This window comes from Campylobacter sp. FOBRC14 (assembly GCF_000287855.1).
GTDB classification, from domain to species: domain Bacteria; phylum Campylobacterota; class Campylobacteria; order Campylobacterales; family Campylobacteraceae; genus Campylobacter_A; species Campylobacter_A curvus.
In genome coordinates this window covers 170,441-228,111 of record NZ_ALJJ01000018.1, presented here as the reverse complement: position 1 = coordinate 228,111, position 57,671 = coordinate 170,441, and the positions used below count along the sequence as shown (strand labels likewise).

Here is a 57,671-nt window from a genome sequence, read left to right as displayed (position 1 = left end):
TAGAATACGGCTTTCGCCTGCCAAGCGCGCTTGATAACCGCCCGTTAAAATTTGATGAATTTATCAACAAAAAGGCGAAATTTCTTTTCGTCTCGGCGACGCCAAATGAGCTCGAGCTAAATTTAAGTAGCGGACACGTGTATGAGCAAATTTTGCGTCCGACGGGACTGCTTGATCCGCTCATCGAGATAAAAGACAGCGACAATCAGGTTGAAATTTTATTTGACGAGGCAAAAAAGGTCATCGAGCGAAACGAGCGTGTGCTGGTGACGGTGCTAACCAAAAAAATGGCGGAGGAGCTAAGCCGCTACTACACCGAGCTTGGCGTCAAGGTCAAATATATGCATTCAGACATCGACGCCATCGAGCGAAACGAGATCATTAGAGGGCTTCGCGGTGGCGACTTTGATATGCTCATCGGTATAAATTTGCTGCGTGAGGGGCTTGACCTGCCAGAAGTGAGTCTCATAGCCATCATGGACGCCGATAAGGAGGGCTTTTTACGCTCGACGACGAGTCTCATACAAACGATGGGGCGGGCGGCCAGAAATGTCAATGGTCGCGTGCTGATGTTTGCCAAAAAGATCACAAAATCTATGCAAGAGGCGATGGATACGACGAATGCGCGCCGAAAGCTGCAAGATGAATACAACAAAGCCAACGGCATAACGCCACGCTCAGCCAGTCGAAATATCGAAGAGAGTCTGCATATCGAGGATGAGGGCGAGACCTACCGCAAAGCAAAAAATTTAGAAAAGATGCCAGCCGCCGAGCGAGCCAAGATCGTAAAAGAGCTACGAAAACAGATGCTCGAAGCCGCCGCGCAGCTAGAATTTGAAAAGGCTGCGGCGCTAAGGGATGAGATAGCCAAGATTAGGAAATTGTAAATTTGGGCTTTGTTTTAAAAGGTGCTGTTTGATCACTTTTTAGCGTAGTAAATAAAACAAGCGGCGAGATAATGCTTTCGCGTTTTGCTGCCGCTTGATAACAATATTGCCTCATGTTTATAAAATTGAAGTGTAATAAACGGCGCTGTCCGGCTAACGGCTATATCGATCTTTACCTAAAGTGTCGTATCGCAATATGTATATTCGAGTGTTTCCATATCTTTTTTCTTTAAATACGGAAACTGTTATTCTAGCCGTTAGCCAACCCGTCAACAGTAAATCCCATTTCTTTAAGCGCGGCGGCTTTTTCTCTTTGAGCCTCGACAGTACCGCTTTTTAACCACGCTTCATCTAAAATATAACTTTCAGGATAGCCGTCGTAATAACATCCTAAAAAGTTCGGAATATGTTCGTGTCTATTAAAAATATGCTCTATCATACCGGCTTTTACCAAAGCGATAAAATGTTCTTTGCCGCATTCATATATATTCCCGTCTTGCCTAAATATTCTATGCTGCCGTAAAAACAATGCCGGATTAAAGTTTGCATAGTTTGCTCTTTTGGGAGCCTGCCATCGCTTGGTATCTTTGGGAGCAGGCGAAGGCAATACCTTTTCCCAAATACCGCGTTTTACAGGAAAGCTATTGCAAACGATATAGAGGCGGTAGGGTATTTTTTCTAAAACCTGCTCGCTCGGCTTTCCCTCAAAGGGAGCGTAAATACCGTAACAATCTTTTTCCGACAAGCCGTGCATAATAGGTTTTACTACCGCCTTCTATTTTATACACTGCGCCTAATTCATATCTTGCCATAAAAATTCTCCTTAAAACCGAACGAACCTTATTTATTGTTTATATTTTCATAAAATTTTGCAAGACTACCGATTTTCTCATCGGGTCTAAATAATTGCCCAATCGCCCTACGAGCACTGCCAAATTCGATGATAAATTTCTAAATTTAGACGACTGACTTCCTATCAAGGTCGAAAATATCCGTTTCACGCTCCTCAAGCAGCGTCTCCAGCGCGTCAAGTCCAAATTTAGCTTTATACTCAAGCTCATTTTGCGCGATCGGCACGGCGAGCACAAATCGAACCGCTTCGCCGCCCGCTGTAAAGCCACGCAGCTTATCCTCCCATAAATAAGGTTCGGTAAATAAAACGTGCTTCATCTCCTTGTTCGGGTGATACATCTGCACTAATGTATCAAAAGTATTTCCGCAAGCGCACTTTCAGCCGTTTTTTATCACAAAAAAGGCGCAGGTGCTTAGGATATTGGGCACGAAGTCAAATTCGCGCCGTCCGCTCATCAATATCTCATACCGCCTGCCATCTATTTCGCACCCCGATAACCCGATCGTGGAGTAAAACATCACTTCGGCGTCTGTGGGGTCGGGGCAGCTTAAAATGTCGATGCTGTTTTTGCCCTCGTCATCGACGTATCCCGTAACGCGCGTATCTATGCCAAGTATCGGTGCAAGCTTTTTAAAAAGCTCCTTTTGTCTGATTGTCGGCGCCATTTTCGCTCCTTTATTTTGTGGTGTCGCCCCAAGAGACGCAATAATTGAGAAAAACGCGCTCGCTGGCATAGCTTAAAGCGATCACATCGGTGTCATATTTGCCGCCGTTTATGATAGACATTTTCTCATCGGTAATTTTCATTTCTCACTCCGTATCCACCATGCCGTCAAATAAAAATTTTTCGGCGTTTGCTTTGATGTAGCTTAGCATTTTGGGATAAATTTCAAGCTTGTAAAATTCATCATTAAGCGCGTCTATTTTCTCCCAAGTTTCGTCGCTAAAATTTTCCATCTCCGCCCAGCGTGTCTTGCGATCAAGCGAGGGAAACACGCCGTAGCACTCTATGACGCGCTCTATCACGCCCACCGCTTCATCGCAATCCATTTGCTTCAAGCCCTCCAAAGCGTCCTTTAAAACGATGCCAGTCGAGTTGTCAAAAAACTGCTCGAAGCCGCCGTTACCAACCTCCGCTATCAGCCACTCCGCGGCAAAGACATATCGCTGCTCGCGCGAAAAAGGCTGCAATGTGCGCTCGTAAATCTCGTAACTATCATAAATATCGGCGCTAAACTAAACAGGCTCTATCACGTCAAAATAGTTATCCTCGTTTAAATTTTCTATCGTCTTTTTCGTGATGACGATGTGTTTTTGCACCATTTTCGCTCCTTTTGTCGCATCTGTTTTCAAAATAAATTTTTAAGTAGCCCTTTTACCGCGTCTTTCGTGCTGTTTGTGGAGTTGCTGTCACCGCCCAGCTTTTTGTCTAAAAATCTACCGATCTCCTTTTCCACCTTGCCTTTTAGATAGTTCGAGCTGACCGAGTATTTGGGGTCCCCAGCGGTGCCGGTGACATCGATCTTGGCGTCAGTTTTTTCATATCTGAAATCGATCGGGATATTTATAGCTGAATTTACCGTATTATAGGTGCCTTTTGTCACGTTTATATCGCTTCTTTGCGCACTCATTTTGGCTGCGAAATTTATCATATTTTTATCTATCGTGCCGTTTATCACGCCGTTTTTGTAAATTTCAGTCGTTATGTCACGCCCGCTTAGCATTTTTATGGTATTCGTGAAATTTGAAGCGACCAGCCTGCCTTCGTTGATGTCGATATTAAATTTTCCTTGCTGCGAGGCGATGTCGTAGTCTAGCTTCCCGTCGCCCACTCCGTCGTAGACATGGTCGATGCCCAGCATTTGGCTGAGTCCTTTAAATGTGAAATTTTGTAAAACAGCGTTTAGGTCGTTGTTTTTTAGCTTGGCGTCAAATTTGCCGTTCATCAAATTTTGCGAGGTTATCTCGGCGGTCAAATTTTCGCCTTGTTTGGCGGCCGTCACGTTTGCGTTTAAAGCGCCGTGTAGCTGTCTGCCGGTGACAAAGGCGAGTTTTTTAAGATCAGGCACGCTTGCGTCAAATTTTACGTTTGCTGCGCCGCTACTCATGTCAAAATTTCCTTTTATATTTTTTAGATCAGCCAGGCTAGAAGCTAGCTCTGCGGTGAAATTTGCCACGCTTTGTGCGATCTTTATATCGGAATTTAGCTCAAATTTCGTGCCTGTTGGGAAGTCTTTACCAAGGATCTGGCTCATCGCTTTTTCATAAATTTTGCCGCCGCTTAGCTTCACACTGGCATTGCCGTTTAAATTTTTCGTATCAAGTGAGCTTAAATTTGCGCTAATATCGATATTTGCGTTTACTAACGGCTTTTGACCCACCAGCAAAAACAAGTCCTTTAGCATACCGTTTTTAAAATTCGCATTTAGCTTTTCATCTTTTAGTTTTGCGCTAAGATTACCGCCAAGTGCCGTTCCGGCGATGTTTAGCTCGATTAGTTTGGTATTTGCGGCCTTAATGTCGCCATTTAAATTTACCGCTCCATTTAGCTTTTGTCCCACGATGCTTTCAAATTTAGCCAGATCGTCGATATTTACGTTAAAGTCGCTTTCAAGCGATTTTTTGCTTATATCGTAGATAGTTTTGTTTGCGCTGACAGTCGCGACGGACGAGACAAAAAGACTCTTTGCGGTCGCCACAAAGCCGTCGATATCGGCCGTCGTCGCACCTTTAAAGGTGAAATTTTTAGGCAAAGTGACATTGAGATCCTTTGCTATCAAGGCGTCGTTTGCGACTCCCTCGTAGATCAAAATTTCAGCCGTTCCCTTAGGCTTGCCATTTTGTTCTTTGACATTTGCGACTATATCGACCTTGCCGCTTGCATAGGCTGGCTTTGCAAGCAATGCCAATGCCTCATCGATATTTAAATTTTTAGCATTTAGCTCGATGGTCGTAGGATTTTGATCCTTTAAATTTGCTATGAAATTTATATTTGAGCCAAGCGCTTTGCCCGCGCCGTTTGCGTCAAAGTCACTGAATCTGCCCTTTATCTGACCGCTTAGATCGATAGGCTGACGTAAATTTAGGTTCGCCGATTTTAGATCGTTTGCGGTTATGTTATAGATAAGGTCTAAATTTTGTGTGAATATCGAGAGGCCGCCGGAGATATTTGCCGTGATCTCGCCATTTATCTTTGCGCTTATATCGACGCTTGTAAGACCGAGCTTAAATTTAGTGAATTCAAGTTTGACACCTTTTTCGAGAGCGATTTTTTGTGCGTAGGAGGCGATCATATCGTTACCAAAGCCGCTAAAAATGAACCCGGTGGCACAAATAGCCAGTATAAGCAGAACTCCGAGCGCATAAGCTAAAATTTTCATATTGGCTCCTTTAAATTTAGTTTTATTTGTCATATAACTTGAGTATGATATACTAAAGTTTTTAATAAATTTTATATAAATTATTGACTTTTATATAAAAAGATGCTAATATTTCATCACTCAAAAATAAAGAGTGCTAAAAAATGAAAATTAAACCAAAAGGATGAACAATGAATTTTCAACCATTAGGCAAGCGCGTTCTAGTCGAGCGTGTGGAAGAGACAAAAACCACAGCATCAGGCATCATTATACCTGACAATGCAAAAGAAAAACCTTTAAGCGGCGAAGTAAAAGCTGTCGGCCCTGAGGTAGAGGGTGTAAAAACCGGTGATAAAGTCGTTTTTGCAAAATACGGCGGGACTGAGATAAACCTCGATGATAAAACATATCTTGTTTTAAACATTGACGATGTTTTGGGTGTGATAAAATAATTTAAATTTAAAAGGAAAAGACGATGGCAAAAGAAATTTTTTATTCAGACGATGCTAGAAACCGCCTATACGAGGGCGTAAGGAAGCTAAACGATGCAGTCAAAGTAACTATGGGACCAAGAGGTAGAAACGTCCTGATCCAAAAAAGCTTTGGCGCTCCTAGTATAACAAAAGACGGCGTTAGCGTAGCAAAAGAGGTTGAGCTAAAGGACACTATAGAAAATATGGGTGCAAGCCTAGTCCGCGAAGTAGCAAGCAAGACTAACGATCAAGCGGGTGACGGAACTACGACTGCGACCGTTTTGGCTCATGCGATATTTAAAGAGGGGCTTAGAAACGTTACAGCAGGTGCAAATCCGATCGAAGTAAAACGTGGCATGGATAAAGAGGTCGCGGCGTTGATAGACGAGCTAAAAAATATCGCTAAAAAGGTCTCAGGCTCAAAAGAAATCGCGCAGATCGCTACTATCTCGGCAAATTCTGACGAGAGTATCGGCAAGCTGATAGCTGATGCGATGGAGAAAGTCGGTAAAGACGGCGTAATCACCGTAGAAGAGGCTAAATCTATCGAGGATGAACTAAACGTTGTCGAGGGCATGCAGTTTGACCGCGGATATTTGAGTCCATATTTCATCACAAATGCCGAGAAAATGCAGGTCGAGCTAAGCAATCCATTTATCTTGCTCTTTGATAAGAAGATCACAAATTTAAAAGATCTGCTCCCTGTGCTAGAGCAAATTCAAAAGACCGGCAAACCGCTTTTGATAGTCGCTGAGGACATCGAGGGCGAGGCTCTTGCTACTTTGGTGGTAAATAAACTTCGCGGCGTGCTAAACATCTCTGCCGTTAAAGCTCCTGGTTTTGGCGACCGCAGAAAAGCTATGCTGGAAGATATAGCTATATTAACAGGTGGTGAAGTCATCAGCGAAGAGCTAGGCAGAACGCTAGAGAGCGCTACTTTAGAAGATCTCGGTCAAGCATCAAGCGTAGTGATCGATAAGGACAACACGACTATCGTAAACGGTGCTGGTGAAAAATCGGCAATCGATGCAAGGATCAATCAAATAAAAGCGCAAATCGCCGAAACTACGAGTGATTATGACAAAGAAAAGCTTCAAGAGCGTTTAGCAAAACTAAGCGGCGGCGTAGCTGTCATAAAAGTAGGTGCTGCGACAGAGACAGAGATGAAAGAGAAAAAAGACCGCGTAGATGACGCTCTAAGTGCGACTCGTGCGGCGGTAGAAGAGGGTATAGTCGTTGGCGGCGGTTCGGCGCTGATCCTTGCCTCAAAACGCGTAAAACTAGATCTAAGCGGTGACGAAGCGATAGGTGCCGAGATCGTCAGAAGGGCGTTACGCGCTCCACTTCGCCAAATCGCTGAAAACGCGGGATTTGACGCTGGGGTGGTAACGAATGCCGTAGAGGTAAGCAGCGATGTGAATTACGGATTTAACGCAGTTAGCGGCGAATATGTAAATATGTTTGAAGCCGGCATCATCGATCCGGTAAAAGTCGAGCGTGTAGCACTTCAAAATGCCGTATCTGTGGCAAGCTTACTGTTAACGACAGAAGCCACCATCAGCGAGCTAAAAGAAGACAAGCCAATGCCTGCGATGCCTGATATGGGTGGAATGGGTGGTATGGGCGGAATGATGTAATACGCCTGATCTAGCCCATCGCCCGGTGGGCTAGATTAAAATTTGTTACGAAGTTACTCAAAGTTACTCAAAAATCAAAAAAAAAAAAACGATTTAACTTTTACTGCTTTTTAATATTCTTTTTTATATTATATGATTTAATTTTTGGGGGATAATTAAAATTTAGCTATGAAATATGATGAAATTTTTAGAGAATATGATATACGTGGAATTTATGAAAAAGATCTGAATGAAACAAGCGTGAAGGCGATCGGCTTAGCGCTTGGTGAAAAAATGAAAGAGCGCGGTGTAAAGACGCTAAGTATCGGTCATGATGCTAGACTAAGTGCCGGCGATCTTTTTAAATTTTTACTAAGCGGGCTAAATAAAGCTGGCGGGATAAAGATTTACGATATAGGTCTACTGCCGACGCCGGTCGGATATTTTAGCGTTTATGCCGATTATTTCGATGCAAACATAATGATAACCGGCTCTCATAACCCAAAAGAATACAATGGCTTTAAAATAACAATAAAAAAGGATAGTTTTTTTGGCCAAGATCTGCAGAAACTAAAATTTGATGTGAATGAAATAATCGCTAGCGAGGTCAAAATTTCAGATGATTTTAGTTGTGAAAAATTTGATACTTTAACACCTTACGTACAATTTTTTGTTAAAGAATTTAGCGAACTAAGAAATTTCAAGCAGCCTTTTATCATCGACTGCGCAAATGGCGCTATGGGCGTTAGTGTCGTGCCTATCATAAAGTCGCTTGGACTAAACGCTAAAATTTTATACTCCGAGCCTGACGGGAATTTCCCAAATCACCACCCAGACCCTAGCGAAAAAGAAAATTTAAAAGATATTTTTGAATGCATAGAAAAAAAAGAGTGCAGTCTTGGTTTTGGCTTTGACGGAGACGGCGATAGGATCGCTGTGATCACCCCTAAGCGAAACATAAAAGGTGACGAGCTTGCATACTTGTATGCGCTAAATATGAAAAATCCGCGAGTACTGGGTGAGGTCAAATGCTCACAAAATATGTATGACGAGATCGCTAAGATCGGCGAGGTTTTCATGGGTAAAACTGGGCATAGCAATATAAAAAAGATGATGAAAGAGCTAAATGTCGATCTCGCCGCTGAAGTGAGCGGACATATATTTTTTAAGGAGCGATATTTTGGCTTTGATGATGCGCTTTATGCTATGATGCGTGTACTGGAGCTCGTGCATAAAGGCTTTAATCTAGACGGTGAGCTTGATAAAATGCCTCCGGTTTTTAGTACCGATGAGATAAAAATAAAAGTTAGTGAAGAAAATAAATTTAAGATAATAGAAGAGCTAAAAAATCGCATAAAAAATGGCGAATGCGAGCTACCTAAAATTTTAAATATTATCGAGATAGACGGCATCAGGATACAGTTTGAAGATGGCTGGGCACTCGTGCGAGCCTCAAATACGACACCAGTGATCGTGACTAGGTTTGAGGCGAAGAGTGAGGAATTTTTAGTTCTAATTCAAAAAAATATTAATAATATTATAAAAAATTTAATCGGATAGTCTAAATGCCCAAAAAAGTTATGTTTATCTTCGGGACTCGTCCCGAAGCCATAAAAATGGCGCCGCTTATCAAAAAATTTGAGAAAAATTCGGACGCTTTTGATATAAAAATTTGTATCACCGCTCAGCACAGACAGATGCTAGATCAAATTTTAGAGCTTTTTGATATAAGCCCCGACTTCGATCTAAACGTGATGCAGCCGGGGCAAGATCTCTATGACATCACTTCTCGCGTGATACTGGGGCTTAGAGACGTTTTTAGTCGCTATCAGCCCGACATCGTGCTCGTGCATGGCGACACATCGACAAGCGCAGTCGCTGCGCTCGCGGCATTTTATGCGAAGATAAAAGTAGGACACGTCGAGGCGGGACTACGCACGCATGATATTTACTCTCCCTATCCGGAGGAGGCGAATAGGCAAATAGTCGGCGTGCTAGCGAATTTTCACTTCGCCCCGACGCAAAAGGCAAGGCAAAATTTACTCACAGAGGGTAAAAGCGAAAAAAATATCATCGTGACCGGCAACACCGTCATTGACGCGCTATTTTTGACACTTGAACGGATAAAGAACGACGAGCGAGTGAGAAATAAAATAGAAAAAAATATAAATTTGCAGTATAAATTTGATGGCAGTCGGGAATTTATATTGGTTACCGGGCACAGGAGGGAAAATTTCGGCGAAGGGCTTTTAAATATCTGCAAAGCGCTAAAAGCGATTGCCAAAAACTACCCGAACATCGACATCGTCTATCCCGTGCATCTAAATCCAAACGTCCAAAAGCCGGTAAATGAAATTTTATCAAACATCCCGAACATCCATCTCATAAAGCCGCTGGAATACGAAAGCTTTTTATATCTGATGAGCAGGGCTAAATTTATCATCACCGATAGCGGCGGCATCCAAGAAGAAGCCCCGAGCCTAGGCAAGCCGGTGCTGGTGATGAGAGAGACGACCGAGCGACCGGAAGCCTTCGAAGCTGGTGTGGTAAAGCTCGTGGGAACGAATTTTGAAAAGATAACAAGCGAGGCTAGGCAGTTACTGGACGACGAAAACGAATACCGCAAGATGTCCGTCTCGCAAAATCCCTACGGCGACGGCAAGGCGTCCGAGCGGATAGTAGAATTTTTAAAAGGAAATTTGTGATGAATAGAAAAATTTGCATTATCGGGCTTGGATATATCGGGCTTCCGACGGCTGCACTTTTGGCGAGTAAGGGTTATGATGTGCATGGCGTCGATGTTTCAAGCGAGGTCGTAGAGACGATAAACGGCGGCAGAATTCACATCGTCGAGCCCGAGCTTGATCTCTTTGTAAAGGCTGCCGTCACAAGCGGCAGGCTAAAAGCGGACACGAAGCCAAAATTTGCAGACATCTTCATCATCGCCGTGCCTACGCCTTTTAAAAATGACTATGAGCCGAATTTAGACTATGTTGAAGCGGCGGCAAAAAGCATAGCACCTTTTGTAAAGAGCGGAAATATCGTCATTTTAGAATCGACTTCGCCCGTGGGGACGACCGAGCTCGTCAAAAAAAGGGTAGAGGAGTGCGGCACGGATACGAGCGGGGTTTATTTCGCGCATTGTCCGGAGCGCGTGCTACCCGGTAAGATCATGAAAGAGCTCGTAAATAACGATAGGATCGTGGGCGGGCTTAGTGACGGAGCGACAAAAAAAACATCCGAGTTTTATAAAACTTTCGTAAATGGCGAGGTGCTGCAAACGGACGCCAGAACAGCCGAGATGTCAAAGCTGGTCGAAAATTCGTTTAGAGACGTAAATATCGCGTTTGCAAACGAGCTTAGCATGATATGCGATAAATTTAATATCGATGTTTGGGAGTTAATCAGGCTCGCCAATAGGCATCCGCGCGTAAATATTTTAAGCCCGGGATGTGGTGTGGGCGGGCACTGCATCGCAGTCGATCCGTGGTTTATCGTCCATGCGGCAAAGAACGAGGCGAGACTCATAAAAACTAGCCGCGAAGTAAATAATTACAAAACAAAATGGGCGATAGAAAAGATAAAAAATGCCGCACTAGAATTTGAAAATAAAAATCGCAAAAAGGCGAAAATCGCTTGTATGGGACTTGCATTTAAACCAAATATCGATGATTTACGTGAGTCACCCGCACTTTTTATTGCGAAGGAACTATCAAGTGCGGGCTTTGATGTGCTGGCGGTCGAGCCAAATATCAAAACGCACAAAGAACTGGAAATCGTAAATTTTAAAGACGCCGTAGTACAGGCTGATATAGTCGTGTTTTTAGTCGCGCATAAGGAATTTAAAGAAATTTATGCCTCAATAAAAGATCGATATGTAATTGACTTTGCTGGACTTATTAACGTATGAAAAATATAAAAATAAGACTAAGAAAAATTAAATTTTTGCTCCAATCGGTTTTTAAAAATTTTAGTAGTTTATTGCTATTTTTTAAATACATTAGAAATGAAGATATATATGAAAATAATAAACATATACTGTTGGCGGCAAATTGGCTATTAAAGGCTCAAGAGACTGGGGGCGATGATGGATATTCTCGGGGATTTTATCTTTATAAAAGTGGTTGGGATAAAAGCTATATAGAGACCACCGGCTATATTATTCCTACCATGCTTGAAGTATATGAAAAAACAAAAGATGAAAGATATTATGAATCTGCTTATAAGGCTGGTATATGGTTACTTGGCGTTCAAAAAGATAATGGCGCATTTACTGATATAGATAATGACATAGAGCTAGTTTTTGATACCGGTCAAGTTTTGTATGGGCTGATAGCGTTATATGAAAATGAAAAAATAGATAAGGATAGTAAGGAAAAATTTAAAATAGCTTCGTATAAGGCTTGCGAATGGTTATGCTCTGTGCAAGATATTGATGGGAGTTGGACTGCATATGGCTTTAATAAAATTCCGCATTCTTATTATTCGAGAGTGGCATCTATATTATACAAGGCAGGATGTGTATTTAAAAATGATGAATTTAAAAAATGTGCAGATAAAAATATATCATGGGTTTTATCTCGTCAAAAAGAAAATGGCTTTTTTGATAATTTAAAATTTCAAGCAGATGAAGAAAATGTATTACATACTATGATATACGTATTAGAGGGCTTGTTTGATTACTATACTTATACGCAAAGAGCCGATATATTAGACTCTTTACTGAAAAATACTAATGTATTAAAAGAAATAAATATAAACAAAGAACTTTTACTATCGTCTCAATATAATGATAAATTCGAATCTGTAAATAATGAGAGATGCATTACTGGGTTGGCGCAATGGGCAAATTTATCATTTAAACTATATGAACTAACCAAAGATGACGAGTATTTGTTATGTGCTAGGAAAACGCTTTATTATATTAAATCAAAACAGTTTAAAGAAGGCAATGATTTAATGGGATCTTTACCTGGTTCTGTGCCATTTTGGGGAGTTTATGCTCCATTTAGTGCAGTAAATTGGAGTGTTAAATTTTTTATAGATGCTCTTTTGCAGAGCAATAAATATAAATTTTCACTAATAGAAGACAGCAATCTATGGATAGGCGAATGTTTTAAATTTAATAATGATGTTGTAGATACAAAGCTTACCTATACTGCACAAAATTATATTAAAATTTTAAGCAAATACATAAAGGATAGTCACAATATACTAGACCTTGGCTGTGGTAAAGGAAAGTATATAAATATATTTAATAGTAAATTTGAAAATAAAAATATTGTCGGTATAGACCCGTACTACTATAATGATAAAAATATCTTTATTGGAGATACATATACTATCAATAGCAATATAAAATTTGATCTTATATACTGCATAGAAGTTTTACAACATGTCAAATATATAGATGTTGCAATAGATAATATCAAAAATAATCTAGTTGAAAAAAATGGAATGCTTATAATATGCGATCGAAATCCTATATCTGTGATTGGCTTTTTGAAGTCTATTTGGGAATTTAGAGGAAAGTGGATGTATTCGTTTGATAGTCCATTTATAGAGAAGTGGTATACGATCGATAGGTGGAAACAAATGCTTGCCAAGCACGACTTTACAGTGTATAAAACATATGCCTTCTGTTCTAGGGGTGGTATTAGGTCTATGATGAATAGATATAGCGTGATTATCGCAAGGAGAAAGTAATGAATAAAAAAGTTTATGTAGGAATGAGTGCAGATTTACTACATCCTGGTCATATAAATATATTAAAAATAGCATCAGGATACGGAGATGTGATAGTTGGACTGCTGACAGATCAGGCTATAGCTAGTTATAAAAGACTTCCTTATATGACTTTTGAGCAAAGAAAAGCAGTCGTAGAAAATATAAAAGGCGTTAAGGAGGTAATTGCGCAAGAGACGCTTGATTACAGGGCAAATTTAGAAAAGATTAAGCCAGATTTTGTAGTCCATGGAAATGACTGGAAAAATGGAGTGCAGTCTAAAACCAGGGAACAAGTTATCGAAACTATCTCGAAATGGGGAGGTGTGCTTATAGAGCCAGAATATACCGATGGCATATCATCTACACTTTTGAATAAAGCTTTAAAAGAGATTGGCACAACCCCAGATATTAGGCGAAAAGCATTAAGAAGGCTTATAGATGCTAGGCCGGTGGTTAGGATAATGGAAGCACATAGTGCTTTAAGTGGGTTGATAGTAGAAAATATAGTTGGTGATAATGGTGTATATTATGATGGGATGTGGAGTAGCTCTTTAACAGACTCTACATCAAAAGGTAAGCCAGATATAGAAGCTGTTGATATAACAAGCAGAACAAATACATTAAATGAAATTTTTGAGGTTACCACAAAGCCTATGATCTATGATGCAGATACTGGGGGTATAGCAGAGCATTTTGTTTATACGGTCAGGACATTAGAAAGACTGGGTGTTAGTGCTGTGATAATTGAAGACAAGATAGGATTAAAGAAAAATTCTCTTTTTGGAAATGATGTGGTTCAGTCGCAAGACAGCATTGAAAATTTCTCAGATAAAATACAAATGGGCAAAAGAGCAAAGATAACTGATGAGTTTATGATTATAGCAAGGATAGAAAGCTTAATCTTGGATAAGGGTATGGATGATGCGGTCAATAGGGCAAAGGCTTATATAAAGGCTGGTGCAGACGGCATTATGATACATTCAAGAAAAAAAGAACCTGATGAGATATTGCAGTTTTGTAAAATTTTAAGGGAGCATAATAACTCTATCCCGATAGTTGTAGTGCCAACATCCTTTAACCAAATAACCGCTACGCAGCTGAGCAAGGCCGGTGTAAATATAGTTATTTATGCAAATCATATGCTACGTGCTGCATATCCAGGCATGAAAAATGTTGCAAAATCTATCCTTGATAATGATAGAAGTTTAGAGACTGAAAAAGATCTGTTGTCTATAAAAGAGATATTAGATCTTATACCAGGTACTAGATGATGGCATTAGATACTAAGAATTTTATAAAATCTTTAATATTAAAAGATTATACGCACGTCTGTGTTGTGCCGTGTAGCTTTGCAAAATATCCAATAAACGAAGCTATAAATAATCCAAAAATAGAGTACGTCCCATGCGCTAGTGAAGCAGTGGCTTGCTCTGTAGCTGCTGGGCTTAAAATATCTGGTAAAAAGCCTATTGTTATAATCCAATCAAGTGGTTTAACAAACATGGGGAGCTGCATAACTAGCCTTTTAAAGCCATATAATATTACTTTTCCTATATTGACTAGTTGGAGGACATATAAAGAGGGTGACAGTGAGATACAGCATCAACATTTAGCCAAAAAACTTCCAGATCTAATAAATGCGTATGGATATGATTATGTAGTGTTAGATCAAGATGATATTGATAGTGCTATTTCGCAAATAGAATTTTGCAATAACACACAAACTATATGTATAATAAAAAAGGATACATTTACTAAAATTTTATTAGATGAAGAATATAGATTAAGCCTAAACTATGCCCCTAGAAGTCAATTTTTGATAGTACTAAATGAAATGTTTGGGCATTCGGATATGATTTTTATAGGAACTACTGGGAATACTGCCAGAGAGATGTATAATATAATGAAAGATACTAAAAATTTTTATATGGTAGGAAATATGGGTGGTGCATTAAGTATCGGGCTTGGTGTTGCAAAAGCAGGTAAAAAGGCTATTGTATGTGGAGGAGATGCTGAATTTGTTATGCATATGGGTGGGCTAAGTACTACTGGAAGATATGCAAAAGAGATTGATTTAACTTATATTTTATTTGATAACGAACAAAATAAATCAACAGGTGGGCAAAATACATATCAAAAACATATTGATTATACTTTGATAGCAAAAGCATGCGGTTTTAATGTGCATCAAGAGGTTGTTTCGTCGGTTAAAAATTTTAGTCAAGCTATGCTTGAATTATCACAAAAATATGGACTAAATTTTTTACATGTAAAGTGCGGTGTTGATGATGAGATGCCAAGACCACCATATGAAGCTGTAAGGGTGAATAAAATTTATGAATAATTCTTTTTCATATTATATGCCGACAAAAATAGTATTTGGAATAAATAAATTTGATGATCTGCCAAGTTATATTAATAATGAAAGAGTAATAGTTGTAACATCAAATGGGTTTATCAAAAGAGGACTTAAAGATCGTCTTGAATCTTTAATAGGAGATAACGTAGTAAAAATTTTTACTGACGTAAAATCTCATCCAGAATTTAAAGATTTGGAAAAGATATATAATGAAATACATAAAAATGAATTTGATATGATTTTAGCTATTGGTGGCGGGAGTATTATTGATGCATCTAAATTTTTTAGTATTTACAACTATACAAAAGAGGCTAAATTTGTAACAAATTTAATTAAAAATAATAATAAAGCAGATGAATACTCGCATATCCCGCTAATTTGTATCCCGACTACGGCTGGTACTGGAAGTGAGATAACGCCATGGGCAACTATTTGGGATATGAATGAAAAGAAAAAGTATTCACTTCATTTGCCAGAGCTTTTTAGTAAAGTAGCTATATATGATCCGCTTTTAACTATAAGCGTTCCCAGAGATATCACAATACAAACCGGACTTGACGCCTTATCTCATTCTTTTGAGTCTATATGGAATAAAAACTCAAACGAGATAACTATCAACTACGCCATAAAAGCATCAAAACTAATCATGAAATATTTACCAAAACTAATAGATGATTTAGAAAATATAGAGTATAGAACTGAAATTTTAAAAGCTTGTATGTATGCTGGGCTTGCTTTTTCTAATACACAAACAGCCTTAGCTCATGCTATGAGTTACTATATAACCACTCATAAAGGCATTCCTCACGGTATAGCTTGCAGTTTCACTCTTCCTTATTTAGTTGATAAAGTGATAGGTAAATATAAATTTATAGATAATGCGTTAAAAGAGATTTTTGAAGAGTTGTCATCTGAGACACTAAGAAAGATGTTTCAAAAGCTTGGTATATCTGTAAAATTTGAGGATTACGGCATAGATGAAGTAGAAATGCAAGGCCTTTTGGATAATATAAAAAATAACCCGCGGGCATCCAACTCACTTATTTAGGATATAAAAATGCAAAAGCCAAAAAGAAGAAAATTTAGACAAGAAACAGTAATACATAGCTACATAGTAAGACCTCTTGCACAAGAATTTGTTATGGCGATATGGAATACAAATATAACGCCAAATCAAGTAACACTTTTTAGATCTATAATAGCAGTCTTTTATCTTTTGCTTTTTATGTATGGGTCGGCTATTTCTTTTATCGTTGCGATAGTCTTATTTGAAATTGCTGAAATTTTAGATCATGCAGATGGAATGCTTGCTAGACTTAAAAATCAATGTTCCAAGTTAGGACAATATTATGAATATATCACTGATGAGCTTTTTGCAGCGGAATACGGACCTCTTGGATTTAGTGTTGCATATGGTGCATTTGTTTTTTCTTCCGATGTTATTTTTATTTATTTAAGCATGGCTTGCATCATGCTCTACTATTTCGTAGAGTATTTTAGGAAAATAGCAAATAGTGTAGATAAAAAAATGGGGGGGGGTACAAAAGTGGTAACCACTGTGGAGCATGATCATGAGGATATGTTACGCATTATTGGTGTGCCTTTAAAGCAAGGGATAGTAAATTTAATAAAGACTATTTATATATGGAGAAATCAATTATTGTTTCTTGGGCTTTTTTACTTGATATTTTTTGGTAAATTTTTACTTATTCTTGTATTTTGTATATATATAATCTCTTATTTGCGTGAAATATTTAAGGCATTAAGGAGTGGTTATTTGATTTGGTCTAAAATTTAGGAGAGTATTGGTAGTGTGTGGGATTGTTGGAATTATAAATAAAAATAAAAAACCTGTTAAAAAATATATATTATTTAAAACCATAGAATGCATACGTTATAGGGGGCCAGATGATAGCTCATTGGTTGCTTTTTTGGATAATAAATTTACTTATTTAGATAGTGTATCGCAAGATGCGGAGGTAAAATTTGACTTTTTTATGGGGCATGCGAGGCTCAGCATACTTGATTTGTCTTCAAAGGGAAGACAGCCATTTACAGCTAATGATCTAAATGATAGATACTGGATAGTTTTTAATGGAGAAATTTATAACTATATAGAGTTAAGACAACAGCTTATTGATCTAGGTTTTGAATTTTACACAGATACAGATACAGAAGTTGTGCTAAAAGCCTATATAAAATGGGGAGAGGCTGTTTGGTCTATGCTTAATGGCATGTGGTCTATTGTTATATACGATATAAAGACAAAAAATATAGTTATTAGTAGAGATAGGATCGGGGAAAAACCACTTTATTATTTTGAGGATAATAATTTTATTATTTTTTCTTCTGAAATAAAGCAAATGTTGCCAGTAGTTGATTTAACAGAAAATACATTAGAAACTCATGCGATATTGCTTAATGATTCTAGCGGATATACAAAATATACTTCATTTAACAACGTCTTTAAATTTCCATCGTCTCATTTTATTGAGACAAATATTTATGATTTCAAATTTGATTTTAAGCGATACTGGGAATTAGGATATGACCATGAGCACGTTTATGATAGGGTTGATAATAAAAAACTGATGGAATATAGTCATGAATTTTATGATATTTTATATGATGCGGTGAAAATAAGGCTTAGAAGCGATGTTGATGTATCTATTACCTTGTCTGGTGGGCTAGATAGCAATACAATTTATCACATAATGAAAGAGCTACTTGGTGGCACAAAGCCTATTAATGTATTTAGTTCAGTTTTTGATGATAAAAATTTAAGCGACATAGATGAAAGTAAAGATATACAAGAAGCTCTAAAAAATACTAATTTTAATTACAATCCAATTATTACTGATTATAATGATTTAGATCTTTTTTTATCAGTTTATAGAGAAAAGACTTGGGCATATGATGCACCAGTTCCTAGTATCGGTTTTAGTGGATATAGCGTTTATAAAAGGATAAAAGAATCAAATATTAAAGTAGTGCTTGAAGGGCAGGGTGCTGATGAGCTTTTATCAGGATATACAGATAACTGGTTTAACTTTTTTAGAGTTTTTAAATTTTATAAGATTTTAGAAGCCCAAAGATACGTAAGTGGCGATATAAAGAAGTTAAAAACTATACTGAAAGGAGTGCTTTCAAATTCTATTTTGTCTAATTTTACATTTGAAACTCTATATAAAAAGATACTAAAAAAACATACAGATATGTTTAATATTGAACTATCAAATGAGCTTTTTGAATATATGTTGTATAGAAATAACTTTGAACGCAGATATAGAGCTAATCAAGAATATAATTTGAATGATGCTATTATTTATTCTTTACAAGATGGCTTACCATATTTGCTTTATACGGGTGATAGAGACTCTATGATGTTTTCTGTTGAGTCAAGATTGCCATACCTTGATTTTAGATTACTCGAATTTGTTGTTAATTTACCAGAAAATTATAAAATGCATAATGGTTTTACAAAATTTATATCCAGATATTCGTTTATTGGAAAGATACCTGATAAAATTTTATGGAATAAGAAAAAGTTACCATATCCGGATGCATCGTATTATTATGCTAGTACAAATAAAGAGCTTAACAAATTTATAATTAGCATACTACAAAACTATGACAGCAAGATGAATTATGGTCAAATAATCAAAAATGACTATAAAAGTGTTGAAAAGATATTGTCATATATATTTTTTAAAGAGCAATTTTTTAATGAAAGGGTCGATTTGTAAATTATGAGCGATAATCTTAAAAATTTATATACGATATATTTTAAGGATGCAAATTTAATATACGAAGAGTATGATACATTTGGAAAATATATCATAAATGTCGATAATGCTGTTTGTTTGGATAGTAGCAAAAAGATACCATTTGATGATAAAAAATATGCATTTGAGATTATAGTTGATCTATTTAATAGTACTGGCATAAATTTTTTTATAACACATGGGACTTGTTTGGGGGCTATTAGGGATAATAACTTTATAGAATATGATAATGATTTAGATTTTGGTATGTTTGAGTATGAGAGGTATAAACTTTTTTTATTCCTTGGGAAACTTGATAGAATAAATGGCTTTAAAATATATAAAATTTCAACAGATGAAAGTAGTGTTTCCATTAGATATAATAATTTAATAATAGATATAACTATATATAAAAATAATGAAAAATACTTTTTTGCCTCACGTTCATCATCAAACATGATTCCAAATAAATTTTTAAAATCGTTAGATAAAATTTATTTTATGGAACGTACAGTCAATATTCCTTGTAATACCAAAAAATTTTTAGAATTTTTGTATGGCAAAAACTGGATAATACCGATTAAAGACTTTGAGCACCATAAATATACACGCTATATTGGAGTTGATCTCTCAGATAAAATAGTAAAGACTAAAAAACTGATTAAAAAGAGTATAAAATATTGTTTAAATACGACATATGCTTTTAAAAATTTTGTATTAGCTGTAAAATTGAAAGTGCTTAATGAGTTTGATATTAAGGCAATAAAGTCCATTAAATTTGAAGAGATTGGAAATAGTTATTTTTTTGATTCATTTAAAGTAATTGCCGATGGATATTTCTTGCTAAAGATTTTTAATAAAAATAAATATGATATTTTCATGCGAAAAATTATTAGTAAAAATGTTGAGCCTATTTTTATCTTTAACCAGCAAGATATAGTTTTAATGCAGGTTAATAAATTTAATAAAGCAAATGACACTAGCAAGGCAAGAAACATTAATAACATGATCATAATCCCTACTGCACAAAATATTAAACCAATAAGTTTTTTTATCAACGATAATATTTTTTTTAATATTTTAAAGTGTACTATTTTAAAACATATGAAAATGGGAGTTTCTAGTGGAAATTTTTGTATAGATAATATTATGATAGATATAGATAGCCTTAGAAATCCAAATATTATCATATATAATTATGAATTTGTATTTAGTGATTATTTATCTAACGAAGAGCAGATCTATTTTGATATATTCTATCTATTTGCAAAAATGCAAATCAATTATAGAGATTTTTTTGATATAAATTTTATATATATTAAGGAGTTTGTAAATGCTATATTTAGCAAGGATGATAAAGAAAATATACTTTTAGTTTATAAAAAGACAAAGAAATTCTTTTACTATATAAATAGGTCAGATTATAGACTCTTTGATGATGCTGGATGTAGCTCGTGCTAAAAATTTCATTATTATTAAATTCTTCCGTTACCCTTTTGGCAATACTTATCAATTTTATATTTAAGATATATTTAACTAGGAAATTCCCAAGTAATGAGCTTGTGGTATATTATACCATTATTGATATTGTAACATTGGCAATGAGGTTTTTTATAGGATTTAAAGATGCCCTAGTAACAACTTACAATAAGATTATTGATACTTACAATAAAATTAGATTTTTAAATATTTTTACTATATTATTTACTATTTTTATTGCTTTTGTTGGCTTTTGTATAATTCCATTTTCTAGATATTTCCTAATGTTTGGAGATATAAATGGTTCGCAGATAAATTGGTTATATCTGTCTTTTTTGTTTATTATATTGAGCTTTAATAGCTATATTGATAATTTGCTACTGCTTAGAAAATACAACATAATGCTTTCCATACTTAGTATAGCCAAAGTGATACTATTTGTTTTGGTTATTTTTTTGGAAACTATTATAGTGAAAGATTATGCAAGATATAATGTACTTATAATCACTTTTATATCTGTTGAATTTATCATCTTTTTAATTGGATGTTTTACCATTTTTATAAAGCTAGATAAAAAGTATATAAAGATGGTTATTACATATTATAAATTTGACTTTAAAGAGCGCAATATTATAGAAAATATAAAAATGAGTTTTGTATCAAGTTTTGGTTTTTTTATTTATGGGGTTTTATTGTTTGCACCAGTTTTTATGATGACAAGAGAAGAAAATATCGCAGAACTTGGTAATTTCCAAGTTGTTGCAAGAAGTATATATTTTGCTTTAATATCAATTTGTTCTTGGCCATTAGGTAGATTTTTGTTCCCTCATATATCAAGACTAATTGGGTACAAGAATTTTATTGAAGTAAAAATAATCCAAAGAAAAATAATTATTTTGCTTATTATTTTTGGCGTAGCGTCTATAACTAGCTGTTGGCTGCTATCTAAAATGATTATTGGTTATATATTTCCAGAGCAGTATATAAACTCTTATGAAATGATAAACATTTTAATAGTTGCACTTCCATTTGTTATGTATGTAAATTTTTCGGATTCTATAATAAAATCATATGGATTATATAACATTATAATTGTTATACGCGCAGTTGGGCTATTGTCTTTTATTTTTATGTATTATATATTATATTTTATAGAAGTAGAGTATGCGTCTATTTACTCATTTGTGCTTTCAATGCTAAGCATTTTTGTCGTATCAGCATATTGTGAAAAACGTACATTAAGGGATAATATAAAATTATGAAGATATGGTATTTTACGAGATCTTTTTATCCATTTATAAAAACAGGTGGTGCTTTAATTAGAACAAGTCAAGTTAAAAATTTTAAGAAATTTGGCTGGAATATTGAAACCGTTACTCCAAACTATAATAGCAAAAAACTCGTTATAGAGAATGGCGTATACCATGTTCCGTTTTCGGCAATATACAATCAAAAGATTGCAAATATTTTTGAAAGACTTGGAATTTATGAAGATTACTTGGATGGATGGGTAAAGCAAGCTTTTGAAATTTTAAAAGATAAAATTGATAGTAGTGATATACTGTTTGCTACTAGTGGTGGCGAGCTTGGAATGATAAAGCTTGGAAGCCTACTAAAACAAAGGTATAACTGTAAACTTATTGTAAATTTCCATGATCCAATAGCATATTCTAAGGTTTGTGGATTAAAAATAGATAATAGATTTCACATTAGTAGAGAAAAATCCGAAAAAAAATATCTTGAGCAAACCGATATGATAATAACATCGTCACTTACAAATAGGCGGTCGTTGCAAAAAAAATACCCAAATCTTAAAGAAGTAATACATAATAATTATTTTGGATATATTGCTAAAACTACTATTTCAAAACGAAAGATTGTCGGCGATACGATTTGTATAGCATATGTTGGTGCGATGTCAAAATACCAAAGCCCAGAAATACTTTATGAGGTATATAAAAATTTAAAATATAAAGCTCGTATACAAATTTATTTTATAGGAAATTACTCTGCGTATAGACCGCTAATGAATATCAATGATCCAAATATTATTTTTATAGATTACCTAGATCATGAACATTTTATGAATTTTATGCTCGAAAATATTGATATTGGTTTCGTATCTTTATCAAATGATTATTTTGGAGCCTGTGTCCCATCAAAAATATATGAATATATAAATTTAGAGATTCCTATTTTGGGTGCTTTGCCCGATGGAGATGCGAAAGACATTATAGTAAAAAATAAATTTGGATTGGCGTTTGACTATAAAAATATCAAAGATATGGCTTATGCTATTGATGAATACATAAATATTGAATATATAGAAGATATTAGGAAAAATATAAAAATAAAAAAAGATGAGTGGTTTATGGATAATCAATTTAAAATAATGAATTCATTATTGAGAAATTTAAATGATATGGATAAGTAGGCTATGATAAAAATAATTAATGATTTAGATACAGAAATTGAATTGCCAATATTTGCTAAAAAGGAATTCTTGTCATCCAGATCAACCAAATTTGGTTGGTTTGTTGATAAAAATTTTATATTGCCATTTTATATAAATAAAAAACTAATCTTTTCTTATGTCGTACTACCATATCAGACAATATATAAAGACGAAACATTAACGATTATAGAGGAAAAGAATTTTTTAAATGATGTAGTGGACATAGTAAAAAGTCAAATGAAATATGTTGATTTTATAGCACAACCTCCATCCAGTGTCGTTTTCGGGGTGTATCCAGATGGTTGTTTATACACGCGGTTTGGTTCATATCAAATACGATTAGACCAAAGTGAGCAAACTATTTTTTCAAATATACATACAAAACATCGTAATGCTATAAAAAAAGCCATAAAAGATGAGGTTTTTATAAAGGAGGGCTTAGATTTTAAAGAAATAGCCGTTTCTTTAATAAAAGACACAATGCTTAGACAAAATATGATGTCTCCTCAAAAAACAGTTTTATATAAGGAGCTTAATGCATTAAAGAATAATATTAAAATTTATGTAGCAGAAAAAAACGGGATATATCAAGGTTGTGCTATTGTTTATTATGATTGTTCTTGTGCTTATTATATATATGGTGGTAGCATATCTCATCCATATAGCGGCTCTTTAAATTTACTACATTGGCAAATTATAAAAGATATGAAATCTAAGGGCATTAAGATTTATGATTTCGTTGGTGCTAGAATAAATCCCATAAAAGGAGGCAAACTTGAAGGTATCCAGAGGTTTAAGTCAAGATTTGGTGGAAAAATGAAAGTTGGCTATCTTTGGAAATATCCTATAAAACCACTAAAATATAAGTTGTTTGAATATTTAAAATACTCTTATGCCTTTTTAAGTGGCAACAAATATATTGGCGACATTATAGATCAAGAGATAAAAACTAAGACAATTCTTCTGACATTTGATTACGAGCTATTCTTTGGAGATGATAGCGGAACGCTAGAAAACTCTATTTTAAAGCCAACTAGTATTTTGCTTGATTCATTAAATAAAAGTGGAATTAAAGCTACCTTTTACATTGATACAATTTATATTGAAAGAATTTTAGATCTAAATCTTAAATTAGAATATAACCTTATAAAGAAACAAATACAAGATATGGTTAGGACGGGACATAGAGTAGAGCTACATATACACCCACATTGGTATGATGCAATTTATCAGGAAGGCTCTAAAAAATGGGTATTTCCAACCTATGAACATTATAAAATTCAATCATATACTGAAATAAAGGTTCAAAATATAATAAATAAATCAGTAAGAATTCTTTACGATATTATAAAAGAGGTAGATGACGAGTATAGGCTGCATTCTTATAGAGCTGGTGGATGGTGTATTCAACCATTTGATAAATTAAAAAAAGCCTTGTTGCAACACAAAATTTTAGTTGATACATCTGTTATGCAGGGTATTAAATCTAATAACAATATACACTATTTTGATTTTACAAAGCTTAAAAACATTGAGGCATATAGATTTACTGATGATGTTTTGATTGAAGATAAAAATGGTAAATTTATAGAAATGCCAATTGGTACATTTTGTGCCAGTATGTTTTTTAAAATAATTAATAAAATACTTTTAAAGCTGACTAATTCTAAAATATATGGAGACGGAAAAGGTATAAATATGGATAAAAAGTCCGTATTTGCCAAGTTGGGAAGTCGCAGAAGGCCATTAAGCATAGATAATATGTCTAGTTTTTTAATAAATATTGCAATAAATAAAAGTAGAAGTAGAAATATTATTTTTATATCACACCCTAAATCTATTTCTTTGGAATCTATAAAATGCCTAGATAAAATAATTAAGCGATACAATTTTAAAACTTTATATGATATGGAACATTGAGTTTATGATAGATATTAAAAATAATAATTTTGATTTTTTACGTTTATTTGCTGCATGTCAGGTAATGTTTGGGCATACGGCATATTTTTTAAAAGTAGAAAATACGGAATTTTATGCTATTGCTGAATTTTTTGGTAATTTTTACGGAGTAGCTATATTTTTCTTGATTAGTGGGTTCTTGATTAGCTATTCTTACGATAGAAATAAGGATATTTTTATCTATTTTAAAAATAGGTTTTTAAGGATATTTCCGGCTTTATATGTGAATTTATTAATGAGCATATTTTTGTTAAACTATTTTTATCCTGTTAAATTTGACTATGAATTTTTAAAGTGGCTATGTACTCAGCTTACTTGTTTGCAGTTTTTTAATCTCAAAGCAAGTGAGGCATTTGGTACTGGTGAGATAAATGCTCCACTTTGGACAATATCGATTGAACTGTTCTTTTATGCTAGTTTGCCTGTAATATTTTGGATATTTAAAAAAAGTAAAAGTATCGTTTTTATCCTTTTTGTTATATCTTTAATATTCTTTGTATATAATCGTTTAAGTGATCACAATATTTTTATAAATAAGCTCATAAATGTCTCTCTTTTGCCTTATTTATTTATTTTTTTGCTAGGTTTTTATTTTTATAGATATTTTAGCTTTTTGCATAAATATATATATAATAAATTTTATATCTACTTACTTATTTTTTGCATATTCAAAATTTTCAATTACTATTTTCCGAGCATTGCAATGGATATAATGACTAATTGTATTATATTTTCTTTTTTAGTTTTTAGTTTTGCTTATAGTTTTAGTGGATTAAATAAAATTTTTAAGAATAATGACTTTACTTATGGAACATATATTTATCATATGTATTTTGTAAATATATTTGTAGAGCTTGGGTATATAAAAGAGCAAAAATACGCCTTTATGGTCGTGTTGCTATCACTTTTATGTGGCGTTATTAGTTGGTTTGTTGTAGAAAAGCCGATTTTAGGACTAAAAACAAATAGTTTATACAATATAAGGTATAAAAATGTCTAAAAAAATACTTTGGTGTGGAAATTCGTATTATGGAACTCACTTAAAAGTTGGGTGTAATTATTATAGCGAACTACTTGCCAAAGATGGAAATAGCGTATTTTTTATATCGCCTCCCATTTCGCCATTTCATGAAAAAGGCGTAAATAAAATTAGATTTGAACAGGCTAAGAAAGGAGTATTTAAGGCATTTGAAAACTATTTTGTCTATACGCCTTATAGTTTATTACCACCTATTAAAAAGCTACCACTTGCATTTTATTTTATTATAAAAATTTGGATTTTTTTTACCATCCCAAATTTAAAAAATATCTTGAAAAAATACTCTTTTTTAGATGTTGATATTTTAGTGATAGATAACTTTGCTTTTTTGCCGTTGGTTAATCTTGTAAAATATAAAAAATTGATAGTGAGAGTAACAGATAGGCTTGATGGCTTTGGCGTCTCAAAGGCTACATTAAAGGCAGAAAATGAGCTGATAAAGCTGGCAAATAAGGTTATCTACACTTCATCTGCTTTACAAGAATACATAAAAAATTTAAATGGCAACTCATTATATGTTCCAAATGGAGTTGATTTTTATAAATTTCAAGGCGATTTTGAGAAGCCTGATTTTTTTAACTCCATAAAAGCACCAGTTGCCGTTTATATCGGGGCTATCGAGAGATGGTTTGATTTTAAGCTGCTTGAATTTTTAGCCAGTAAGCTAAAAGATATACATTTTTTGATAATAGGTGATGTAAGATATGAGCCTAAAAATTTTAATAAGTTAAAATATATGGAAAATATCACATTTTATGGCAAAGTAGATAACGCATTAGTGCCAAATTTTTTGAGATATTCATCGGTTGGCATTATCCCTTTTAGGACCGATATGAAGCTGATAGATGCCATCAGCCCATTGAAACTATATGAGTATATGGCGGCTGGGCTACCTGTCGTATCTGTAAAGTGGCAGGAGCTAGAGCATATAAATAGTCCAGCTTTTCTTGCTTCAAATTATAATAAATTTGCCTCTTTTTTACAAAAAGCTATAAGCGTTCAAGATAGACAAATTTATCTTGAATTTGCAAAAACAAACGGCTGGACTAGTAAAATAAAGCAGATAATAAAGGAATAAAATGAAGATTGTTGTAGATTTTCGTATGCATAACTTTTCTGGTATCGGAACATATATCAAAAATATAATACCTTTTTTAGTTGATGAGTTTGAAATTTTACTTCTTGGCAACAAAAAAGAGATAGAAAAATACGGGTGGGCTAAAAATGTCAAAATTATAGAATGTGGTGCGAAAGTGTATTCGATAAAAGAGCAGTTGGAGCTATTTTTAAAAGTGCCAAAATGTGATATTTTCTGGTCGCCTCACTACAATATTCCAGTCCTACCAATAAGGGCTAAAAAAAGAGTTGTAACGATACATGATGTTTTTCATTTAGCTTTTATTGATACTTTATCACTACCAAAACAGATATATGCTAGGTTTATGATAAAAGCGGCCACAAAAAAAAGTGATAGAATTTTAAGTGTATCTAATTTTGCATCAAAAGAAATAGAAGAATATACTAAAATTTGTAAGCAAATATATATTGTTTATAATGCAATTGATATTAATAAATTTAAAGTTATTAAAGAAAGACAAAATTTAAATTATATTTTTAAAAAATACAATTTGCCACAAGATTTTATCTTATTCGTTGGAAATGTAAAGCCAAATAAAAATATAAAAAATTTACTCTTGGCCTTAAAAAATATAGACGAGAATCTTGTGATAGTGGGCAAAAGAGATGGCTTTCTAACACAAGATGGAGGTATTGATGAGATATTGAAAGATCAAAATTTGGTAAAAAAGGTTTATTTTACGGGTTTTGTTGATGATGAAGATATTGCTTTTATTTATAATCTAGCTAAAATCTTTGTATTCCCGTCTTTTTATGAGGGTTTTGGACTACCACCACTAGAAGCTCAGGCATGCGGTTGTCCAGTGCTGTGCTCCAATGCTGCAAGCCTGCCTGAAGTATGTGTAGATAGTGTAGTTTATTTTGATCCTTATAATGTTGATGATATTGCTAAAAATATAGAAAATTTAATGAGCGATGAAAAAATGCAAAATGAACTTAGGCAAAAAGGCTTTGAGAATATAAAAAGATTTAGCTGGCAAAAGTCCGCAGAAAAAATAATAAAAATTTTTAGAGAGGCGGAAGCAAAATGAAAAAAGCCTTGATCCACGACTGGTTTAGCGTGTATGCCGGAGCCGAAAAATGCGTAGAGAGTTTTACGAACATCTGGGATGATTTTGAAATTTTTAGCCTGATCGATTTTTTGGACGAGAGGGATAGATGCGCTGTCTTAAAAGGCAAAAAGGCGCATACTAGCTTCATTCAAAATTTACCGTTTGCCAAAAGCAAATATCGAAACTATCTGCCGCTGTTTCCTTTTATGGTTGAGAGATTTGATTTGAGCGAATTTGACCTTGTGCTTTCCAGCTCGCATGCCGTGGCAAAAGGAGTGCTCACAAATGCAAATCAGCTGCATATCTCATACGTACATACGCCGATACGATATGCGTGGGATCTGTACTATCAATACCTAAAAGCAAGCGGACTAGAGCGCGGTTTTAAAGGGCTTTTGGCAAAGTATTTTTTACATAAAATTCGCATCTGGGACGCGAGCTGCGCCAACAGGGTCGATTACTATATAGCAAATAGCCACTATGTGGCAAGGCGGATAAAAAAGATCTATGGCAAGGATAGCGCGGTCATCTACCCGCCCGTGGATACGGCTAAATTTGAGTTAAAAGAGCAAAAAGATGATTTTTATCTCACGGCTTCAAGGATGGTGCCATATAAAAAGATCGACCTCATCGTGGAGGCATTTAGCAAGAGCGGCAAACGCCTAGTAGTCATAGGTGACGGTCCTGATATGGCGAAGGTAAAGTCAAAAGCTGCGAAAAATATCGAAATTTTAGGCTACCAAAATGATGATGTTATGCAAGAGATGATGCAAAAAGCAAAGGCATTCGTATTTGCCGCCGAGGAGGACTTTGGTATCACGCCGGTAGAGGCTCAGGCATGCGGCACGCCAGTTATTTGCTTAGGCAAAGGTGGAACAAAAGAAACGATCGTGGATATGGTGACGGGTGTGCATTTTAGCGAGCAAAATTTACCGAATTTACTTGATGCGGTGGATAAATTTGAAAAAAATATAGAAATTTTTGAGCCATCAAAGATAAGGCAACATGCGCTAAAATTTTCAAAAGAGAGATTTGAGCGAGAGATAAAAGAATTTGTAGAGGAAAAATATATGAAATTTAAAGAAGGGACGTTATGACAAACGTGATACTATGCGGCGGAAGCGGCACTAGACTTTGGCCTATCAGTAGAACCCTCATGCCAAAGCAGTTTATAAAATTATTTGACGATAAGTCATTGTTTCAGCTAACTTATGAGCGAAATTTGAAGTTATGCGAGAGTATTCTTGTCGTTTCAAATGCCGAGCAGTATTTTTTGTCGCTAGATCAGCTTGAAGAGATAGGAGCAAGCGGTACAAGGTATCTTTTAGAGCCTGTTGCCAGAAATACTGCACCTGCGATCGCTTTAGCGTGCCTTGGTGTAGATAAAGATGAGATCGTTTTTGCCACCCCGTCCGATCATCTCGTAAAAAACACTAAAACCTACGACGAAGCTGTAAAAAAAGCGGAAAATTTTGCCACACAAGGGCATATCGTAGTTTTTGGCATAAAGCCAACATCTGCAAATACCGGCTTTGGCTACATACAAAGCAGCGCGGACGATGTCATCTCCTTTCACGAAAAACCAAACGAGCAAAAGGCGAAAGAGTATTTGACTGACGGCGGGTATTATTGGAACAGCGGTATGTTTATGTTTAAGGCGGGAGTGTTTTTAAATGAGCTTAAAATGCATGCGCCGCAAATTTATGATGCGTCTTTAAAGGCGTTTAAAAATGCTAAAAAAGAGGACGTCATAAAAATAAAATTTGAAGATATGGCAAATATCCCAGAAGATAGCATAGACTACGCCGTAATGGAAAAGTCAAAAAACGTCAAGATGGTGCATTGCGATATGGGCTGGAGCGACCTAGGAAGCTTCGATAGCCTATATGAAGAGCTGCCGAAAGACAAATTCGGCAATACGACAAATTTAAATCATATCTGCGTGGATTCGTCAAATAACCTGATATACGGAAGCGATAGAAAAATAGCTACGGTAGATATAGAAGGATGCATCATAATCGACACGAAAGACGCCTTACTGATTTGCAAAAAAGGTTCCGGTCAAAAGATAAAACAAGTCGTCAAAAAACTGGAAGGTAGCGAGCTTGCCAGCACTCATCTTACTACGCATAGGCCTTGGGGGAGCTATACGGTTTTAGAAAATGCGGACGGATACAAAATAAAACGTATCGTGGTAAAGCCCGGCAAAAGGCTGTCGCTACAAAAGCATTTTCACAGAAACGAGCACTGGATCGTGGTTTGCGGAACTGCTACGGTCAGGATAGGAGATGATACGTTTTTGCTTAGAGAAAACGAATCGACATATATAAAAATGGGCGAAATTCATCGCCTCTCAAACGAGGGAAAAATTCCGGTCGTTTTGATCGAAGCGCAGGTAGGTAAATATACCGGTGAAGACGATATAGTAAGGCTCGAAGATGATTTCAGAAGGTATGATAAATCATGAAAAAATATCTATCTTTTTTGATTTTGCTGATTTGTGACATCTTTGTCATTTCGCTTTGTATTGCTCTTTCCGTTTTGATTAAAAATTTTATCTATGGTGGTGGAGCTTTTCACGATGCCAGCAGGTATATTGGTCTTTTTTTGGTGCAAGCGATCATGATCTTTTTATTTATTTTTCAAGGGGTTTATACTAGAAGATATGATTTTTGGCATGAGAGCTACATTATAGTCAGGAGCTGCTTTTTGGGGCTATTTTTGAGCCTTGCGATCTTGGCTTTGATAAAGATAAATTATGAATATTCAAGAATGGTTTTTATTTTGAGCTTTATTTTTATGATGTTTTTGTTGCCGATATCGAAAGTTATACTAAAAAGACAGCTTTTTGCAGTAGGAATTTGGCAAAAAAGAGCAAAAGTTATCGGCGAAAATACGGACTTTGAGCTTGAAATTTTTACAAATCGATATCTTGGATATGTGAAAGAGACGGGTGGAGGTTACGAATCTCTTTTTATAACCAATGAGAAATTAAAACCCGAAATTTTAAATGAGCTGATTGAGCAAAATATAATTGCGAATAAAGAAATTTTATTTGCGCCCATGTTGCAAACCTATGATTTCACAAAAGCCCATATTTATGGTTTTTTTAATTCTAGGACAAATATTTTTGCTATCCAAAATTCTTTAAAAAGTAGATCGCGTATGGTAATGAAAAGATGTCTTGACATCGTGTTTATCGTCTTTGCGCTTCCTATTTTAGTGCCTATATTTTTAGTAATAATGGCTATGATAAAGATAAAAGAGCCAAATGGAAAAATATTTTTCTCGCATGAAAGGATGGGGCGAAACGGCAGGCTTTTTGGATGCTTGAAATTTAGATCTATGCGCGAAAATAGCTCGCAAATTTTGCAAGAGTATCTAAAAGCAAATCCGCAAGAAAATGAGTATTTTGAAAAATACCATAAATATGAGCACGACCCAAGGATCACAAAATTTGGAAATTTTATCCGCAAGACTTCTCTTGATGAGTTGCCCCAGCTTATCAACGTGTTAAAAGGTGAGATGAGCATCGTAGGCCCTAGACCCTGCGCTCAGTATGAGAAAAAGGATATGGGTAAATACGCAGATCTCATCCTTGCCGTGCGTCCGGGCATAACTGGCATCTGGCAGGTCAGCGGCAGAAGTGATGTTGATTTTGAAACCAGAGCGCAGATGGATGCGTGGTATATGAAAAATTGGAGTATTTGGAACGATATCGTCATCATTATCAAAACATTTAAGGTCGTTTTGGCGCGCAAAGGAGCAAGTTAGGATGTTTGGTGAAAAAATCCACCAAACAGATAAATTACAGTTTCCCGCCCTCGACGACGAGAGATTCCGGATTTACGCTATCGCCATATATCGGTTTTAGCGTCGCATCGTAGTCTTTGTGGAAGAAATTTTCCTTTCCAAGCTCGATTATCTCGTTGTTTAGCCATTCAAGCAAAGCTGTGTTGCCCTTTTTGACCGCAGGTGCGATCACATCGACATCGCCAAGCGCTTCGATACCGACTACAAAGCCCGGATTTTCCTTTGCCCACGCAAAGAGCAGAGCGTTATCATGCGCAAGAGCAGCCCCGCGTTTATCGACTAAAGCCGCGAAGGTTTCAGTGTTTTGATCGTATTTTACGAGCTCTATGTCAGGGTAGTTTTTTGTAAAATATGCGTCCGCGGTCGTGCCTTTATTGACGATCAGTTTTTTGCCTTTTAGCTCATCTACGCTTTTTATCACGTCGCCTTCCGGGCTAACGACGCCAAGTGAGACTTTCATATATGGAAGCGCAAAATCAACAACCTGCGCTCGTTCAGGCGTTTTTGTGAAATTTGCCAATGTTATATCGACCTTATCGGCGGTCAAAACCTCTACGCGCCCGGCAGCTTCGACCAGCTCAAATTTTACCTTGCTCTCATCGCCAAGCAGGTCTTTTGCGATGCGTTTCGCAAAGTAGATATCGTAGCCTTGATTTTTACCGTCTTTATCGACGTAGCCAAACGGTGGCTTGTCACTAAAAACGCCTATGCGAACAAAGCCACGCTCCTTGATCTTAGCTATGGCGTCGGTTTTTTGTTCTGACGACGCGGAGGCTGACTTGTCAGCACCTTTTTCTTCACCACAACCCGTTAGAAAGACGGTAGCGATTACTGCCAAAAAGAAAATGCTAAATTTTCTCATTCTTTCTCCTTTAAAATAAGTGACACAATATGCCACGGAAGATGTAAGACCTAAAATTTGGCCTAAACTGGGACTGGAAACGGATAAATTATCTCTTGTTTTTACTAAAATGAGAATAAATTTAGGAATTTTTTCGCTCGATCGCTTTGCGGCTGTGTAAAAAAGAGCTCCGGTTCGCTTATCTCCACGATCTCGCCTGCATCCATAAATACGATCCTGTTCGCGACAGCTCTGGCAAAGCTCATCTCGTGCGTTACGATCAGCATCGTCATGCCCTCTCGCGCTAAATTTATGATGACATCGAGCACTTCGCGCACGATCTCCGGATCAAGCGCAGCAGTAACCTCGTCAAATAGCATGATCTCAGGGTTTAGGCAAAGACTCCTAACGATAGCGATGCGCTGCTTTTGCCCGCCGCTAAGCTCCTTTGGATAGGCATATTTTTTTTCTATGAGCCCGACTCGTTTTAGCCACATATCGGCGGTTTTCTCGGCTTCTTCGCGGCTTTTGCCTTGCACTTTGAGAGGTCCGAGCAAAACATTTTCGATCACGTTCATATGGTCAAACAGCTCGTAGCTTTGAAAGACCATACCGACTTTTTGGCGGATCCTTTGCCAGTCTTTGAAATTTTTATCGATCGTTTCGCCGTTGATGACGATCTGCCCGGAGTAAATTTGCTCCAAGCCGTTTATGCAGCGTAGCGTCGTGCTTTTACCGCATCCTGATGGTCCAAGCAGTACCACGACTTCGCCGCTTTTTACGCCTAAATTTATATTTTTTAGCGCGTGATTTTGCCCGTAGTATTTCTCTAAATTTTTAAGTTCTAGTATGTATTCGCTCATTTTCTCCCCTTATCCCCATTTTTCTTCGAGCCGTTTTGAAAGCTTTGAGATCGGAAAACAGACTATAAAATACAAAAAGAATATCAGCCCGTAGATCCAAAACGGCGCCATAGGGTTCGTAAAGACATTTCTTTCGATAATCTGCTGGCCGACTTTGACGACCTCGATAACGCCGATAAGCACGACTATCGACGTGGTCTTTATCATACGACTTAGCAGATTTACAGCGCCCGGCACTAAGCGGCGCGTGGCAAGAGGTATGATGACGTAGGCGTAAATTTGCGCCTTGCTAAGCCCCAGTGACGCCGCACTTTCAAACTGGTGCTTTGGTATCGACGCGATCGCTCCGCGCACGATATCCATCATCTCAAACACGCCCCAAAGACTAAAAACGATAAGCGACGCGTTAAATGCCGATAGATGGATGCCAAAAGCCTTGCTGACGCCAAAATAAAACAAAAACAGCCAGACGATTTGTGGCATTATCCGCACGATTTCTAGGCAAATTTTTAGCGTGTAGAATATAAATTTATTTTTCGAGCTCATCAAAACGCCCAAAAATAAGCCGCCGATGAGTGAGATGACGATAGAGACGAGGGAAATTTCGGTGCTGACTAGTAGTCCTTCAGCAAGGCGCACTAAATTTTGCCAGTCAAATAAAATGCTAACTCCTTGCAACTCTCATCCTTTTTTCAAGCCACGTAAGTGCCAGCGAGATCGGCAGTATTAGGACAAGGTAGCTTACGATGAGCATAAAAAGCGCCTCGTCCGTCTTGTAGTAAAGTCCGATGATGTCCTTTGCGACATAGACGAGATCGGCTAGCGCGACGATGCTGACGATCGAGGTCTCTTTGAGTAAAAATATCACGTTTGCGCTGATAGATGGCAGTGACACGCTAAACGCCTGCGGGACGATAACGTAGCGCAACAGCTGATTTTGACTAAGCCCGATGCTAAGTCCAGCCTCAATCTGACTTTTCCTCACTGCCTCAAAGCCCAGTCGAAAGCTCTCTGCCATGTAGCTGCCGCCAAGAAACGTAAGTCCGATCACCGCGCAGGTAAATGAGTCAATCTGCACGCCAAGCTTTGGCAAGCCGTAGTAGAGGAAAAATAGCTGGATAAGCAGCGGCGTGTTGCGCGAAAGCTCGATGTAGCACTCTATCAGCGGGATTAAGAATTTGACCTTGTAAAATTTCACTAGCGTGCAAAACATACCGACGATGAGCGAAAAAAGTATGCCCCAAAATGCGATATTTATCGTCAGTATCGCGGCTTTTACATACATCGGGTAAAATTTTGCTATAAACTCAAAATCCATAAACGTAGTTTCTCTCGACTGAAATTTTTGCGAGATTGTAGCGAAGTAATACTAAATTTAAAGACAAATTTAGTATTACTTCTTAAATTTAAGAAAATTATTTTTTGATCATTTGCTTGTAAGGTCCAAATCTATGGGCGTTCTCGTCAAAGCCATCGTTGTAAGGTCCAACGTCCATATCCATAGGCTTTATACCGCGGTCGGGGAAGTCTTTCTCGCGCTCAGCCTTAATAGGTCGTTCGTGTGAGTTCATATATGCCGCCACGTCGTAAGCCTCCTCCCAGCTTAGCGTCGCATCGCCCTTTGGCATGCTTGATTTTACGTAGCCCGCGGCCTTTATGAGGCGATACATGCCCGCACCCGTGTTGTAGCTATCCTTGCCCCAAAGAGGAGGGAAAGTGTAGTAGTCTCCGCCTTTTGCAAACTCTTCGTTTATTACGCCTTCGCCGTTTTCTCCGTGGCAGGAGGCACATCTATCCGCATAAATTTTAGCTCCTTTTTTAGGATCGGCGGCTCTATCTATAAATTCGGGCTTTACTACCGTGCCTTTTACCTTCGAGCCCACCTCGTAGCCGACCGAGAGATAGTGCATATAGGCTAGCATCGCTCTCATCTCGTCGGAATTTGTAGGTATGGGTTTGCCCGACATTGAGCGCATGAAGCAGCCGTTGATACGATCTTGCAAAGTGATGACGCGATCGCCTCTTGAGTTATACTGCGGAAATCTCGCCGTGATACCTACAAACGAGCTTTGCGTCTGCGCGACTCCGCCGCTTGCGTGGCAGCTCGAGCATGAGAGGTTGTTTCCGGCAAAGCGCTTTTTCTCGTCCTTTGCCTGAAGCCCTAGATACCTTGTAGTCTCGTTTATGAGCTTTGAGCCGTAGATCACGGCCTTTGCATACGGTGAGTCGCCAAGCTTGCTCTCATCGATGACACCGTTTTCGTCTATGGCTGCTGGCAGCTTAAATTCCTGCACCTTGGCCTCAAAAGGAAGCGCGTTTTTAGCCTTGTTTTTCGCCGCGTCGAATGCAAAGGCGGAATTTAGCAGGCAACAGGCCGCAAGTGGCAACAAAATAGTGATTTTCACATTACACTCCTTAAATATTTTTTAGAAAAATGATATAATACTAATATTTTATTGAAAAATTTATAAAAGCCTGGCGCGTAAAATATGCTACAATCTCGTTTTAAATTTAAGGAAATTTGTGGATATTTTTCAGTTTATCGGGCTTGTGGGGATGATTTGCATCGTGCTTGGGTATTTGCTCTTGCAGCTTGGTAGGCTCACGAGCGAGCATATGAGCTATCAGCTACTAAATTTAGCCGGTGCAGTGCTGCTCACCGTCTCGCTTTTGGTGCATTTTAACCTTGGCTCATTTTTGATCGAGGTCTTTTGGATAGGCATTACTATTTACGGGATATTTAAAATTTACAGGAGAAAAATTTGAGAGCATTTGGCGAATGGGAAAAACAAGAGCTTTTACTTTTATCGCTTCCGCACGCGGGCACGGACTGGTGCGAGTATCTGGATGAAATTTTGGCTTCGTATGAGCAGCTCGTGGCGGCTATCACGCCATTTCAAAAGGTCGCGCTGATCTGCCCTGACGAGCAAATCCTCGCGCGCTTTGGCAAATTTAAAAACGCCCGTCTCGTCAAAATCGACACCGACGACACGTGGATACGCGACTACGGGATGATCGATGTGGAGCGGGGCGGCGAAATTTTGAGCTATGATTTTAAATTTAACGCTTGGGGCGGTAAATTTAAAAGCGCGAAAGACGATGCGGTAAATGGCGAGCTGGCAAAAATTTTGGGTGCGAATTTAAAGCCCGTTGATCTCATTTTGGAGGGCGGCAGTATCGATTTTAACGGCTCTGGCGTGATGCTAACGACTGAGATGTGCCTACTAAACGATAACCGCAACCCGCACCTAAACAAGGAGCAAATAGACGCTCGGCTAAAAGAGCTATTCGGATTAGATCGCATCATCTGGCTTAAAAACGGCTTTATTAGAGGCGATGACACCGACAGTCACGTCGATACGCTCGCTCGCTTCATCTCGCCGGACACTATCGCGTATGCTAGCTGCGATGACCCGAGCGATGAACATTTTGAGCCGCTAAATGCGATGAGAGCGGAGCTTGAAACGATGGGCTTTAAGCTCGTGCCGCTGCCGCTACCAAAGGCGAAATTTTACCGCGGCAAGCGACTTGGCTGCACGTATGCGAATTTTATTTTTATAAACGGCGCGCTCATCGTGCCTACGTATGACGACGCGAACGACGAGCTCGTGCTTGAAAGGCTGCGAGCGGCACTGCCAGGACGCGAAGTGATCGGTGTAAATTCACTCGTTTTCGTGCGTCAAAATGGCTCTCTTCATTGTTCTAGTCAAAACAAGTATCACGCTTTTGCGAAGCAAAATGTTTCTAGCGAGCGAAGCGAAGCGGAAAATAAATTTATGAAGCAAAATGAGCGCAAAGAGCGGAGCTAAATTTGCAAAAATTTGACTACGAGACGAATGTAAATTTAAGCCGTCAAAAGGCGGACGATAGCGCGAACAAGGCGGTCATGGCAGCTGGTGCGACCGCGTTTTTGCTTGCTGTCATCAAATTTATCACAGGCATCGCGAGCGGCTCGGTGGCCGTGATGAGCTCGGCTATCGATTCGATGCTTGATTTTATCGTGTCGCTTTTAAATTTTTTCGCGCTCAAAAAGTCGCGCGCCGCGGCAAATGAAAATTTCAACTTCGGCTACACCAAGTTAGAAGCGATGGCTGCGCTGTTTGAGGGCGTTTTTATCATCGGTATCGCAGCGTTTATATTTTACGAGAGCATTTTAAAATTTAAGCAAGATGACGCCGCTATCGATGTGGGCGCTAGTCTTTGGGTGATGTGCTTTTCGCTCGTCGTCACGGGTGCGCTCATAGCGTTTCTAAGCTCGGTCGCAAAGCGCACGGACAATCTCATCCTGCGAGCCGACGCGCTGCATTACAAGAGCGATTTTTACACGAATTTAGCCGTCATCGCCGCGCTCATCGTTATCAAATTTACTGGGCTAATGATAGTCGATGCGGTGCTGGGGCTGATTATCAGCGGCTATATCGCGCACTCGGCGGTAAATTTGATGAAAGAGAGCTTTGCCGTGCTACTTGACCGCGCGCTTGAACCCGCGATGATAGAAGCGATCAAAAATATGATAAAATCCAAAAAGGAGATTTTAAGCTTTCACTATCTCGCGACCAGGCGTAGCGGTGAGACTTGCTTTTTGGGCGTGCATTTGGTGTTTGAGCGAGATATTTCGCTCTTTGACGCGCACGCGGTCTCAGACGAGCTAGAGCGCGAGATAAGGGCTAAATTTAGCCGGTTTAGCTGGGAGATCACGGCGCATCTTGACCCGTGCGATGATAGGTTTGGGGCGTGTGAGATATGAAAATCGTGAGCGATTTATCAAAATAAGCTCTGCTTTGAAAAGTGTTGATAGTCTTAAACGAATGCTTCGCAAATCTTACTTGCTCCACAAAGCGCCGAACATATAGCACGATTTTGGCGGTCAGCTTTACAGCTTCCCTCAAAATCGGCGGCGATAGTGTCGCTTCATAAGATTTGACTATGCTAGAACGTTTAAAATTTTAAAAACTAATGCTTTTTAGAACAGAACCTTAAAATATCTAATTTTACGTGCGGTGCGAAGTTCGCTAGTCAAATTTGATTTCGCAAAAAGTTTCACTCGTCTTTTGATGAAACTGGTAAATTTTATGGCAACTAAACAAAGGAGGAACAATGAAAATAGCGCTTTTACAACAAAAATTCCACGGCTCAAAAGAGGCGACCGCCAAAAAGACCGTGGAGTTCGTGCGCGAGGCGGCGCAGGGCGGAGCGCAGCTAGTGGTTTGTCAGGAGCTACATCAGACGCAGTATTTTTGCCAGAGCGAGGAGATGGGCTTTTTTGACCTTGCGGGCGAGTGGGAGGCGGACGTTAGATTTTGGGCGGATGTGGCGCGCGCAAACGGCGTCGTGCTCGTTACTTCGCTCTTTGAAAAGCGCACCGATGGGCTTTATCACAACACGGCTTTTGTCTTTGAAAAAGACGGTAGCATAGCCGGCAAATACCGCAAAATGCACATCCCGGACGACCCAGGCTTTTACGAGAAATTTTACTTTACGCCGGGTGATCTTGGCTTTGAGCCTATCGACACGAGCGCGGGGCGGCTTGGGGTGCTTGTTTGCTGGGATCAGTGGTATCCCGAGGCGGCGCGTCTTATGGCTCTGCGCGGGGCGAAAATCCTAATCTATCCGACCGCGATAGGCTGGTTTGAAGCCGACAGCGAGGAGGAGAAAGCTCGCCAGCTCGAAGCCTGGGTTGCTGTGCAGCGCGGGCACGCAGTCGCAAACGGACTGCCGGTCGTCGCGGTCAATCGCGTGGGCTTTGAAAAAGATGACAGTGGCGTGATGGCGGGTATCAAATTTTGGGGCAACAGTTTTGTCTTTGGTGCGCAGGGCGAGCAGCTTTGGCGTGCAGACAGCCAGAGCGAGCTTTGCAAGATCGTGGAAGTGGATATGAAACGCAGCGAAGAAGTGCGCAGGATTTGGCCTTTTTTACGCGACCGCCGCATCGACGCGTATGCAAATTTGACCAAGAGGTTTATCGACTGAAATTTGGCGGTTTAGAATTTAAACCGCCTTAAAATTTAATCTCGCTTTTTTAAAATTTGATCAATCGAGGTAGCTATGCAAGATAGATATCATGGCCTTTATTTTTTGCTACTCTATTTGACCCATAAAATTTTTATTGTCAGTCTTTAGCCAAAATCCACCAGCTTTTTAGTATAATTTTTGAAAAGCTATAAAATTTAATATTAATTGAAACTTAGGACTTCTTTTCCTGTGGCAAATGTGTAAAATTATCAAATTTTAAGACTCAAAAATATAAATTTAAACTGAAAAATAAAAATTTTATATTTTTTATGATAGGATAAAAACTCAAAATTTTACAAAAGGAGCGTCTTCAATGAAAAAGACTTCTGTGGTATTGGCAGGTTTGCTTTTGGCTTCAACGCTTGGCGCGAAAGAGTTTGTAAGTATCGGCACCGGCGGAATGACCGGCACGTATTATCCAATAGGCGGCGCGATATGCCGTTTGGTAAATAAAGATCCAAATATCAAATGCTCCGTCCAATCAACAGGCGGCTCCGTTTATAACGTGAATAACGTGCTCAAAAAAGAGCTCACATTTGGTTTCGTGCAAAGTGACGTCGTGTATGACAAATATAACGGCAAAGGAAAATTTGAAAATATGGGCGATAATAAACTTCGCTCGGTAGTTTCGATATATCCGGAGCTTTTGGCGTTTGTGGTCTCGAAAGAGAGCGGCATAAAAGATGTCGGCGATCTTGTCGGTAAAAAGTATAATGTCGGCAATCCCGGCAGCGGCAACGAGGTAACTACGCTCGCGGTATTTGCAGCCAAGGGCTTTGACGTGGCAAAGCTTGGCTACCGTGGCGTTTTGACTGTCCAAGAGTGCCCACATGCGCTAAAGGATAAAAAAATAGACGGATATAGCTTCATGGTCGGACACCCGACTGCAAATATCACCGATGCGGCAAATTCGCTTCCGATAGATATTTTAAATATCGAGGGCGCCGATATCGACAAGATGATGGCCGAGTATCCGTATTTTGCTAAAGGCGTGATACCAAAAGGCTCTTATGAAGGCGTAGATCATGATGTAAACAGTGTCGGTGTGAAGGCCGTTTTGGTGGCCGATCAAAGTGTGAGCGATACGGCTGTAAAGGCGGTCGTAAAGTCGATACTCGATAACTTCGAGGAATATAAAACCCTTCATCCTGCGCTAAAAGCAGTGACGAAAGAGAGCCTGGTAGAAGGGCTATCCGCTCCGCTTCACCCGGCTGCAGAGGCCGTGTTTAAAGAGGCCGGCATACTAAAATAAAATTTGGCAGGAGAGATCCTGCCTGAAATTTTAAAATTTACAAATATCAATTAGGCGAAATTTGGTATCTTTAAATTTTAGTTAAGGGGAAAGATGAACAATATCAACGAAAACGAAGAGCAGTTTGTAGAGGTCAAAACCAGGGAGATAAACAACAATTTTTATAATTATTTCATTGCGATATTATGTTTTTCATGGTCGGTGTTTCAGCTTTATATCGCGTATTTTCCCATGAATACGAACATCTCTCGCTCTATCCACCTTGCATTTGCGATCGCACTCGTATTTTTGCTTTACCCTGTGAAATTTCATAAAAAAGCGCATTTTTCTATGCCGTTTTACGATATAGCTCTTTGCGTTTTAGGAACTGCCGTAGTGCTCTATCCGGCGATCGATTTTTACGGGCTTGCTTCAAGGCCGGGAGATTATTTGCAAAGAGACGTCATAGTGGCTTTTGTGGCCATCATCATCCTCATAGAAGCCGGCAGACGCGTCATCGGGCCTGCGCTTGGCATCATCTGTATTTTGTTTTTGATATATGATTATTTTGGCCCTTATATGCCAGATATCATCGCTCATCAAGGGGCTAGTCTGGAAAAGCTTGCGGGGCATATGTTTCTTACGACCGAGGGCATATTTGGCGTTCCTATCGGTGTTAGCGTCAGCTTCATCTATTTATTCGTTTTATTTGGTTCGCTACTTGAAAGAGCCGGAGCGGGGCAATATTTCATAAATTTAGCCTTCTCTTTGCTCGGTAAATTTAGAGGCGGTCCGGCGAAAGCATCAGTCATCGCTAGCGGACTGACGGGCATGGTCTCGGGAAGCTCGACTGCAAATGTCGTGACTGTCGGTACATTTACGATACCGCTAATGAAAAAAGCGGGACTTTCTCGTGTGAAAGCCGGAGCTATTGAGGTCGCAGCGGGCGTAAACGGACAGCTCATGCCGCCTATCATGGGCGCAGCCGCATTCATCATAGCGGAATTTTTGGGCATGAGCTACACTAATGTCATGATGTCGGCCGTCATCCCGGCATTTGCATGTTATATCTCGCTATTTTTCATCGTGCATTTAGAAAGCTGTAAGATAGGCCTAAAAGGCATCGATCAAAGCGAATATCACTCAAGGTTTAAAATTTTCCTCAGCGGGCTTCATTATCTCACGCCGATCCTCATCTTGCTTTATACGCTTTTGATCCTAAAAGAGTCCGCTATCTCGGCGGCGTTCAACGCGATCGGATTTTTATTTTTGATCATGATATTTCAAGAGCCGGTCAAAAAGCTAGCCGCAGGCGAGAAGGTCGGACTAAACGATACTTTGCTCGGTTTTAGCGATATATTTTGGGCGATGGTGACTGCTGCAAAAAGCATGACTACGATCGCGGTAGCTACCGGTTTGGCCGGTATTATCGTCGGCTCTATATCATTGACCGGGCTTGGTCAAGTGCTCTCAGATATTGTGGAGCAGCTTGCCGGAAACAACATCATTCTTATCTTGATCCTGACTGCCGTGATGTCGCTCATACTTGGCATGGGCTTGCCGACTACGGCAAACTATATCGTAGTATCAAGCCTCGTTGCACCGGTCATTTTATTTTTAGCGCATAAAAACGGCTTTTTGATACCTGCCATCGCGGTGCATCTTTTCGTATTTTATTTTGGAATTTTAGCTGACGATACGCCGCCTGTCGGTATCGCCGCCTATGCAGCCGCAGGTATTGCAAAGGCAAACCCTGTCACCGTAGGCATGCAAGGCTTTTTTTACGACCTAAGGACCGCGATATTGCCGTTTGCCTTTTTCTTCAATAATAAACTGATGCTGATAGAAAGTATCGATGCAAAAGATCCTCTAGACGCAAAAGGTATCGTTTGGATGAGTAATCCCGTTGAGATCGTGCTCGTATTTGGCATGGCTATCATCGGGATGTTTGCATTTTCGAGCGTGCTTCAGGGCTACTTCGTGACGAAGGTTCGCATTTGGGAGCGCATTTTACTTTTGCTTGTCGTTCCTTTGACGCTAGTGCCAAATATCTGCGCCAGATACTCCGTCATACCAAACGAATATGTAGGCTATATGATAGGCACAGCGATATACTTTTTTGTATTCATGACTCAATGGGGCAAAAATCAAAAGGATAAAGCCGCTTCAAAGGCAGCCGCGTAGAAAGGTAGAATTTGCCGCCAATTAAAGCGGCAAATTTAGGATCACAGCCTTTTTGAGCGTCTTAGATCGCCTGCGAACTGGCAACCCATCTTGTCGCCTAGGCTGCAAGATTTATCAAAAAATTCTTTTGCTTTTTTAAAGCCTTCCGGAGTTTGCTTTTCAAGATAATAAGACCCCGCTACCGAGCAAGAATATCCTTCTTTCAGCTCGCAAGCCTTCTCGAAAAGCTCTTGCGCTTTTTGTGCATCGGCGCTTACGCTCTCGCCTTTTTTATACATTCCGCCCAGACTTGAACAGCCATCTTTGGAATTTGCATCGCACGCTTTGGTAAATAGCTCGAAAGCCTTTTGCTTATCGGCTTTGACGCCTCTTGAAAAATAATACATCGAGCCAAGCTTGGTGCATGCGTCGCCGTTATTGGCTTCGCAAGCGATGCTGAATTTATCAAATGCCGTTTTGAAGTCAGCCTTGGCATAAGCCTCGAGTCCGTCCTCAAAATCGCCGCCAAAAGCGCATAGCGCGACAACAAATAGTAACAACGTTTTTTTCATTAAAATTCCTTAATTAAAATTTAAAATACGTGATTTTAGCATATTTAAGATTATATTTTACTTGACAAAGCGCAAGAGTATCTATTTGCCGTTTAGTGCGAGCTCTCTTACCTTGCGATCGGGCATGATGTCCGCTATAAATTCATAAAAGCTCTTTTGATGATGTGGGAAAATGAGATGCGTCATCTCGTGCAACACGACGTATTCGACTAGTTCGGGAGCTTTTTCGATGAGGTTTAGGCTGAGGTTTATGTAGCCTTTTTTGTGGTTGCAGCTGCCCCAGCGAGTCTGCATTTTGCGGATCGTGAGGCGATTTATCTTACGGTTGATGACAGGTGTGAATTTATAGATAAATTCGGTAAAAATTTGCTTTGCTACGGCTTTTTTGTAAATTTCAAGCGCTTTGAAATTTGGCGCGTGGATCTCGCCGTCAAATTTGGCCAAATTTATATCCTTTAAATTCGCGTCTATTTTAATGCGATAAATTTTGCCAAGCAGTCTAAATTCGTCCTCTTTTGGTAAATTCGCTAAAATTTTTGCGTGCGTCATGGCGAGCCAGCCTGCGTGCTTGACCAAAAACTCAAAGCCCGATTTTTGCGTGGCATAAAATGGCATCGAGAGCGAGATCTCGCCACTTTTAGCGACTTTGAGCCGAAAGTTTTTCACTCCCTTTTTAAAATTTAGCGCCACCGCCAGTCCGTTAAAATTTACCTGTACCTTTTTGCTGGCGGGTTTTGGCGGCTTTGGTTTTTGTATGAATTTAAAACCGAACAATCACACAAGCCTTTTTGACTGCCATTTTCGGCTTCGCCACCGCCAGGTATTGACGAGCCCTCGTAGCCACTCGTCCGCGACAAATCCGACCCAAACGCCCACAATGCCGTATCCTAGGTGTATGCCTAAAAAATATCCAAGCGGCAAGCTAAGCCCCCACATGAAGATAAAGCCCGTCATCAGCGGGAATTTCGCGTCTCCACTCGCGCGCAGGGCATTTACGATGACGACATTAAAGGTGCGGCCGGTTTCTAGCACGATGGAGAGCGTGAAAAGCGGGAGTATGACCTTTTGAAGCTCGGGGGTCAAATTTAGCCGCTGCATGATCTCAAATTTCGCAAAATATGCTACCAGCACGACCACGAGAGTGGTGATGAGGCCGAGCCTTAGCGCATGAAACGTACGCGTGTATGCCTCGTCAAATTTCATCGCACCCACGAGGTGTCCGACGATGACTTCGTTGGCGACACTTATGCTCGCTCCGCAAAGTAAGATGAGAAGCGTGATCTGAAAGTAAATGGTTTGCACGTTCAGGCTCGCCTCGCCCATGCTCGCGATGAAGCTAAAAGCGACTAGATATTGCGTCGTCCAGAGTAAATTTTCACCAGCACTCGGTAGCCCGACCGATAAAATTTTCTTTAAGATGTTAAACGGCAAGCTAAACAACATCTTGATATAAATTCTAACTTTCGCCACACGCACGAGTATCCAAAGCAGGACAAAAACCCCGATGAGGCGTCCGATGAGCGTGGAGAGCCCGACGCCGTAAAGCCCGTAGTTAGCCAGTCCAAACCAGCCAAATAGCGCGACTGCGTTGCCAAAAAGCGTGATGACGTTCATTAAAAGCGATACGAGCATGACGGCGGTCGCTAGGTTATACACGCGAAGGACGGCGGCTAGTACCATGCCGATGCCGTCAAATGCGAGCGCGATGCCAAGTATATGCAAATAGCTAAAGCTGTCTCCTCTAAGCTGCTGCGGCACTTGCAAAAGCTCCAAAATTTCATATCCGAAAAAGTAAATGACGCTGGCCGAGATGATGCCGATGATAGTGTTAAATGTCAGGCTCGCGTGTATGACGCACTTTGCTAGGTTGTTGTTTCGCGCACCCAGAGCCTGCGCTACCACTACGGAGCAGCCCACGCTAAGGAAGTTAAATATCGTGATAAAAAGATCCATCACTTCGTTGCCAGCACCCATCGCTCCGACTAGATGTATGCTCACTTTTGCAACCATGTAAGTGTTCATGATGAGCGTGATGAAGTGCAAAAATAGATCGATGAATATCGGCACGGTGAGTTTTTTAAGAGATAAGTTCATAAATCGCCTTTAAAAAGCGTATTTTAGCAAAAAATATGCAAATTTAGCCAGCTCGGGCGATCCACACCGTAATTTTCAAGCTAGATAAATTTTGTTTTTGTTAAAATCATAATTTTATTTTAAGGAAAATCTATGGCACTCATCGATCTCATAGAAGTCAGCAAAAAATTCGGTGCAAATGAAATTTTAAACGAGGTAAATTTTAGCGTAAATGAGCGCGAGCGTATCGCGATCGTGGGTAAAAACGGCGGTGGCAAAAGCACTCTGATGAAAATTTTATGCAGGGCTTACGAGCCTGATAGCGGGCGGGTCATAACGCAAAATAATATCAGCGTCGCGATGCTCGCTCAAACGCCAAAATTTGACGAAAATTTAAGCGTCAAAGAGGCGATGAACCGCGAGCTAAAAGAAATTTTTGACGCAAGAGAGCAATACGCCGCCGTCCTTGAAAAACTAGCCGCCCAGCCCGAAAACAAGGAGCTTCACGCGCATTCAGATGAGCTGGTAAAATTTATCGAAGCAAAAGAGGGCTGGGACATCGAGCGAAAGATCGAGCGGGTGCTGGAAAAATTTAAGCTAAAAGAGTATGAAAACAGGGCGGTTTGCTCGCTTAGCGGGGGCGAGATCCGCCGCGTGGCGCTTGGCGCGCTCATCTTAAAGCACCCTGACGTGCTGCTGCTTGACGAGCCGACGAATCACCTTGACGTTTATATGGTGAAATTTCTTGAAGAGATGCTTAAAAGCTCGCGCCAGACGATAGTTTTCATCAGTCACGATCGCTATTTCATCGACGTTTTAGCCACGCGCACGGTCGAGATAGAGGAGGCGCAAATGCGCAGCTTTGAGGGCGGATACGCGAACTATCTGGCTAGGAAGCAAGAGCTTTTAGAAAGCCTTGCCAAGTCGCACGAGACGCTGCTAAAACAGCTAAAAAGCGAGGAGGAGTGGCTACGCCGAGGCGTGAAAGCTCGTCTAAAACGCAACGAAGGGCGCAAGGAGCGAGTGCTAGCCATGCGCGAGGAGGCCAAGAAAAATCCGGGCGCGATCCGCCGTGTGAGGCTGGAGCTTGAACGCGCAAGTAAAAATTTCAACCAGACGCAAAGCACGAATCGTAAAAAAATGCTCTTTGAGATCAAAAATTTAAGTAAAAATATCGGTGGCAAGCTGCTTTTTGAAAAATTTGACGCGCGCGTGCTACAAGGCGAGCGCATCGCTATCGTCGGACGAAACGGCAGCGGCAAGAGCACGCTACTTAAAATTTTGCTTGGATTTGAGAGCGCGAGCGGTGGCGAGATAAAGCGTGGAGACGTGCGCGTGGGGTATTTTGACCAGTCGCGAAGTGCGCTAAATGACGAAAAGAGCCTCATTGAGACCTTTTGCCCAAACGGCGGCGATCACGTGATGGTGCGCGGGCGAAATATGCACGTTTTTGGCTATCTTAAAAATTTCCTTTTTCCAAAAGAATTTCTTGATAAGCCTATCGGCGTGCTAAGTGGCGGCGAGAAAAACCGCGTCGCGCTCGCGCTACTTTTTACCAAAGAATACGACATGCTCGTGCTTGACGAGCCCACAAACGATCTTGACATCGCGACCATCAACATTTTAGAGGACTACTTGCAAAGCTTCACTGGGGCGATCTTGCTCGTGAGTCACGACCGCTACTTCGTCGATAAGATCGCGCACAAGCTTTGGGCTTTTGAAGGCACGAATATTGACGTCTTGCACCAAGGATACAGCGTTTATTTGGAGCTAGAAGACGAGCTAAGCGAGCTAGCTAAATTTGAAAGCGAGCTAAATTTAAGCGAGGGCGGCACGAAGCAAAAGAGCAAAACCGCCGCAAAACTAAGCTACAAACAAACGCAAATTTTAGAATTTCATCCAGAAAAAATCGCAAATTTAGAAGGCAAAATAGCCGAGCTTAACGCGGCTTTAAGCGATCCTAAAATTTATCAAAAAATGGGGCTCACTGCACTTTATAATGACCTTGAAACGGCAAAAAAAGAGCTTGAAAATTTAGAAAACGAATACTTTGAAGTACTTGAAATCGCCGAAGGATTTGGAGCTTAGGTGGCAAAGATATTTTTTAAAACAGGCAAGGTCAAAAATCTCATCACGAAGCAAAATTTAGGTGTAAAATTTATGGCGGTCTTTTGGCTGGAGGATGTGAAGATCGTGGGGTATTTTGACGACGGGGCGGACGAGATGAGTGTGTATTTCAGCGGCGAGGACGACACTTTGCGCGTGGCGTATGTAAAAGAAGGTGCGATAAATCGCCTCGTTAGCGTCTCAAGGCTATGCGCTACTGGCAGTGGCTCGCTCGTGGATAGGCCGATGGCGGCGATGGAGCGCAGGCTTGGGACTGAAAATATGCTTAAATTTTGCCTGATTATTGGCCTTTTACTAGCCGTTTCGTCCGCCTTGACGATCGTTATGTTCGCTCGCTATAGCTCGATATCTTTGCTGCCGCTATATTTTAGTGTGAAATTTTTTAGCGAAGCGTGGAGTATAAAGAGCTTTATGAAAGAGGCCTGCCGAAACGAAGCGAGATCAGACGGCTAGAGCGGATAAAATTTGATATAAAAGGAGCCAAAATGAGGGGAATTTTGATATTTTTGTTTTGTGCATTCGTCTTAAACGCAAGCGATCACGATGAGACGCAAAAATTTATGCAAGCGGTCGAGGCTTTCAACAAAGGCGAGTGTGAGAGCGCCGAGCGGATATATAAGGAGCTAGCGGACGCAGGCTATCCTGATGCGCTTTTTAACTACGGCTGGATGAAAGAAAAGGGGCAGTGCGCCAGACAGGACGTCAAAGGCGCACTCGAGCTTTATGAGCGTGCAGTCAAATCGCAAAAGCCAAAGGTAAGAGGGCTTGCTAGCTACCGCTTGGGACTGCTTTATATGACCGGGCGCGGCACGGCGCAGGATGTGGGTAGAGCAAAGCAGCTTTGGCAGCTCTCTGATAGCCTCGAATACCCACAGGCGGCGCTTTCGCTGGGACTTTATTACCTGCAGGGCATAAACGAGCCAAAGAACGAGAAAGAGGCGCGCAGGTATTTTACTAGGGCATGTGATGCTGGGTTGCAGCCTGCCTGCGAGCTGATAAAAAATTTGACCACTCCTTGATAGCCTAAATTTTAAAATTTGCGCTTTACTTGCTGCCCTAGTGGCTTTTGGGACCACATACGATAACAGCCATATGCCCTTTGGCTGAAAATTAGCTAAACGAAAGATCGCGTAGGAATTTCATATACTCTTTCGTGCTGTTTTCCACGAGCTCGTCGCTTGGATCTATCGAAAAGCCAAACGCGAAAAAGCTAGGAAGCAGCTTCGCACCGACGAAATTTACTGCTGATTTAAACGGCGTGACGACCTCCTCGATGCTAAATCCGATATGACCGTCTTTGGAATACTCATGCTCATCGTCGCCTACCGAGACGGCGAGGGTGAATTTCTTGCCGTTTAGCGCCTTGCCTTTGCTGCCATAGGCCCAGCCGTAGGCGAACACGTCGTCGAAATATTTTTTCAAAAGCGGCGGGTAGCTATACCAGTAAAGCGGGAACTCAAACACGACGCACTCGAATTTTTCGAGTAGTTCTTGCTCCTCTTTCACGTCGATCTGCCAGTTTGGATACTCTTTGTAAATTTCATGAATGACGAAATTCCCGTCCTTTTTAGCGGCGTTTAGCCAGTTTTTATTGACCCTTGAATGCGCGATGTCGGGGTGCGCTGCGATGATAAGTGTTTTCATTTCGTCTCCTTTGTTAAATTTCGCAGATTATAGCTCCTAAATTTAAATTTAGGCTTTTTGCAACAAGTAGATATAAAATTGGCTCTGTTAAAATATTTCATTGACTTTCATATTTCAAAGCGAAGTCAAATCTTGTGAAGCGACGCTATCACCGCCGATTTTCAGAGAAGCCACAGGCTGAACGCGAAAATCGTGCTATATGTTCGGTGTTTTGCGGAGCGAGCAAGGTTTGCGAAGCAAGCATCAATGATTTATTATAATAGAGCCATAAAATTTGCTTCTTTATTAAATTCGACACAGTGGCGTGCGGGCTGTCTGTAAATCTCCATAAATTTCAAAATTTTCTTCAAATTTATCAAATTCGTTGCTAAATTTAAACCCACATTAGGTAAAATCCTCTCTTAAATTCGCAGATAAAGGCAAAAATTTGAAAAAAAGACAAAGTTGGAGTTCGAGGCTCACGTATATTTTGGCGGTCGCCGGTGCGACGGTGGGATTTGGCGCGACTTGGCGGTTTCCATATCTGGTCGGTCAAAACGGCGGCGGGGCGTATGTGCTCGTTTTTTGCGTGGCGATGATCGTGATTGGCATACCGATGATCCTCGTGGAAAACGCCATCGGTAGGCGCCTGAAAGTCAATGTCGTCGATGCCTTTAGTGGCGAAGTGGGCGGCAAAAAGATACATAAATTTTGGCAAAGTGTGGGCTATATGAGCCTTCTTGGCGCGTTTGGCATCATGGCTTATTACATGGTCATCGGCGGCTGGGTGCTAAACTACATCGCGCAGATATTGTTCGGGATGTTTGACCTCTCAAATATCGTGAGCTTTAACGTAACGAGCGAATTTTACGAACAAAATATCGTTAATAACCCGCTTGCTATCAGCTTTGCGACCCTTGTTTTCGTGCTTGTCAACTACATAATCCTTGTGCAAGGCGCGGTAAACGGCATCGAAAAAGCCGCAAAATACCTCATGCCGCTTTTGTTTTTGCTGATGCTGATGATGGTGGCGAAAAACCTCTCGCTTGAAGGCGCGGCACAGGGCGTGAAATTTTACTTGACGCCTGATTTTTCAAAGATAAATATGAAGCTTTTCATCGACGTTTTGGGGCAGGTCTTTTTCGCGCTTTCGCTTGGTTTTGGCGTGATGATCACGCTCTCAAGCTTTGTCAAAAAGGATGAGGCGCTGGTTAAAATTTCAGTTATAACGGGCGTTTTGAATACGGCTATCGCGGTGCTGGCGGGATTTATGATATTTCCGTCGCTATTTAGCTTTGGCGTTTCGCCTGACAGCGGTCCAAGCCTCGTTTTTAAGAGCTTGCCGATAGTCTTCTCGCATATGTGGGCGGGTGAATTTTTTGCCGTGGCGTTTTTCACGCTTTTGATGATAGCCGCGCTAACTACGTCGCTGCCGATATACGAGGTGCTTATCACGACACTTCAGGAGAAATTTAAATTTACGCGCAAAAAGGCGATATTTGCCGTGCTTGGAGGAATATTCGTGCTTGGCAACCTACCGTCCTTGATGGCGACAAATCTACTAAGCGACGTCACGATCTTTGGCAAAAATATATTTGACGCATATGACGCTATCAGCGCGACGATATTTTTCGTGCTGACTTCGCTGGGATGTGCGATATTTGTGGGCTGGGTGCTAAAAGACGAGGCCAAACGCGAAATTTTACAAGGTAGCGAGCGCCATATAAAGGTGATAAATTTTTGGTTTTGGTACGTAAAATACGTCATTCCGTTTATCATTTTAGTCATTTTCATAAGCAGTTTTTATGATAATTTTTTAAAGTAGGCATCGATGAGAAAGTTTGTAAATTTCGCAAATGGCGATGAGATAAATTTCAAAGTAAGCGGGAATTTGCTCGTATCGCAAAGCACGAAAAACGGCAAAATGAGAGAAAATAAAAAGGAATTTGTAAGTCCCGAAGAGGCGCAAAAAGCCCGCATCAAAAAGGAGTGGGAGACGCTCAAAAAGGGCTACGTTTTGCGTGATGAAAACGCAAATTTCGCTCAGGTGTGCTTGCATGTTTATATAGGCGGCGGCTACTCGGGTGCGTTGGCGTTTGAGAGCGTCGGTGAGAGCATGTTCGTCTATAAATGCGGCGATCAAAAAGATGATGATGAAAAGGACTTTTTGCTCGCACTTGATAAAGACGGACGCATAAAAGAGCAAATCGTTTTGCCAGAAATTCTTGCGTGGGAAGCGGCGCGAGCGGGCGAAAATTTGATCCTAGACCTCGATCACGTTATCTATAAATTTGACCCGCGAACGGGCGAATTTACAAATCTTTCAAACGAGCTAAATTTGTGTGACTCGGACAACTTTTACAGCTTCGTTTGCAAGGGCAAGAGCAAGGTGGCGTTTGGAGCGAGCGGTAAAATTTTCGTGACGGACGGGGAGCGGATCTTAAATTTTGGCGAGTTTAAAACTACCCCGATCAAAGGCAAAGCCCCGCTTTGTGCGGCGTTTGATGACGATCGGCTCGCACTTCACACGGCGGAGGGAGAGATCAAAATTTTAGGTGCAAACGGCGAAATTTTAAACGTTATTGAAGGCAAATTTGACGTTTTGGATCAAATTTGCTTTTTAAACGACAAGACGCTCGTCGCCAGAGAATATTACCGCGGCAAAGTGCATTGCTTCGAGCTTTCAAACGGTCGCGAGCTTAAATTTGGCTGGCAAAAAGAGTGCGGCGAAGCGAGAAAAATTTGCGTAAATGACGAGCGAACGAAGCTTGTGATGATCGACTATAACATGGCGTATCTCGTCGATCTAGCTAGCCAAAACGTGTGCGAATTTGAGATCGAACACATCGTAAAAAGCTGCGAGGCAAAATTTATAGATAAAAATTTAGCCGTACGCACGGACTACGGATGTTTTAGCTTATATAACATTTAAGGAAAATGATGATTTATCTGCTTGGAATTTATTTTTTATATGTGTTCGTTAAAATTTATCTTGCGGTTTTGCAGATAAATTTCGTGCAAAACGAAGCTAAAAAGCCAGCGGTCGTGCTCTCGCAGGACGAATACGAAAACGCCGCACACGTGGCGGTCGTAAATCAAAAATATGAGATCGCCAGCCTCGTTTATCACGCCGTTATCTTTACGATATGGGCAGGCTACGGGCTAAAATTTTTAAATTCGCTCGTCGTCAAAACGGGCGGTATTGGCGAAAATATTATTTTCGTGATGAGCTTTTTGGTGATCTCGTCATTGCTTGAGCTACCGCTTAGCATTTACGAAACGTTTGTGAAAGACAGGCGGCTTGGCTTTTCAAACACGACGCCTAAAATTTTCGTACTCGACCTTGTCAAGTCGCTTGCCCTCACGCTCGTTTTTGGCTCGCTTTTTGTCTGGGTCGTGCTGCTTTGTATCGGATTTTTGGGCGAGTTTTGGTGGTTTTGGGCGTTTGTGCTCAGCTTTGCCGTTATCATCGTCATAAATTTGATCTACCCGACCGTCATCGCACCGCTGTTTAATAAGATGAAACCGCTGGAAGATGGCGAGCTAAAAAGCTCTATCGAAGGGCTTCTAATTGAGTGTGGCTTTAAAAGCAGCGGAGTTTTCACGATCGACGCGAGTAAGCGCGACAACCGCCTAAACGCCTATTTTGGCGGGTTTGGAGCGACGAAGCGCGTGGTGCTCTTTGATATGCTGGTTAGCAAGCTCACGCAAAGTGAGATCATCGCGGTTTTGGGGCATGAGCTGGGGCATTTTAAGCACAAAGACATCTTTAAAATGATAGCCGTAAGCGCGGTGATGTTGTTTTTGCTTTTCGCGCTCTCTGGCAACATCCCAAACGCCGCGTATAGCGCGCTTGGACTCAGCCCAAACGGCGGTGCGATCATCGTTTTTCTCGTGCTTTTCTCACCGATTTTTAGCTTCGTTTTCTCGCCCGTCATCTCCGCGATCAGCCGCCATAATGAGTTTGGCGCGGACAAATTTGGCGCGGGAGTGAAAAGTCGTACGGATATGATAAGCGCTCTTAAAAAGCTTGGCAGCGAAAACAAGGCGTTTCCAAAGGCTCACCCGCTCTACGCCTTCGTCTATCACAGCCACCCGAGCCTTTTTGAGCGCATAAGCGAGCTGGAAAGTGAAGATTGAAGCGGCGTTAAAAGAGGCGAGCACGCAAATTTCAGCGGTCTGCGAAAGTCCGCGCAAAGTGGCAAAGCTACTTTTGATGCACCATTTGGGCATGAGCGCGGAGTGGATATTTTTAAATTTGAGCGCGGATCTAGCTGATGAGAGCGGCTATTTTGCGCTCGTTCGGCGATTTTGCGAATACGAACCGCTTGAATACATCACCTCCAAGGCGGACTTTTACGGGCTAAATTTTAGCGTGCGAAAGGGCGTTTTGATCCCGCGTCCTGAGACTGAAATTTTAGTCGATAAATCGCTTGAAATTTTGGTAAATTTGCCCGCTGCGCGTGTCGCCGAGATCGGCACTGGAAGCGGGATAATCAGTATTTGTATCGCGCTAAATTCTCCCGCCAAGATCACTGCGACCGATATCAACGAAACCGCACTCGATCTAGCCCGCGAAAACGCCGCAAAATTTGGCGTCGTGGACAGGATAGAATTTATAAAATGCGCTTATTTAGATGACGTAAGCGGCGAATTTGACCTGCTAGTCTCAAACCCGCCTTACATCGCGCAAGATTATAAGCTCGATAAATTCGTGCTAAACGAGCCGCATAACGCACTTTTTGGTGGATTGACGGGCGATGAAATTTTAAAAAATATCATTTTGCTAGCGCGCAACCGCCGCGTAAAAAATCTCGCCTGCGAAATGGGGTATGATCAAAAAAGCTCGCTTGAAAAGGCGCTTAAATTTAATGGCTTTGAGGCGAAATTTTATCAAGATTTGGCTGGATTTGATAGAGGGTTTACGGCAAAACTGGCGTTAAATTTAAAAAAAGGACAGGGTTGATAGGCATATATCTTTTTTCGCTTGCCGTTTTGATAGGCGTCGAGCTTTGCGTGCTTTTTGTGGTCCATCCGGCGGTATTTAGCTTGTATTATCTCATCGGCACCGGCGGTAACGCCTTGTTTTTGCAGTTTAAATATTTGCTTGTGGGCATAAGCGTTTTTGTTATCATTTGCGAGCTATTTTTGATAAAAAGAGGCAAATTTTCCGGACTATCGTTTGTTTTGTTTTTAAATTTGGCGCTGGCTATATTTTTTGTCTCAAACGCCCGGCATTTTGGCACTCAGTATGTGTTTGGCAGAGAATTTTACAGTGCTTACAAAATAGGCGAAGCTGTGCTAAAATTCATGATATTTTTACAGGCGTTCGTATTTTTCCTAAAATTTACGAAGCTTGAGATAAAAACCAAAAAGGAGATAAAAGAGATATGAAAAAGGTATATTTGTTTTTGATCGCCGCGCTTATTGGCATAGAGATCGCGCTGGGAGCGTTTGTGGCTCCGGTGGTGTTTTTCCCGCAAAATTTCATAGGCGAGGGTGTGCTCACGCACTTTCAAAGCGGCGTTTTGATGACGCAAATTTTTCTTAAATACAATTACGTTTTGCTCGCGGTGAGCGTATTTGCGTTTATATTCGACGCGTTTGGGCTAAAGGGCGAGGAATGCGTGCACGTGAGGATCTCGGCCTTTGCTCTAAGCTTTATAAATTTAGCCCTAGCGCTTGCTTTCGTGTTTTATTTCACGAGCTATATTTTGCACGCTCAAGGCCTTGGCGAGGCGGCGACCGCGACTGATGAGTTTAGAAGCGTGCATAAAACGAGCGAATACGTGATGAAGATCATGATGCTCGCACAGCTGTTTTTGTTTTTCTTTAAATTTATCGGGCGTAGCCCAAAAGAGCGAGGTTTGAAGGAGGCTTAGGATATGCAAAGGCCTGATATCCAAGAGATCGCCGACTTTTTGATAGACTATGCGGCAAAGATGCTAAGCGTAGGCACCTATACAGCGAGGATACAGCGCTGCGTGACTCGTATTGCGAGGGCTTATGGTTATGATGTCAGTCTGACGATATTTGTCAAGCACTTCATCATCAGCGTCCTTGACCCGCATGACAACTCGATCCGCCGCACATACGTAAAATCCAGCGTCGCATCGCCTATCAGCTTTAATCTCATCTCCGAACTGAGCGCGCTCAGCTGGCAAATTTACGACGAAAAGATAAATTTGAGCGAGGCGAGAAGGCATTTTAACGAGATAATAAATTCTAAAAACAATGGCTTTTACAAGACGCTTTTATTTATAAGCCTCGCAAATGCCGCCTTTTGTAGGCTATTTGAGGGCGATGTCGGCTCTGTGGGCTGCGTTTTTGTAGCTACGCTGGTCGGCTTTTACCTGCGCTTTGTCTTGACGAAATTTAAGATAAATTTGAAATTTCAATACATAATCGTCTCTTTCATCTCCTCGTTTATCGCTTATATCGGCGTTTATTACGGTATCACGAGCACGCCGGACGTCGCCATAGGCTCTAGTATTTTGTTTTTGATGCCGGGCGTTCATCTCATAAATTCCGTATTTGACATACTAAACGAAAATATTTTAGTCGGTGTCAGCAGAGGCCTAAATACCGGGCTTCTCATCATCTGCATAGCTATTGGCGTTTATATGACGCTTGCGATCTCAAATTTAGGGCTTTTAAATGTTTGAGCTATTTTTTTTGACGATGGTCGATGCGGCGTTTGCGGCGGTAGCCGGATTTGGCTTTGCGTATGCCAGCTCGCCTCCAAAAAGGACGCTGGCTTTTTCGGCGCTACTGGCGGCTATCGCGCACTCTAGCAGGTATTTGATGATACAAACTGAAATTTTCAGCATCTCGGTGGCTACCTTGCTGGCCTCATTTTTGATAGGCGTTTTGGGGATGTATTTTGCCAAGAGGCTTAAAGTGCCTGCCGAGATCATCGCGTTTCCCGCGCTTTTGCCGATGATACCTGGCATCTATGCCTATAAAAGCATTTTGGCACTGCTTTGGTTTATAAAGAGCACGGACATAGGCCAAAAAACGACATATTTGATGATATTTTTTGACAACGCGCTAGCTACGGTCTGCATATCTCTAGCTCTTGGCGTAGGCGTCTCGGTCACGCTCCTTATGTTTTACGAGCAGTCATTGATGACGACAAGGGGAGCTAGGGGCGAAAAAAATTGATTTAGGAAGTGAGATGAAAATACGAGTTTATTACGAGGATACCGATGCTGGCGGCATCGTCTATCACGCAAACTATATAAAATTTTGCGAGCGAGCGCGTAGCGAGATGCTTTTTGACTCGAAGCTGGACGTCTTTTCGCCAAGCTGCTATTTCGTGGTGACCGGCATAAATGCGAAATTTATAAAGCCGGCTGTCCTGGGCGACATGCTCGAGGTAAAAACGAGCGCAAAAGAGATCAAAAAGGCTTCGCTCGTGCTAAGACAAGAGATATTCAGGATAGCTAAAGAAAATGAAGTCTCGAGCGAGCTGATCTTTGCCGCCGATATCACGGTCGCTTGCCTAGATCACTCTAGACCTTGTCGTATGAGCGAGGAGTTGGTGTCGTTTTTTAGATCTCTGGCTGCTGGATCCAAGTCTTGAGCTACCGGCTCTAAAGGCGTGAAATTTTCGCCTTTTGCTTCAAATAATTTGATGTCATAAACGATCTGCGAGCCGACCAAATTTTCGCTAAATAGCCTCTTGTGCGAGGGATCGATGAAATTTGAATATATATAATCAAGCCCGACGCTGCAAGAATAGCCTATTTGACTGTATCTTAAATCTACGTCAAAAAGCGCGTTCGTGGCGACTAGCTGATCGTTTTGAGGATTTACCGAGTTTGCGATGTATAAATTTTGCCTGTCTCGCTGTGCGATAGCGCCAAAGATGTTTGGTATGTAGTTTATCTGCGTGCTAAGCAGTGCAAACGGCGTTATCTGGTAGCCTCTCATCTGTGTCGCGACGAGGGAGGCTTTGATGACGGGCAGATTTAAAAATACGCTAGAGCCGTCAAATTTAGACTTTTTGCTTAGATAGCCGTCTAGCTTCAGCTCTTTGCCCGCTACTTGCACCTCGTAAATTTCGCTTGCGCTAAGCTTTCTGACGTATTCGTTTAATGTCTCGCCAAGCCCGCTTGCATCGCTAAATGCCGCGACCTTGTCATTTGAAATTTTAAGTAGAGCCGCTATCTGCGCTTGATAGTCGATGCCA

General features: G+C 40.0%; 54 protein-coding genes and 1 pseudogene (2 of these 55 running past the window's edge). 40 read left to right on the top strand and 15 right to left on the bottom strand.

Annotated features, from left to right (window positions below):
* Positions 1-887, top strand: partial view of an excinuclease ABC subunit UvrB gene (gene uvrB, locus HMPREF1139_RS10060; RefSeq protein ID WP_009651281.1) — the final stretch only. Its footprint begins 1,093 nt before the window's first position; only the last 887 of its 1,980 coding nucleotides appear in the window; its start codon lies beyond the left edge, outside the window; its stop codon occupies positions 885-887.
* A gap of 250 nt (positions 888-1,137) precedes the next feature.
* On the opposite strand, the gene HMPREF1139_RS10055 is transcribed toward uvrB, so the two are convergent.
* From HMPREF1139_RS10055 to HMPREF1139_RS10040, 5 genes and pseudogenes are all read right to left on the bottom strand, one after another.
* On the bottom strand, positions 1,138-1,641 hold the full coding sequence (locus HMPREF1139_RS10055; RefSeq protein WP_009651205.1) for a hypothetical protein: 504 nt from the start codon (positions 1,639-1,641) through the stop codon (positions 1,138-1,140).
* Between the two features lie 203 nt (positions 1,642-1,844).
* Positions 1,845-2,405 (bottom strand): annotated as a pseudogene (locus HMPREF1139_RS11925) (suppressor of fused domain protein).
* Between the two features lie 10 nt (positions 2,406-2,415).
* Positions 2,416-2,547, bottom strand: coding sequence for a hypothetical protein (locus HMPREF1139_RS12005; protein WP_009651241.1), 132 nt, complete (start codon positions 2,545-2,547; stop codon positions 2,416-2,418).
* 3 nt (positions 2,548-2,550) lie between these two features.
* Positions 2,551-2,931, bottom strand: coding sequence for a DMP19 family protein (locus HMPREF1139_RS10045; protein WP_009651105.1), 381 nt, complete (start codon positions 2,929-2,931; stop codon positions 2,551-2,553).
* A gap of 158 nt (positions 2,932-3,089) precedes the next feature.
* Complete coding sequence (locus HMPREF1139_RS10040; protein ID WP_009651421.1) at positions 3,090-5,120, bottom strand: hypothetical protein; 2,031 nt, start codon at positions 5,118-5,120, stop codon at positions 3,090-3,092.
* Positions 5,121-5,290: 170 nt separating this feature from the next.
* On the opposite strand from HMPREF1139_RS10040, the gene groES reads away from it, so the two are divergent.
* The 21 genes from groES (at position 5,291) to HMPREF1139_RS09935 (ending at position 31,933) form a co-directional block, all read left to right on the top strand.
* Positions 5,291-5,551 (top strand): co-chaperone GroES, encoded by a 261-nt coding sequence (gene groES, locus HMPREF1139_RS10035; RefSeq protein ID WP_009651340.1) that lies wholly within the window; start codon positions 5,291-5,293, stop codon positions 5,549-5,551.
* Positions 5,552-5,574: 23 nt separating this feature from the next.
* On the top strand, positions 5,575-7,209 hold the full coding sequence (groL, locus tag HMPREF1139_RS10030; protein WP_009651280.1) for a chaperonin GroEL: 1,635 nt from the start codon (positions 5,575-5,577) through the stop codon (positions 7,207-7,209).
* A 168-nt stretch (positions 7,210-7,377) separates the two neighbouring features.
* Positions 7,378-8,748, top strand: coding sequence for a phosphomannomutase/phosphoglucomutase (locus tag HMPREF1139_RS10025; protein WP_009651214.1), 1,371 nt, complete (start codon positions 7,378-7,380; stop codon positions 8,746-8,748).
* Positions 8,749-8,753: 5 nt separating this feature from the next.
* Positions 8,754-9,893 carry a non-hydrolyzing UDP-N-acetylglucosamine 2-epimerase gene (wecB, locus tag HMPREF1139_RS10020; RefSeq protein WP_009651495.1) on the top strand — a complete coding sequence of 380 codons (1,140 nt, stop codon included), beginning with the start codon at positions 8,754-8,756 and terminating at the stop codon, positions 9,891-9,893.
* Positions 9,893-11,098 carry a UDP-N-acetyl-D-mannosamine dehydrogenase gene (gene wecC, locus HMPREF1139_RS10015; protein WP_009651258.1) on the top strand — a complete coding sequence of 402 codons (1,206 nt, stop codon included), beginning with the start codon at positions 9,893-9,895 and terminating at the stop codon, positions 11,096-11,098. The genes wecB and wecC overlap by 1 nt, the downstream gene beginning before the upstream one ends.
* Positions 11,095-12,894: a methyltransferase domain-containing protein gene (locus tag HMPREF1139_RS10010; RefSeq protein ID WP_009651125.1), complete on the top strand. Its 1,800-nt coding sequence runs from the start codon at positions 11,095-11,097 to the stop codon at positions 12,892-12,894. Before wecC ends, HMPREF1139_RS10010 begins: the two co-directional genes overlap by 4 nt.
* Positions 12,894-14,186, top strand: coding sequence for a phosphoenolpyruvate mutase (gene aepX, locus HMPREF1139_RS10005; RefSeq protein WP_009651412.1), 1,293 nt, complete (start codon positions 12,894-12,896; stop codon positions 14,184-14,186). The genes HMPREF1139_RS10010 and aepX overlap by 1 nt, the downstream gene beginning before the upstream one ends.
* Positions 14,183-15,259 (top strand): thiamine pyrophosphate-dependent enzyme, encoded by a 1,077-nt coding sequence (locus HMPREF1139_RS10000; RefSeq protein ID WP_034966495.1) that lies wholly within the window; start codon positions 14,183-14,185, stop codon positions 15,257-15,259. Before aepX ends, HMPREF1139_RS10000 begins: the two co-directional genes overlap by 4 nt.
* On the top strand, positions 15,252-16,322 hold the full coding sequence (locus tag HMPREF1139_RS09995; protein ID WP_009651426.1) for a phosphonoacetaldehyde reductase: 1,071 nt from the start codon (positions 15,252-15,254) through the stop codon (positions 16,320-16,322). Before HMPREF1139_RS10000 ends, HMPREF1139_RS09995 begins: the two co-directional genes overlap by 8 nt.
* A 9-nt stretch (positions 16,323-16,331) precedes the next feature.
* Positions 16,332-17,072, top strand: coding sequence for a CDP-alcohol phosphatidyltransferase family protein (locus tag HMPREF1139_RS09990; RefSeq protein WP_009651372.1), 741 nt, complete (start codon positions 16,332-16,334; stop codon positions 17,070-17,072).
* A 13-nt stretch (positions 17,073-17,085) separates the two neighbouring features.
* Positions 17,086-19,020, top strand: coding sequence for an asparagine synthase (glutamine-hydrolyzing) (asnB, locus tag HMPREF1139_RS09985; RefSeq protein WP_227898193.1), 1,935 nt, complete (start codon positions 17,086-17,088; stop codon positions 19,018-19,020).
* 3 nt (positions 19,021-19,023) lie between these two features.
* The gene (locus HMPREF1139_RS09980) at positions 19,024-20,499 is read left to right on the top strand and encodes a LicD family protein (RefSeq protein WP_009651131.1); all 1,476 of its coding nucleotides are present in this window, start codon (positions 19,024-19,026) and stop codon (positions 20,497-20,499) included.
* Positions 20,493-21,779 carry a lipopolysaccharide biosynthesis protein gene (locus tag HMPREF1139_RS09975; protein ID WP_009651350.1) on the top strand — a complete coding sequence of 429 codons (1,287 nt, stop codon included), beginning with the start codon at positions 20,493-20,495 and terminating at the stop codon, positions 21,777-21,779. The genes HMPREF1139_RS09980 and HMPREF1139_RS09975 overlap by 7 nt, the downstream gene beginning before the upstream one ends.
* Positions 21,776-22,951 (top strand): glycosyltransferase, encoded by a 1,176-nt coding sequence (locus HMPREF1139_RS09970; RefSeq protein WP_009651447.1) that lies wholly within the window; start codon positions 21,776-21,778, stop codon positions 22,949-22,951. The genes HMPREF1139_RS09975 and HMPREF1139_RS09970 overlap by 4 nt, the downstream gene beginning before the upstream one ends.
* Before the next feature lie 3 nt (positions 22,952-22,954).
* A complete protein-coding gene (locus HMPREF1139_RS09965) occupies positions 22,955-24,892 on the top strand; it encodes a GNAT family N-acetyltransferase (RefSeq protein WP_034966491.1) in 1,938 nt (645 codons plus the stop codon).
* 4 nt (positions 24,893-24,896) lie between these two features.
* Positions 24,897-25,931, top strand: a complete 1,035-nt coding sequence (locus HMPREF1139_RS09960; RefSeq protein ID WP_009651171.1) for an acyltransferase family protein — start codon at positions 24,897-24,899, stop codon at positions 25,929-25,931.
* Complete coding sequence (locus tag HMPREF1139_RS09955; protein ID WP_009651344.1) at positions 25,924-27,048, top strand: glycosyltransferase; 1,125 nt, start codon at positions 25,924-25,926, stop codon at positions 27,046-27,048. The genes HMPREF1139_RS09960 and HMPREF1139_RS09955 overlap by 8 nt, the downstream gene beginning before the upstream one ends.
* Before the next feature lies 1 nt (position 27,049).
* Complete coding sequence (locus tag HMPREF1139_RS09950) at positions 27,050-28,138, top strand: glycosyltransferase family 4 protein (protein WP_009651431.1); 1,089 nt, start codon at positions 27,050-27,052, stop codon at positions 28,136-28,138.
* The gene (locus HMPREF1139_RS09945; RefSeq protein WP_009651263.1) at positions 28,135-29,256 is read left to right on the top strand and encodes a glycosyltransferase family 4 protein; all 1,122 of its coding nucleotides are present in this window, start codon (positions 28,135-28,137) and stop codon (positions 29,254-29,256) included. The genes HMPREF1139_RS09950 and HMPREF1139_RS09945 overlap by 4 nt, the downstream gene beginning before the upstream one ends.
* Positions 29,253-30,626 carry a mannose-1-phosphate guanylyltransferase/mannose-6-phosphate isomerase gene (locus HMPREF1139_RS09940; protein WP_009651388.1) on the top strand — a complete coding sequence of 458 codons (1,374 nt, stop codon included), beginning with the start codon at positions 29,253-29,255 and terminating at the stop codon, positions 30,624-30,626. The genes HMPREF1139_RS09945 and HMPREF1139_RS09940 overlap by 4 nt, the downstream gene beginning before the upstream one ends.
* A gap of 155 nt (positions 30,627-30,781) precedes the next feature.
* Positions 30,782-31,933 (top strand): sugar transferase, encoded by a 1,152-nt coding sequence (locus HMPREF1139_RS09935; RefSeq protein WP_083845040.1) that lies wholly within the window; start codon positions 30,782-30,784, stop codon positions 31,931-31,933.
* A gap of 34 nt (positions 31,934-31,967) precedes the next feature.
* Here the strand turns inward: HMPREF1139_RS09935 and HMPREF1139_RS09930 are convergent, their stop codons facing one another.
* The 5 genes from HMPREF1139_RS09930 to HMPREF1139_RS09910 form a co-directional block, all read right to left on the bottom strand.
* Positions 31,968-32,834, bottom strand: a complete 867-nt coding sequence (locus HMPREF1139_RS09930; protein ID WP_009651225.1) for a cysteine ABC transporter substrate-binding protein — start codon at positions 32,832-32,834, stop codon at positions 31,968-31,970.
* Between the two features lie 104 nt (positions 32,835-32,938).
* Positions 32,939-33,676 (bottom strand): amino acid ABC transporter ATP-binding protein, encoded by a 738-nt coding sequence (locus HMPREF1139_RS09925; RefSeq protein WP_009651349.1) that lies wholly within the window; start codon positions 33,674-33,676, stop codon positions 32,939-32,941.
* 9 nt (positions 33,677-33,685) lie between these two features.
* Positions 33,686-34,354 (bottom strand): amino acid ABC transporter permease, encoded by a 669-nt coding sequence (locus HMPREF1139_RS09920; RefSeq protein WP_009651452.1) that lies wholly within the window; start codon positions 34,352-34,354, stop codon positions 33,686-33,688.
* Entirely contained in the window at positions 34,341-34,994 is a 654-nt protein-coding gene (locus HMPREF1139_RS09915; protein ID WP_009651391.1) for an amino acid ABC transporter permease, read from the bottom strand. Before HMPREF1139_RS09915 ends, HMPREF1139_RS09920 begins: the two co-directional genes overlap by 14 nt.
* Positions 34,995-35,091: 97 nt before the next feature.
* Positions 35,092-36,081, bottom strand: a complete 990-nt coding sequence (locus HMPREF1139_RS09910; protein WP_009651132.1) for a c-type cytochrome — start codon at positions 36,079-36,081, stop codon at positions 35,092-35,094.
* Between the two features lie 118 nt (positions 36,082-36,199).
* Here HMPREF1139_RS09910 and HMPREF1139_RS09905 point away from each other — a divergent pair, with 118 nt between their 5' ends.
* The 6 genes from HMPREF1139_RS09905 to HMPREF1139_RS09880 all read left to right on the top strand — a co-directional run bounded on the left by HMPREF1139_RS09905 (position 36,200) and on the right by HMPREF1139_RS09880 (position 43,103).
* Positions 36,200-36,442, top strand: a complete 243-nt coding sequence (locus HMPREF1139_RS09905) for a CBU_0592 family membrane protein (RefSeq protein WP_009651229.1) — start codon at positions 36,200-36,202, stop codon at positions 36,440-36,442.
* Complete coding sequence (locus HMPREF1139_RS09900; protein WP_009651316.1) at positions 36,439-37,485, top strand: agmatine deiminase family protein; 1,047 nt, start codon at positions 36,439-36,441, stop codon at positions 37,483-37,485. Before HMPREF1139_RS09905 ends, HMPREF1139_RS09900 begins: the two co-directional genes overlap by 4 nt.
* 2 nt (positions 37,486-37,487) lie before the next feature.
* Entirely contained in the window at positions 37,488-38,423 is a 936-nt protein-coding gene (locus HMPREF1139_RS09895) for a cation diffusion facilitator family transporter (protein ID WP_009651266.1), read from the top strand.
* Positions 38,424-38,773: 350 nt separating this feature from the next.
* On the top strand, positions 38,774-39,646 hold the full coding sequence (locus HMPREF1139_RS09890; RefSeq protein WP_009651161.1) for a carbon-nitrogen hydrolase: 873 nt from the start codon (positions 38,774-38,776) through the stop codon (positions 39,644-39,646).
* A gap of 355 nt (positions 39,647-40,001) precedes the next feature.
* Positions 40,002-40,940 carry a TAXI family TRAP transporter solute-binding subunit gene (locus tag HMPREF1139_RS09885; RefSeq protein ID WP_009651465.1) on the top strand — a complete coding sequence of 313 codons (939 nt, stop codon included), beginning with the start codon at positions 40,002-40,004 and terminating at the stop codon, positions 40,938-40,940.
* A gap of 93 nt (positions 40,941-41,033) precedes the next feature.
* Complete coding sequence (locus tag HMPREF1139_RS09880; protein WP_009651155.1) at positions 41,034-43,103, top strand: TRAP transporter permease; 2,070 nt, start codon at positions 41,034-41,036, stop codon at positions 43,101-43,103.
* A gap of 41 nt (positions 43,104-43,144) precedes the next feature.
* Here the strand turns inward: HMPREF1139_RS09880 and HMPREF1139_RS09875 are convergent, their stop codons facing one another.
* The 3 genes from HMPREF1139_RS09875 to HMPREF1139_RS09865 form a co-directional block, all read right to left on the bottom strand.
* Positions 43,145-43,654, bottom strand: a complete 510-nt coding sequence (locus HMPREF1139_RS09875) for a tetratricopeptide repeat protein (RefSeq protein WP_009651257.1) — start codon at positions 43,652-43,654, stop codon at positions 43,145-43,147.
* An 81-nt stretch (positions 43,655-43,735) separates the two neighbouring features.
* Entirely contained in the window at positions 43,736-44,428 is a 693-nt protein-coding gene (locus tag HMPREF1139_RS09870; protein ID WP_009651464.1) for a M48 family metallopeptidase, read from the bottom strand.
* Positions 44,429-45,748 carry an MATE family efflux transporter gene (locus HMPREF1139_RS09865; RefSeq protein WP_009651123.1) on the bottom strand — a complete coding sequence of 440 codons (1,320 nt, stop codon included), beginning with the start codon at positions 45,746-45,748 and terminating at the stop codon, positions 44,429-44,431.
* 132 nt (positions 45,749-45,880) lie between these two features.
* Between HMPREF1139_RS09865 and abc-f the strand changes: the two genes are divergently transcribed.
* Genes abc-f through HMPREF1139_RS09850 form a run of 3 tightly spaced genes read left to right on the top strand, consistent with a single transcriptional unit; the run spans position 45,881 to position 48,873 of the window.
* Positions 45,881-47,815: a ribosomal protection-like ABC-F family protein gene (gene abc-f, locus HMPREF1139_RS09860; RefSeq protein ID WP_009651234.1), complete on the top strand. Its 1,935-nt coding sequence runs from the start codon at positions 45,881-45,883 to the stop codon at positions 47,813-47,815.
* The gene (locus HMPREF1139_RS09855) at positions 47,816-48,307 is read left to right on the top strand and encodes a hypothetical protein (protein ID WP_009651420.1); all 492 of its coding nucleotides are present in this window, start codon (positions 47,816-47,818) and stop codon (positions 48,305-48,307) included.
* 32 nt (positions 48,308-48,339) lie between these two features.
* Positions 48,340-48,873 (top strand): tetratricopeptide repeat protein, encoded by a 534-nt coding sequence (locus HMPREF1139_RS09850; RefSeq protein WP_009651331.1) that lies wholly within the window; start codon positions 48,340-48,342, stop codon positions 48,871-48,873.
* Positions 48,874-48,964: 91 nt separating this feature from the next.
* On the opposite strand, the gene HMPREF1139_RS09845 is transcribed toward HMPREF1139_RS09850, so the two are convergent.
* Positions 48,965-49,498 carry an NAD(P)H-dependent oxidoreductase gene (locus HMPREF1139_RS09845; protein WP_009651425.1) on the bottom strand — a complete coding sequence of 178 codons (534 nt, stop codon included), beginning with the start codon at positions 49,496-49,498 and terminating at the stop codon, positions 48,965-48,967.
* 427 nt (positions 49,499-49,925) lie between these two features.
* Between HMPREF1139_RS09845 and HMPREF1139_RS09840 the strand changes: the two genes are divergently transcribed.
* From HMPREF1139_RS09840 to HMPREF1139_RS09800, 9 genes are read left to right on the top strand one after another with little or no spacing between them, the layout of a single operon-like run.
* Positions 49,926-51,302, top strand: coding sequence for a sodium-dependent transporter (locus HMPREF1139_RS09840; RefSeq protein WP_034966485.1), 1,377 nt, complete (start codon positions 49,926-49,928; stop codon positions 51,300-51,302).
* A gap of 6 nt (positions 51,303-51,308) precedes the next feature.
* Positions 51,309-52,409: a hypothetical protein gene (locus tag HMPREF1139_RS09835; protein ID WP_009651182.1), complete on the top strand. Its 1,101-nt coding sequence runs from the start codon at positions 51,309-51,311 to the stop codon at positions 52,407-52,409.
* Positions 52,410-52,414: 5 nt separating this feature from the next.
* Positions 52,415-53,617 carry a M48 family metallopeptidase gene (locus HMPREF1139_RS09830; protein ID WP_169767371.1) on the top strand — a complete coding sequence of 401 codons (1,203 nt, stop codon included), beginning with the start codon at positions 52,415-52,417 and terminating at the stop codon, positions 53,615-53,617.
* Positions 53,607-54,443 carry a peptide chain release factor N(5)-glutamine methyltransferase gene (gene prmC / locus HMPREF1139_RS09825; protein ID WP_009651308.1) on the top strand — a complete coding sequence of 279 codons (837 nt, stop codon included), beginning with the start codon at positions 53,607-53,609 and terminating at the stop codon, positions 54,441-54,443. Before HMPREF1139_RS09830 ends, prmC begins: the two co-directional genes overlap by 11 nt.
* Entirely contained in the window at positions 54,440-54,871 is a 432-nt protein-coding gene (locus tag HMPREF1139_RS09820) for a hypothetical protein (protein ID WP_009651162.1), read from the top strand. Before prmC ends, HMPREF1139_RS09820 begins: the two co-directional genes overlap by 4 nt.
* Positions 54,868-55,359 (top strand): DUF4149 domain-containing protein, encoded by a 492-nt coding sequence (locus HMPREF1139_RS09815; RefSeq protein WP_009651494.1) that lies wholly within the window; start codon positions 54,868-54,870, stop codon positions 55,357-55,359. The genes HMPREF1139_RS09820 and HMPREF1139_RS09815 overlap by 4 nt, the downstream gene beginning before the upstream one ends.
* Before the next feature lie 3 nt (positions 55,360-55,362).
* Positions 55,363-56,142, top strand: a complete 780-nt coding sequence (locus HMPREF1139_RS09810; RefSeq protein ID WP_009651365.1) for a threonine/serine ThrE exporter family protein — start codon at positions 55,363-55,365, stop codon at positions 56,140-56,142.
* Entirely contained in the window at positions 56,135-56,641 is a 507-nt protein-coding gene (locus HMPREF1139_RS09805) for a threonine/serine exporter family protein (RefSeq protein WP_009651328.1), read from the top strand. The genes HMPREF1139_RS09810 and HMPREF1139_RS09805 overlap by 8 nt, the downstream gene beginning before the upstream one ends.
* Before the next feature lie 13 nt (positions 56,642-56,654).
* Positions 56,655-57,062 carry a YbgC/FadM family acyl-CoA thioesterase gene (locus HMPREF1139_RS09800; RefSeq protein ID WP_034966481.1) on the top strand — a complete coding sequence of 136 codons (408 nt, stop codon included), beginning with the start codon at positions 56,655-56,657 and terminating at the stop codon, positions 57,060-57,062.
* On the opposite strand, the gene HMPREF1139_RS09795 is transcribed toward HMPREF1139_RS09800, so the two are convergent.
* A protein-coding gene (locus HMPREF1139_RS09795; protein WP_009651432.1) for a hypothetical protein crosses the window boundary here: on the bottom strand, positions 56,987-57,671 show its 3' portion. 587 nt of this gene lie beyond the right edge of the window; only the last 685 of its 1,272 coding nucleotides appear in the window; the start codon falls outside the window, past its right edge; its stop codon occupies positions 56,987-56,989. The genes HMPREF1139_RS09800 and HMPREF1139_RS09795 overlap by 76 nt on opposite strands.

What these genes read in the sequence shown, in the direction of transcription:
- wecB (WP_009651495.1), top strand. Translation starts at nt 8,754, where the DNA reads ATGCCCAAAAAAGTTATGTTTATCTTCGGGACTCGTCCCGAAGCCATA.
- HMPREF1139_RS09990 (WP_009651372.1), top strand. Translation starts at nt 16,332, where the DNA reads ATGCAAAAGCCAAAAAGAAGAAAATTTAGACAAGAAACAGTAATACAT.
- HMPREF1139_RS09925 (WP_009651349.1), bottom strand. Translation starts at nt 33,676, where the DNA reads ATGAGCGAATACATACTAGAACTTAAAAATTTAGAGAAATACTACGGG.
- HMPREF1139_RS09800 (WP_034966481.1), top strand. Translation starts at nt 56,655, where the DNA reads ATGAAAATACGAGTTTATTACGAGGATACCGATGCTGGCGGCATCGTC.
- HMPREF1139_RS09835 (WP_009651182.1), top strand. Translation starts at nt 51,309, where the DNA reads ATGAGAAAGTTTGTAAATTTCGCAAATGGCGATGAGATAAATTTCAAA.
- HMPREF1139_RS09875 (WP_009651257.1), bottom strand. Translation starts at nt 43,654, where the DNA reads ATGAAAAAAACGTTGTTACTATTTGTTGTCGCGCTATGCGCTTTTGGC.
- abc-f (WP_009651234.1), top strand. Translation starts at nt 45,881, where the DNA reads ATGGCACTCATCGATCTCATAGAAGTCAGCAAAAAATTCGGTGCAAAT.
- aepX (WP_009651412.1), top strand. Translation starts at nt 12,894, where the DNA reads ATGAATAAAAAAGTTTATGTAGGAATGAGTGCAGATTTACTACATCCT.
- HMPREF1139_RS09890 (WP_009651161.1), top strand. Translation starts at nt 38,774, where the DNA reads ATGAAAATAGCGCTTTTACAACAAAAATTCCACGGCTCAAAAGAGGCG.
- HMPREF1139_RS10055 (WP_009651205.1), bottom strand. Translation starts at nt 1,641, where the DNA reads ATGCACGGCTTGTCGGAAAAAGATTGTTACGGTATTTACGCTCCCTTT.
- HMPREF1139_RS10000 (WP_034966495.1), top strand. Translation starts at nt 14,183, where the DNA reads ATGATGGCATTAGATACTAAGAATTTTATAAAATCTTTAATATTAAAA.
- groL (WP_009651280.1), top strand. Translation starts at nt 5,575, where the DNA reads ATGGCAAAAGAAATTTTTTATTCAGACGATGCTAGAAACCGCCTATAC.
- HMPREF1139_RS10025 (WP_009651214.1), top strand. Translation starts at nt 7,378, where the DNA reads ATGAAATATGATGAAATTTTTAGAGAATATGATATACGTGGAATTTAT.
- HMPREF1139_RS09815 (WP_009651494.1), top strand. Translation starts at nt 54,868, where the DNA reads ATGAAAAAGGTATATTTGTTTTTGATCGCCGCGCTTATTGGCATAGAG.
- wecC (WP_009651258.1), top strand. Translation starts at nt 9,893, where the DNA reads ATGAATAGAAAAATTTGCATTATCGGGCTTGGATATATCGGGCTTCCG.
- HMPREF1139_RS09930 (WP_009651225.1), bottom strand. Translation starts at nt 32,834, where the DNA reads ATGAGAAAATTTAGCATTTTCTTTTTGGCAGTAATCGCTACCGTCTTT.
- HMPREF1139_RS09995 (WP_009651426.1), top strand. Translation starts at nt 15,252, where the DNA reads ATGAATAATTCTTTTTCATATTATATGCCGACAAAAATAGTATTTGGA.
- HMPREF1139_RS09955 (WP_009651344.1), top strand. Translation starts at nt 25,924, where the DNA reads ATGTCTAAAAAAATACTTTGGTGTGGAAATTCGTATTATGGAACTCAC.
- HMPREF1139_RS09935 (WP_083845040.1), top strand. Translation starts at nt 30,782, where the DNA reads ATGATCTTTTTATTTATTTTTCAAGGGGTTTATACTAGAAGATATGAT.
- HMPREF1139_RS09970 (WP_009651447.1), top strand. Translation starts at nt 21,776, where the DNA reads ATGAAGATATGGTATTTTACGAGATCTTTTTATCCATTTATAAAAACA.
- groES (WP_009651340.1), top strand. Translation starts at nt 5,291, where the DNA reads ATGAATTTTCAACCATTAGGCAAGCGCGTTCTAGTCGAGCGTGTGGAA.
- HMPREF1139_RS09880 (WP_009651155.1), top strand. Translation starts at nt 41,034, where the DNA reads ATGAACAATATCAACGAAAACGAAGAGCAGTTTGTAGAGGTCAAAACC.
- HMPREF1139_RS09805 (WP_009651328.1), top strand. Translation starts at nt 56,135, where the DNA reads ATGTTTGAGCTATTTTTTTTGACGATGGTCGATGCGGCGTTTGCGGCG.
- HMPREF1139_RS09980 (WP_009651131.1), top strand. Translation starts at nt 19,024, where the DNA reads ATGAGCGATAATCTTAAAAATTTATATACGATATATTTTAAGGATGCA.
- HMPREF1139_RS09845 (WP_009651425.1), bottom strand. Translation starts at nt 49,498, where the DNA reads ATGAAAACACTTATCATCGCAGCGCACCCCGACATCGCGCATTCAAGG.
- HMPREF1139_RS09965 (WP_034966491.1), top strand. Translation starts at nt 22,955, where the DNA reads ATGATAAAAATAATTAATGATTTAGATACAGAAATTGAATTGCCAATA.
- HMPREF1139_RS10040 (WP_009651421.1), bottom strand. Translation starts at nt 5,120, where the DNA reads ATGAAAATTTTAGCTTATGCGCTCGGAGTTCTGCTTATACTGGCTATT.
- HMPREF1139_RS09945 (WP_009651263.1), top strand. Translation starts at nt 28,135, where the DNA reads ATGAAAAAAGCCTTGATCCACGACTGGTTTAGCGTGTATGCCGGAGCC.
- HMPREF1139_RS09830 (WP_169767371.1), top strand. Translation starts at nt 52,415, where the DNA reads ATGATGATTTATCTGCTTGGAATTTATTTTTTATATGTGTTCGTTAAA.
- HMPREF1139_RS10010 (WP_009651125.1), top strand. Translation starts at nt 11,095, where the DNA reads ATGAAAAATATAAAAATAAGACTAAGAAAAATTAAATTTTTGCTCCAA.
- HMPREF1139_RS09940 (WP_009651388.1), top strand. Translation starts at nt 29,253, where the DNA reads ATGACAAACGTGATACTATGCGGCGGAAGCGGCACTAGACTTTGGCCT.
- HMPREF1139_RS09810 (WP_009651365.1), top strand. Translation starts at nt 55,363, where the DNA reads ATGCAAAGGCCTGATATCCAAGAGATCGCCGACTTTTTGATAGACTAT.
- HMPREF1139_RS12005 (WP_009651241.1), bottom strand. Translation starts at nt 2,547, where the DNA reads ATGAAAATTACCGATGAGAAAATGTCTATCATAAACGGCGGCAAATAT.
- HMPREF1139_RS09915 (WP_009651391.1), bottom strand. Translation starts at nt 34,994, where the DNA reads ATGGATTTTGAGTTTATAGCAAAATTTTACCCGATGTATGTAAAAGCC.
- HMPREF1139_RS09850 (WP_009651331.1), top strand. Translation starts at nt 48,340, where the DNA reads ATGAGGGGAATTTTGATATTTTTGTTTTGTGCATTCGTCTTAAACGCA.
- HMPREF1139_RS09950 (WP_009651431.1), top strand. Translation starts at nt 27,050, where the DNA reads ATGAAGATTGTTGTAGATTTTCGTATGCATAACTTTTCTGGTATCGGA.
- HMPREF1139_RS09885 (WP_009651465.1), top strand. Translation starts at nt 40,002, where the DNA reads ATGAAAAAGACTTCTGTGGTATTGGCAGGTTTGCTTTTGGCTTCAACG.
- HMPREF1139_RS09865 (WP_009651123.1), bottom strand. Translation starts at nt 45,748, where the DNA reads ATGAACTTATCTCTTAAAAAACTCACCGTGCCGATATTCATCGATCTA.
- HMPREF1139_RS09960 (WP_009651171.1), top strand. Translation starts at nt 24,897, where the DNA reads ATGATAGATATTAAAAATAATAATTTTGATTTTTTACGTTTATTTGCT.